Source organism: Rhizobium sp. BK060, from assembly GCF_014193145.1.
Classification (GTDB): domain Bacteria; phylum Pseudomonadota; class Alphaproteobacteria; order Rhizobiales; family Rhizobiaceae; genus Rhizobium.
In genome coordinates this window covers 225,328-281,747 of the sequence record NZ_JACHYW010000002.1, presented here as the reverse complement: position 1 = coordinate 281,747, position 56,420 = coordinate 225,328, and the positions used below count along the sequence as shown (strand labels likewise).

Below are 56,420 nucleotides of genomic sequence, written 5' to 3'. Positions count from 1 at the left end.
ACCCTGAAAGGCTCTAAGAGGTGATGCGTGCCTCGATCTCACGATCAAGCGCGTATTTGAGTTCGTCCTTGATGCCGACCGACATGGACAGGACTGCGCGCGCCTTGAGGAAGTCCATTACACCGATGCGCCCGACTGCGGGGCGCAGGAAGATGTGCGGCGCCTGCAGGCGCAGCTTCAGGGAAATTGCCGTCTGCATCATCAGCTGCCCGGAGCCAAAGATGCTCTCCATCCGGTTCGGAATATGGGTGCCATCGCCTTCCGGTGCGCCAACGACATCGATGCCGATGACGATGTCGGCACGATCCATCAGGCATTCGTAAGGAACGGGATTGCTGATGCCGCCGTCGATCATCACCCGCCCGTGCAGCCGCACCGGCATGAAGACCGCGGGGATTGCCGAGGAAGCGGCCAGCGCCGGGAACAGCGCGCCGTGGCTCGTCAACACCTCGCACTGACCGTAGTAATCGGTGGCTGTGACCGTCATCGGGATCGGCAGATCCTCGAAACGATCCGGCAAGTCGGCGGGCAGGAAGGCTTTCAGGATACGCTCGAGATTGAACTGACCGATACGCACGCCGTTGGCGACGGCATCGCGCACGGTTTGCGGGCGCAGGCCCCACAGGCGGCTGACGACCGCGGCCTTGTTGCCGACCGTCATCATGACATGCTCGCGGATGGCTTCGCCGGTCATGCCAGCCGCCATTCCCGCGCCCATGATCGAGCCGATCGAGGAGCCGGCAATCGCAACAGGGCGAATGCCGAGCTCGTCCAGCGTTTCTATGATGTGGATGTGAGACAGGCCGCGCGCGCCGCCACCGCCGAAAGCAACCGCAACCGTTGGTGTCGAACGGCCCGAGGCGTCGCGGGGGGCAGGCAACGCGGTTTCGATCTTCTCTGCCTGCTGCACCGCTGCCCCCGATTTCCGCAGCCCTATTGAGGATGATAGCGGAAGAAATGAACCTTGGTATCGCCGAATGTCCGGCTTTCCAGGAAGAGATAGGAAGGGTCGACCGAAACGGCAACATCCGCGCGTTCTTCAAGAACCGCAATCGCGCCCGGCTGCAGCCAACCGCCCTTGGCCGCGGCGGCCATGGCCTTTTCGCCAAGTCCCTTGCCGTAAGGCGGATCGGCAAACAGCATCTGGAACGGCTCGAGATTGCCGACGCTGCCAAGATCGGTCGCATCGCGCCTCAGGATGCGCGTCCTGCCATGCAGGCCGAGCGCATCGATGTTTTCCCACAGGAGCCCCCTACCCTCGACGCTGTTTTCGACGAACAGCGCGTGCCGACAACCGCGGGAGACGGCCTCGAGGCCAACGGCGCCGGTACCGGCAAAAAGATCCAGGATCCGGGTGCCATCGACGCATTCCGGATAGGCATGGCTCAGAATGTTGAACAGGCTTTCGCGCGTCCGGTCGGCAGTCGGCCGGATGTCGTTTGACTTTGGTACGGCGAGCGGCCGTCCGCGAAACTCACCGCCGACGATCCGCACCGCGCGTCATTCCCTTTCCTTTAGGTCCACCCCGCGATGGCCCGCCTGAAGGCTTGCCGCCGCCACCCGGCCTGTCACCCTTCGGCTTGCCGGAGAAAGTCTTGCCGCCGCCGGGCTTGCCGCCGAATCCCTTGCCGCGCGGCTTGTCACCAAACGGTCGGTCACCGGCCGGGCGCTCGGACCGCGCCTCGCTGGAAAAGCCCTTGGCGCGCGGACGTTCATCCCCCTCTGCACGTGGACGGCGATCGCCGCGCGGCTTATCGCCGAACGGACGGTCTCCGCGTGCGGGACGATCCCCGAAAGAGCGGGGGCGCTCGTCGCCCTCTTCGCGCGGCTTGCGGTCGCCGCGCGGCTTTGCACCGAACGGGCGGTCACCACGTGCAGGGCGGTCGCCGGATGGCCTGTCGCTGCGCGCTGGGCGGTCACCGTAAGGTCTGTCACTGCGCGCCGGACGGTCGCCGAAGGAGCGCGGGCGTTCATCCCCATCTTCGCGCGGCTTGCGATCACCACGGGGCCTATCGCCGAACGGGCGATCGCCTCGCGAGGAGCGATCACCGGCTGACCTGTCGCCACGGGGTGGACGGTCGCCATAAGGTCTGTCACCACGCGCCGTGCGATCGGGACGGTCGCCACGAGGAGGACGCTCACCAAAAGGCTTGTCGCCAGAGCGCTTGCGGCCGCCTTCGTCCTTGCTCGTCACTTCGCTGGAACGGATCCATTCGCCTTCTTCATCGCGGGCGCGGTTGATCTGGACGCGCGGACCGGTGTCGTCGTGGCGGGCCGGCTGCGGCTTGGAGCGGCCAGGCTTCTCGCCGCGTCTAAGTGCAGTCTGAGCGTTCTTTTCGGCCTTGGCGGCTGCCTTTTCGCCAAGCGGGCGGGCGCCAGGCGCCATCCAGACATTGGCGTTGCGGCGGCTGCCGAGCGCCGGGCGCTTCGGACGGTCGTCGTCCTTGCGGCCGCCGTCGCGACGGTCATCGCGGCGATCGTCACGCTTGTCATCACGCTTGGTGTCGAGGCGGCTCAGCGCACGCTCGCGCTTGTCTTCAGGCTTCCACGAGCGTTCGCGACGCTCCGGCTTCGCTTCGACCTCTTCGTCGACTGCAACGGCCGGCGTGTTGTAGATCGGCGCGTCGAAATTGGCCTTCGCATCCTCGATCAGGCGCGGGCCGAGCTGGTCGCGCAACGTGCGGCCGCGCACTTCGACCACATCCCGCTCCGGCAGGTCGCCGAGCTGGAAGGGGCCGTAGGAGATGCGGATCAGACGATTGACGTCAAGACCGAGCGCACCCAGCACATTCTTGATTTCGCGGTTCTTGCCTTCGCGCAGGCCCATGGTGAGCCAAACGTTCGAGCCCTGCGTGCGGTCGAGGGTCGCTTCGATCGAGCCGTAGAGGACACCATCGACGGCAATGCCGTCCTTCAGCTTGTCCAAAGCCTCCTGATCGATCTCGCCGTGGGCGCGCACGCGGTAGCGGCGCAGCCAGCCTGTCGTCGGCAATTCCAGCGCGCGGGCCAGGCCGCCATCGTTGGTCAGCAGCAGCAGGCCTTCGGTGTTGATGTCGAGGCGGCCGATCGACATGACGCGCGGCAGGTCGTCCGGCAGATTGTCGAAAACCGTGGGGCGTCCTTCCGGGTCCACGTTCGTGGTCACGAGCCCGGCGGGCTTGTGGTACAGCCACAGCCTGGTGCGCTCGATACCGCGGATCGGAACGCCGTCCACTTCGATCTTGTCTGCCAGCGTCACGTTGACGACGGGGCTGTCGAGGAGCTTGCCGTTCAGCTTCACGCGGCCGTCCATGATCATGCGCTCGATATCGCGGCGCGATGCGACCCCGGCGCGCGCCATCACTTTGGAGATGCGCTCAGCCTTGGCGTCGCCCTCGGCAACATCGCTCGCCTCGGCCTTGACGGGCACCTTTGCCGGCTTTTCGCCGGATTTCGGGCCGGCATTGCGCGCAGATGGCTTGCCGCCTGGCCGTTTTGGCTTGTCTTTGAATGTCATTTGTTGTTTGCCTGCCTTTTCGGGCCTTCCTATCAGGTCGCGCCCCTGCGGTTAAGTGGAAATTGTCGGATCGTGAAGACAAATCAATTTATGGAGCTGGCGCTTGACCAGGCCCGCGCCGCTGGCGAACGGGGCGAAGTGCCGATCGGAGCGGTTCTGGTGCTTGACGGCCGCGTTGTCGCAGCGTCCGGCAACCGTACGCGTGAGCTCAACGACGTGACCGCGCATGCCGAAGTCGCCGTCATTCGCATGGCGTGCGAAGAGCTTGGTCAGGAACGACTCACCGGTGCCGACCTCTATGTGACGCTGGAACCGTGCACCATGTGCGCAGCCGCCATTTCCTTCGCGCGCATTCGTAGGCTCTACTATGGCGCGGAGGACCCCAAGGGGGGCGCCGTCGACAATGGCGTGCGCTTCTACACGCAACCAACCTGCCATCACGCCCCAGACGTGTATTCCGGTTTGCAGGAGACGACATCGGCCGATATCCTGCGGACGTTCTTCGCGCAGAAACGGGATGTGCCATGACATTGCTCGCCAGCGAATTCGTCCTCATGGTCGCGGGCGTCGCCTATGCCTATTGCAGGATCGCGCCGGACAACGGGTCGATCCCGATGCAATGGTCTCTTTCGGGAAATGTGAACTGGTCGGCGCCTCGGCTGCTCGCCTTTGCCTTCGTGCCGATACTGGCATTTGCGGTGGTGCTACTGCTCGCATCGAGCGCGATCTTCGCGCCGTCAGCACTTAGCCTTACCGGCGGGATCTTCCTTGCCTGCCAGCTTCTGCACGTCTTGCTGGTTGACCGCTCGTCAAAAACAAAGCGGGGCTGATTGCCCCGCTCGAAACTCTACTGAAGGAGGTTCCACCACTGCTTGCCGGTCCCGGCGATCGCAGCTTCCTTCTTCTTCTTCTTCGCCTTCTTCAGTTCCGGTTCGCCTAGATCGTCGAGCTTTGCCGGATCGTCGACCTGACGATACTCGGTCGGCGGGTCCGAGATGTAGCGGCGCTGATCGATATAGGCGCCCTTCTGGATGGCGCGGGCTTCGCGATAGGCCTTGCTCTGCGCTTCAGTCGTCTGCCGGCCACCTTCGATCTGATTGTTTGCGAGCGGCGAGCGGTAGCTCGAGTTGTCGCTGTTTTCGTCAGCTTCTTTAACCAGACGCGCGCGCGTTTCCTCCGGGGATTCGATCCACTGCGGATTTTCCTTGCTGGCGATGCTCTGCTGCGGCTCGACAAGGGTTTCCTTGGCTGCCGCGGACGGCAGAACGAGGCCGGGGCGCGCACTGTACTTGACGCCCTTGTTCTTCGGTCCGTCGCCAGTCAGGGAAACGGACTGACCAAGGTCGTCAGTCAACTGCTCCATTGCGGTCTTGTCCGTTCCGTAGCGCGGGCTCCCCATGCAGCCGGTGATCATCGAGCCGCCTGCCACAGCAACAGTCAGGCAGACGCCCACACGGAACCAACGTGTTGATAACATGAAAACCCTTCCAGCCATGCCGGTGCAATCATCGCCCTACCGGAACCGTCCCCCTGACGCAAAAATCCGGCCATTTTCAGGCAGCTTTTACCGAATGAACCGCGATTAGGCAATTCACCCGGCAATATTCTTCAGTTTTGCACCGCTAGTTCGCGCAATGCAGCCGCATCGCGGGCCGAGACATCGGGATACTCAGGGTCGGAGCCGACATCCGTCGTGATCCGCCAGGAGCGCGCGCATTTGGTGCCTTCGGCCGGTTTGGGCTCGACGCTGACACCTGACACCTCGGGCAGACGGAAGGCATCGGCCGGGCCCTCGGCACCGTCAATGACGATGCCAGAGGTGATGCAGATCTCTTCGAAGTCCTGGCCCTCCAGCGCCTTCAGAAGCTCCGCATCGGCGACATGGACGACGGGGGCTGCCTCCAGTGAGGAACCAATACGCTTGTCCTTGCGCTCAATTTCCAGGGCGCCCGTGACAACGGTGCGAACGGCGCGGATCTTCTTCCACTTCTCGGCAAGAGCGTCGTTCTTCCATTCCGCCGGAATGGCCGGGAACTGCTCGAGGTGAACCGAGACAGCCGATGGATTGCGCGACAGCCAGGCCTCTTCCGCCGTGAAGGGCAACATCGGCGCCAGCCATGTCACCACGCATTCAAAGATATTGCGGATGACATGAAGGGCCGAACGACGGCGCGGGCTCGACGGCGCATCGCAGTAGAGCGCGTCCTTGCGAACGTCGAAGTAAAAGGCCGAGAGCTCGACGTTGGCAAAGTCGATCAGTGCACGAGCGATCTTCTTGAAGTCGAAGGCGTCGTAGCTTTCGCGGACGAGCTGATCGAGCTCGGCCAGGCGATGCAGCATCAGTTGCTCGAGTTCCGGCAGGTCGGCAAGCGCGATGACTTCGCCCTTGTCATGCGCCAGCGTGCCGAGCATCCAACGGATGGTGTTGCGCAGCTTGCGGTAGGCATCGATGTTCGTCTGGATGATCGTCTTGCCGACACGCAGATCCTCGGCGTAGTCGGACGTCATCACCCAAAGGCGCAGGATATCGGCACCCGCGTCCTTCATGATTTCCTGCGGCGATGTCACGTTGCCTTTCGACTTCGACATCTTCTCGCCTTTCTCGTCCATGGTGAAACCATGGGTGAGAACAGCATCATAGGGCGCCCGGCCACGTGTTGCGGCGGATTCCAGCAGCGACGAATGGAACCAGCCGCGGTGCTGGTCGGACCCTTCGAGGTAAAGGTCGGCCGGCCATTTCAGATCCGGGCGGTCTTCGAGCGTGAAGGTGTGTGTCGAGCCCGAGTCGAACCAGACATCGAGGATGTCCATGACCTGCGTCCAGGGCTCGTTTGCCTTCTCGCCCAGGAAGCGCTCACGCGCGCCATCCGCGAACCAGGCATCGGCGCCTTCCTTCTCGAAGGCTTCCAAGATGCGGGTGTCTACCGCATCGTCCTGCAGGATTTCGCCCTGCTCATCGACGAAGACGCAGATCGGCACACCCCAAGCGCGCTGACGCGAAAGCACCCAGTCCGGACGCTGCTCGATCATGGCGCGCAGACGGTTCTGGCCAGCAGCAGGCACGAAGCGGGTCTCGTCGATCGCGCTTAGCGCACGGGAACGCAACGTCGTTCCGTCGCCGAGCTCCTTGTCCATGTAGACAAACCACTGCGGCGTGTTGCGGAAGATGACCGGCTTTTTCGACCGCCACGAATGCGGATAAGAGTGCTTCAGGCGACCGCGTGCGAACAGCGCGTGACGTCCGATCAATGCCTTGATGACACGCTCGTTGGCATCGCCCTTCTTGCCGCTGTCGTCGATGACGCGCGCCGCACCTCCTTCCGCGTCCGGGCCGAAGCCGGGTGCGTCGACCGTAAAGAAGCCGGCGTCGTCGACCGGGAACGGGATCGTAGAGGAGACGCCACGCGCTTCGAGCTCGCGAACGTGATCCATCCAGACGTCGAAGTCCTCGCGGCCGTGGCTCGGAGATGTGTGGACGAAGCCGGTGCCGGTCTCGTCGGTGACGTGATCGCCATCAAGGAGCGGCACCTGGAAATGGTAGCCGCCGCCCAAGCCGTGCAGCGGGTGGGCGCAGGTGATGGCAGCAAATTCCGCGGCTTCCACGTCGCGAACGTGCCTGAAGGTCACCTTTGCCTTGGCGGCCGATTCCTCGGCGAGACGCTTGGCGAAGATCAGTCGTTCGCCGGGTTGCGGTCCGAAGTCATTCTCCGCCGTCTCGACCTCGTAGAGGCCATAGCCGTAGCGCGAGGAATAGGCGATGGCGCGGTTGCCCGGGATCGTCCACGGCGTCGTCGTCCAGATCACCACGAAGGCGCCCTTGAGTTCGCTGGGGCCTTCGGCAACCGGGAACTTCACCCAGATCATGTCGCTTTCGACATCCGCGTACTCGACCTCAGCCTCCGCGAGCGCCGTGCGCTCGACGACTGACCACATGATCGGCTTGGATCCGCGATAGAGCTGGCCGGATTTGGCGATCTTCAGCAGTTCGCCGGCGATACGCGATTCCGCGTGGAAGTTCATTGTCGTGTAGGGATTGTCAAAGTCGCCCTCGATGCCGAGGCGCTTGAACTCTTCCGACTGCACCTTGATCCAGCCGGCCGCGAAGTCACGGCATTCCTGGCGGAATTCGTTGACCGGAACCTCGTCCTTGTTCTTGCCCTTCTCGCGGTACTTCTCCTCGATCTTCCACTCGATCGGAAGGCCGTGGCAATCCCAGCCGGGAACGTAGTTGGCGTCGTAGCCGCGCATCTGGAACGAGCGGTTGATGACGTCCTTGAGGATCTTGTTCAGCGCGTGGCCGATATGGATGTTGCCGTTGGCATAGGGAGGGCCGTCGTGGAGCACGAACTTCTTGCGGCCGGCGGCGGACGCCCGAAGCTTCCTGTAGAGACCCATCTGCTGCCAGCGGGCAACGGTTTCCGGCTCCTTCTGCGGCAGGCCGGCGCGCATCGGGAAGTCCGTTTCCGGCAGATAGAGGGTCTTCGAGTAGTCGACTTTTTCGGCTGTATCGGTCATGTCTAGCAATCGTCTCTAGGCGCCACGGGAGCGGGCGCAACGGGCTTGAATTTGGTGACGGAGGCGCTCGTCGTCCAAGCGCCGAAAACCCGGACCTTCCGGCCGCTTAGCGCGCGCGGAAGGCCGGGCCGATAATTCGTATCGTGATCGCCAGCCGGAACTTGTTCATCGCGCCGGTTCATAGGCGCTTTTGCCGGGAAAAGGAAGAGGGATTCCATGACGTCGAGGGCGCCCAAGCGCGCGGAAGTGCCGATACCCCGAATCAGGTGAAGCAGATCTTGAGGTCGAGTTCGCCGAGCGGCCGCACACCAGCAAGCAGCGCGCTTGCCTCTTCCTTGTCGCGGTTCATCTGTTCCACAAGCGGCTCAAGGCCATCGAACTTCAATTCCGGGCGCAGATAGCCGAAGAACGACACCGAACAAATCTGCCCGTAGAGGTCGCCGCTGAAATCGAAGACGTAGGTCTCGAGCAGAGGCGCGCCGTTCTCGGTGACCGTCGGTCGGCGACCGTAGCTGGCGACACCATCGTGCAGCGTGCCATCGGCAAGACGAAAGCGAACGGCATAGATACCCGCCTTGAGATCGGCTTCAGTGGGCAGTTGCATATTCGCGGTCGGAAAGCCGAGCTGACGGCCAAGCTTCTCGCCGCCGATCACTTCCGCTTCCACAGTATAGTGATAGCCGAGCATGGCGGCGGCCTCGCTGACATTGCCGTCCTTCAGCAGTTCGCGAACGTGGCTCGAAGACACCACATCGGTATTCTCGTCGCGAAACGCGTCGATCAACGTCACGCCGAACCCATATTTCTGACCGGCACCCATCAGGAAGGCCGGACCGCCTTCCCGGCCACGCCCGAAATGAAAGTTGAAGCCCGTTACGACCTCGGAGGCGCCGAGCCAATCCTTAAGGATCGAATGGATGAAATCATCCGCCGAGCGCTGCGAAAACTCCCTGTCGAACGGATACTCGATGACGGCGTTGAAGCCGATCGCTTCGAGGATACGCGCCTTGAGCGGCGCCGGCGTCAGGCGAAAGACCGGTTGATCCGGGCGAAAGACCGTGCGGGGGTGAGGCTCAAAGGTCAGGACCAGCGCCGGAATACCGCGCTGACTCGATATCTCCAGGGCCCGGTTCAGCACGGACTGATGGCCCCGATGCACGCCGTCGAAGTTGCCGATGGCAATCACGCCGCCACGCAGGTGGGCCGGCAAGGGTTCGCGGGTCTCATTGCGGTGAAAAACGGTCATCGGCTGGCTTTTCTCATGCGAGGCTCTTTATGCGAGACGGGGCATCCACCACTTCGGTGTCGCTTTTTCGCGTTCCAGATAGGCCGTGAGGATTGCCTCGTCGGTCTCTCCGTTCAGCGTGTATTCCTTCGCGTGGATGCCGCCGCTGATATAGAGGAGATCAAGGCCGTAATCGAGAGCGCCGCGAACATCAGTTGGCATGCCGTCCCCGATGGCAAGCACACGGCTCGGCGGAAAGTCGCCGTGGGCCTCGCGGGCGACCGACAAGACGGCGTCGTAGATCGGCTTGTGCGGCTTGCCTGCAATACGTGTCTGACCGCCGAGCTGATTGTAGTAAGCCGCCATCGCGCCGGCGCAGGGGATGATCTTGTGGCCGCGCTCGACAACCAGATCGGGGTTGGCGCAAATCATCGGCACGCCGCGCACCTGAAACGCCTTCAGCATCTCGGTGTAGTCTTCCGGGGTCTCGGTTTCATCGTCGAAGAAGCCCGTGCAGACAACGGAGTTCGCATCCCTTGCCTCGACGCGCTCCACGCCAAGACCCTCGAGGATCGCCTGGTCGCGATCCGGTCCGAGCAGAAACACCTTCTTGGGGCCCTCGGCGATGAGCCCGCGCGTGACGTCGCCCGATGTGACGATGCGGTCGTAGGCGCCATCCTGGATGCCGATCTGGCGAAGCTGCGTCACAACCTGGGGAGCGATACGCGGCGAATTGGTGATGAGAACAACGGTCAGCCCCTCGCCGCGCGCCGCTTCCAGCGCAGCTGCCGCTTTGGGGAACGGATCGACGCCGTTGTGCAAGACGCCCCAGACATCGCAGAACACCGCGTCATAGTGGCTGGTGATTTCCGCAAAGTTCTCGATCCGCTTGGCCATTCCGATTTCCCGATCTCGTTAAGTCACGGCTGACATCGCAAAGGCCTGCCGGGATGGCAAGGCATTTTGCAGTGAGCAACTGCAAAAACCGGAAGCTGTCGACTAGAAGACGGCGATGGCAGCCCTGACCAACAGGCCCGTGGCGGTTGATACTCCGATCACCGTCAGGATGCCGACCTTGAAGCGAAAGAGCAGAACGGACGCCAGGGCGAAGATCCCGAGTGCCGCGACATCGAGCGTCCACCACTGCGGCCAGGCAACGCTAACGATCGGCAGGCCGGTCTTCCCGGAAAGAAGCGCGACGCGGCCAACGTCGACGAAGAGCACATGCAGGCCGAACCACAGTGCAAGATTGAGAATGACGCCGACAACCGCCGCGGTGATCGCCGAAAGGGCGGCCGAGAGGTTTTCGTTGTTGCGCAGTTTCTCGATGTAGGGAGCCCCGGTGAAGATCCAGATGAAGCTCGGTACGAACGTCGCCCATGCGGCGAGGAAGGCGCCGAGAACGCCACCGGCAAGCGGCGCCATCGCAATAGGGTTGCGATAGCCAGCGAGAAACCCAACGAAACAGAGGACGAGGACCAGCGGCCCAGGCGTCGTCTCTGCAAGTGCCAGTCCATCGAGCATCTCACCGGGCTGCAGCCAGGCGTAATGGCCGACGGCAACCTGCGCGACATAGGAAAGGACGGCGTAGGCGCCTCCGAAGGTTATCACGGCCATCTTGGAGAAAAAGATGAAGACCGCGCCGAACACATTGGTTTCGCCGCTCAGAGTTTCGGCGATCAGATCCGTGGGTGCATCAAGGCCACGAATGAAAAAGAGCGGCGACTGCCAGACGAGGATCCAGAACACGAGCACTACGAGCGGCCTTGCGATGGCATGCGTCGTGACCACAGGAAAATGCCGGTGCGAGGAGGTTTGCGGCAAGACTGGCGCGGCCAGCCGACGCTGGCGATGCTTCATCCATAGTAGGCCTGCTGCTCCGCCCAGGATGATAACCAGAGGAAACGGCAGGTTCAGAAGGAAGAGCGCCAGGAACGACGCTGCTGCCACATAATAATGAAATCGCTCTTTCAGCGCTCGGCGCCACGCCCGGAGCAATGCCTCGATGACGATTGCCAGAACCGCAGCCTTCGCGCCGAAGAAAAGCACGGGAAGCCAGGCGGCCTCCTGAAAAACGGCGTAGAGGCTCGATAGCGCCAGGATGACAAGGAAGCCCGGCAGAATGAACAGCAGGCCGGCAATGAGGCCGCCGCGCACGCCGTGGATCAACCAACCGATATAGGTTGCCAGTTGCTGGGCCTCGGGGCCTGGCAGCAGCATGCAGAAATTCAATCCATGCAGGAAACGTTCCTCGGAGATCCAGCGCTTCTCGTCGACAATCGTCTTATGCATGAGGGCGATCTGGCCGGCCGGCCCGCCGAAGCTCAGACAGCCAATCCGCGCCCAGACGCGAACCGCCTCCCGCAGCGTCGGCGCCGCCTCGATATCCCCTGCCGCGATCGCCTCATGCACGGTTGCCGCCCCTCTCGCCTCAAGGCGCTCGATATCATCGGCACGCCTTTACGACAATCCTGGCGCAGACAGGGCTGCAACTAACTTTTCGAAGACAAAAGCCTAGGGGGGAGCTCGATCGTCGCATAGGCTGTCGCACTTCCGACAAGGATGTGCTGTTAAGGCTGTTGCGAGGACGGCGAAGAAAAATTGCGGCCGTTCTTGACTCCCCGCTAGGCCACTCCTAAATGCTGCCTCGCTAGCACTCACCAAGGACGAGTGCTAACACCATCCGTGCAGGCCGCTCTCGGCCTGTGAGTGTCATTTGATCGAGGGATTAGACAATGGCAAGCACCAACTTCCGCCCCCTTCACGATCGCGTCGTTGTTCGCCGCGTTGAGTCCGAAGAAAAGACCAAGGGCGGCATCATCATTCCCGACACCGCCAAGGAAAAGCCGCAGGAAGGCGAAATCGTCGCCGTCGGCTCCGGCGCTCGTGACGAGTCCGGCAAGGTCGTCGCTCTCGACGTCAAGGCTGGTGATCGCGTTCTGTTCGGCAAGTGGTCCGGCACCGAAGTCAAGATCAACGGCGAAGACCTTCTGATCATGAAGGAAGCCGACATCATGGGCATCATCGGCTAATCAGCCGCTTTTCCCTTTCCGATTTTAGCTACGGGCCCAAAGCCCGGACAACTCGAATTCAGGAGTTTCAATCATGGCAGCTAAAGAAATCAAGTTCGGCCGCACCGCGCGCGAAAAGATGCTGCGTGGCGTCGACATTCTCGCTGACGCAGTGAAGGTAACGCTCGGCCCGAAGGGTCGTAACGTCATCATCGACAAGTCCTTCGGCGCTCCGCGCATCACCAAGGACGGCGTTTCGGTCGCCAAGGAAATCGAACTGGAAGACAAGTTCGAAAACATGGGCGCCCAGATGGTCCGCGAAGTTGCTTCGAAGACCAACGACATCGCCGGCGACGGCACGACCACCGCAACGGTTCTCGCTCAGGCGATCGTTCGCGAAGGCGCCAAGGCAGTTGCTGCCGGCATGAACCCGATGGACCTGAAGCGCGGTATCGACCTCGCTGTTGCTGAAGTCGTCAAGGATCTTCAGGCGAAGGCCAAGAAGATCAACACGTCGGAAGAAGTTGCCCAGGTCGGCACGATCTCCGCAAACGGCGAAAAGCAGATCGGTCTCGACATTGCTGAAGCAATGCAGAAGGTCGGCAACGAAGGCGTTATCACCGTCGAAGAAGCCAAGACCGCTGAAACCGAACTCGAAGTCGTCGAAGGCATGCAGTTCGACCGCGGCTACCTCAGCCCGTACTTCGTCACCAACCCGGAAAAGATGGTTGCTGACCTCGAAGACGCCTTCATCCTCCTGCACGAGAAGAAGCTTTCGAACCTCCAGGCTATGCTCCCGGTTCTCGAAGCTGTCGTTCAGACCGGCAAGCCGCTCCTCATCATCGCTGAAGACGTCGAAGGCGAAGCCCTTGCTACGCTCGTCGTCAACAAGCTGCGCGGCGGCCTGAAGATTGCTGCTGTCAAGGCTCCGGGCTTCGGCGATCGCCGCAAGGCAATGCTCGAAGACATCGCGATCCTTACCGGCGGCACGGTCATTTCCGAAGACCTCGGCATCAAGCTCGAGTCGGTTACCCTCGACATGCTCGGCCGCGCCAAGAAGGTTTCGATCTCCAAGGAAAACACGACGATCGTCGACGGTTCGGGCGCCAAGTCCGACATCGAAGGCCGCGTTGCCCAGATCAAGGCCCAGATCGAAGAAACTACCTCCGACTACGACCGCGAAAAGCTGCAGGAGCGTCTTGCTAAGCTCGCTGGCGGCGTTGCCGTCATCCGCGTCGGCGGCTCGACGGAAGTCGAAGTGAAGGAAAAGAAGGACCGCATCGACGACGCGCTCAACGCGACGCGCGCTGCTGTTCAGGAAGGTATCGTACCGGGCGGCGGCGTTGCCCTGCTGCGTTCCTCCGCCAAGATTTCGGCCAAGGGCGAGAACGACGACCAGGACGCCGGTATCAACATCGTTCGCCGCGCTCTGCAGGCTCCGGCCCGTCAGATCGCCGAGAACGCTGGTGATGAAGCTTCGATCGTTGTCGGCAAGATCCTCGAGAAGGGCGAAGACAACTTCGGTTACAACGCCCAGACCGGCGAATACGGCGACATGATCGCCATGGGTATCGTCGACCCGGTCAAGGTTGTTCGCACGGCTCTGCAGGACGCAGCTTCGGTTGCTTCGCTGCTGATCACCACCGAAGCCATGATCGCCGAGCTGCCAAAGAAGGACGCTCCGGCTGGCATGCCGGGCGGCATGGGCGGCATGGGCGGCATGGACATGATGTGATAGGCCGAAAGCCTATCGCAGGAATTGTCTGTAAAGCTTCACTGATCCACTTCAGGTATCCCGGAATAGGAAGGGCGGTCTTCGGACCGCCCTTTTTTGTTTCGCACCTGATTCGTCGCCCCCACCCTCCAGCTTTTTCAATCGATAGCTGAAACGTTTAATCAGAGTCGTGAGCAACCCTCGCATTGGGCGAAGCTTTCGCAAAACTTGTGGCGCTGTATTTTTTCTTTCACAGGCTGATTTCTCTCGCGGTGCAATTTTCTACACATTTCAGCGCGAGGAACCGCAGTGAAACCGTTTGCACGTCAAGAACTTGCGAAATTTTTGCTATTTCCTGGCGTCCAGGAGCGTCTTCGGGTGTATTTTCCACTCGCAGTAGAGATCTGCAGTGCGCAAAAAGCCGATTGCCGTTTGCATAAAAGACCGATAAATCCGCGTTGCATTCGGCGCGCGTTCATCGGCCGACGGTCGCTATCCCATATCGATCCTGACCATGGGGCGCGAGACCGAGTTCGGGAAAAACCCCTCCCGAAAATATATCATAAGTTGTGTAACGTGCCGAGAAATTGGACGCGGTTCCGCCAGAGGGACCGGCAATCCAAACCCCATTTCCCGGTCGCCCGCGCATGATGCGCGGCGCAGCATGAACCTGCTCATTTTTGCCGGACGTGTAGCGGGGGAAGCTGCACCTAAGCTGGGGAAAAATTTGTTCAAAATCGCAAGAACCAACGCCGCAGCGCCCCTCATGCCGGGCTCACTGGATATCAGCAATCATGATCCTGAAATGCTGGCGCAGTTTTCCATTTCGGAAACCTGGGTCGGAGACTTCTCCACCGGCGTGATCCACCTCAAGGAATGGAGTGCCATGCTGCACGGGCTTCCCGCGCGGGAATGCGGGCTTCTCAGCCTCATGCGCTGTTACGACCCGAAGGATCACGACCGCATCCTGGAGCTCTTCGAACAGGCTGCGACGCTTTCTTCTTCCTTCTGCTTTTCGACCACGATCATGCTGCCGAACGGCTTCCGTCAACCATTGTTCTGCATGGGGGAGTCGAACGGTCACGACGACGCCTACAGCGGCAGCATGCTTGGTGTTTTCGTCTTTCCTCGATTCAAGACGAATGCCGGCAGCGAGTTCGCGCGGCGCCAATAGAAGCGTCCGCCACACACAAGAAGCCGGGCCCTTTGGAACCGGCTTTTTCTTTGCCTTGGCTCGGCTTTAGGCAGGGCGCGCAGGTATATTCAAGCCCTTTTCGGATGCTGGCCGAGCGATGCAGCGCTCAAGCCAGGCCATCACCGCCGGAAAGCTCTTATAATCAAGCACTTCGCGGCCGCCATAGAACACGTCGGCACCACGGAGCCACGGGAAGGTGGCGATATCGGCGATCGTATAAAGGTCACCCATGATCCACTGGCGTCCCTGCAGCCGCGCTTCCAGCACGCTCAGCAGCCGCTTGGATTCGTCACGGTAGCGCTCCATCGGGTAGGAGTTGCTGGCGACCTTGTCGGCCGCGAACTTGTAGAAGTGCCCGAACTGACCGAACATCGGCCCGATACCGGCCATCTGGAAGAAGACCCACTGGATCGTCTCATAGCGTCCTGCCGCATCGGCAGGAATGAGTTTGCCTGTCTTCTCAGCGAGATAGAGCAGGATGGCACCGGATTCAAAAATGCCGATCGGCTTTCCATCCGGGCCATTGGGATCGATGATCGCCGGGATGCGGCCGTTCGGGTTAAGCGACACGAACTCCGGAGACTTCTGGTCATTCGTGCTGAACGAAATCAGATGCGGCTCGTAGGGTAAGCCAAGCTCTTCAAGCGCGATCGATATCTTGACGCCGTTCGGCGTCGGCAACGAGTAAAGCTGGATAACGTTGGAATCCGCTGATGGCCAGCGCGTCGTGATCGGAAAAGCGGAAAGATCTGCCATTGGGATCTCCATCTTGGGCGGCCGACCATAGAAGAGGGGTATCGCCGATGGCAAGCCGACTTCGTCGTCGATCTATCGTTCAATAATAGAGAACGAACTGTCCCCTTCCGTCTATCTTTCCACGACAGCAAAAAAAGGCGACAAAACGGCATGCGAGGTCGAAACCGTGCCGGGGAGCACAACGACCTCAAACGCCATTCAAACGGAGACATTGTCCCATGTCGAATACCAACAACGCCATCATTCTCGTCGCTCGCATTCTCCTTTCCTTCATGTTCATCCTTGCTGGCTTCGGCAAGCTCACGGACGTCGCTGGCACTGCCGGCATGATCGCCGGCGCTGGCCTTCCTGCTGCTACCGCCCTTGCCTATCTCGCCGGCGCCTTCGAGCTGGTGACGGGCCTTGCCGTTCTCGTCGGCTTCCAGACGAAGATCGTCGGTTGGCTGCTCGCCGTCTTCTGTGTCTTCACGGCCGTCCTCTTCCACCTGCCCTACGCCAGCGGCGCGGAACTGGTTAACATCCTGAACCAGATCATGGTCATGAAGAACGTCACGCTGGCCGGCGCCTACATCCTGCTCGCCACCTACGGCCCGGGCGTCTACTCGCTCGATGCACGCCGCGGCGCCTACGCTGCCGCCTAAGCGATCAGCCACCTCCCAAGCATGAAGAACCCGCCGTCACCAGACGGCGGTTTTTTTCTTGCCTGACGATTTTGAGACGGTCAGAGCGCCGAACGAACGGCGTCTACCAGTCCCTGGACTGTGGCGTCGTTCACATGGCTTTCTTTGCGCGCCCTGACGAAGCAAGCCTCGGAGCGAAGAATGACGCCATCGGACAGGATCTTCAGGTTGTTCGCACGAAGGGTCGAGCCGGTCGAGGTGATATCGACGATGATGTCGGCGGAACCTGAGGCCGGCGCCCCTTCCGTTGCCCCAAGGCTCTCGACGATGCGGTAGAGCTGGATGCCGTGCTGACTGGAGAAGAACTGTTGCGTCAGCCGCCAGTATTTCGTGGCGATCGCCAGGCGCCGGCCGTGGCGGGCGCGGAAATCGGAGGCAACATCGCCGAGGTCGGCCATGGTGTCGACATCGAGCCAGATTTCCGGGACAGCAACCACGACATCAGCGTGACCGAAACCGAGACGGGCACAGACCTCCACACGCTTATCCGCCTCCGCCAGCCCCTCGCGGATAAGATCCTCACCGGTGACGCCGAAATCGACCGTGCCGTTGCCGAGCTCGCGGGAAATCTCGGAGGCGGAGAGGAAGGCCACTTCGACGTCGTCCCATCCCTCAACCCGTCCGCGATAGGAGCGATCGTTGCCGACAGCGGTGATTCTGATGCCGGCGCGTTCGAAGATCGCCGAAGCATCGTCTTTCATGCGGCCCTTAGAGGGCAGTGCGATGGTAATCGTCATCAGGCAGCCCTCTCCGCTTCGATGCGATCCAGCCAGAGCGAGAAGCCGACGGCCGGAATGCGGTCCTTGGCGCCAAGGAAGGTCATCAACTTATCGAAACGGCCGCCACCGGCGAGAACGGCCGACGTGCCCTGAACGCCAATCTCGAAAACCAGACCGGTGTAGTAATCCAGCGGGCGCCCGAAGGCTGCGCGGTAATCGATCAGCGCGAGATCGACGCCGGCATTCGCCAACGCGGCGACGCGACCGTCGAAGCGCGCAAGCGCGTTACCGAGCTTGAGGCCCGCGGCATCAGCAAAGCCAGCCAGCGCCGCCGAGGCATTGATCAGCGGCACATTCAGCGACAAGAATTCCTCGAGCACGCGGAAGGCCGCGTCATCGAGGCGCGTTTCGGAGAGGATGAGTTTCTCCTTCAAGCGACGCGCGATTTCCAGCGGCGAGCGGCTTGCATTCGTCGAATAGCCCGTCGCCTGCATCGTCGCATCGATATGCGCGACCAGTGCGGCTTCGTCGTCGGCGGCGATCAGATGCGCGATCTCGTTGCTCAGCCCGGTGACGAACTGAGGGCTGACAAGGCTCGCCAGCAGAGCTTCGAGCTGGCTCATGTTGCCGAAGGCGTGGATCAGCCGCTTCTGCCAGCCGAGCGGCAGGCCGAGCGCCTGCACGACCGCTTCGAAGACGGCCTGATCGCCGAGGGTGACCGCAAGGCGCTTACCCGGAACGACACGCTCCAAGACGCCGATCGCATCGCCGATTGCCCGCGCGTCGGCAGCGGCGATATTGATGTCGCCGAGATCCTCGATCCCGGCCTGATAGAACTCGCTTCCGCCTTCGCGCCGCTGGCGGAAGACTTCGCCGAGATAGGAATAGCGCTTCGGCGTGCCGGTCGCGCTCTCGATGTGGCGTAGACAGACGGGAATCGTGAATTCGGGACGCAGGCAGAGGCTGGCACCTGTCTCGCTCTCGGTCATGAAGATGCGGCGGCGAAGATCCTCACCGGCGATATCGAGGAAGGGTTCGGCGGGCTGGATGACGGGTGTGTCCACCCTCTCCGTCTTTCGCGCCGCAAACTCTGAGAGGAGATCGCCGGAGAAGTCCGGCAGGTTGATCAGGGCCATCTCAGCCCGCCCTATTCCGGTCTTCGGCCTGCGCCGCCAAAATTTCCTTGACCTTGGCGACCAGATCGCTTTCGGCAACAGTCTCCTGGGCGACGCGCGCCTCGCGCCAGCTGGCGTTGTCCTCGATCTCGCCCGACAGGCGCTTGCCCTCGATTAGGTCCTTGATCTGCACGACGCCCTCAGCGCGCTCGTCGCCGCCCTGAATGATGGCAACGGGGCAGCCGCGGCGGTCGGCATATTTTAGCTGGTTGCCGAATTTCTTCCAGTTGCCCTGATACATCTCGGCGCGGACGCCGGCCTTGCGCAGTTCCTGCGTCATACGCTGGTAGCGGCCCATTGCCTCGACATCGCCGTCCATGACAGTCACCAGAACAGGCTCGATGACGTCGGCCTGGCCGAGCTTTCCGAGGTTCTTCAGCGCCGTCATCAGGCGCGAGACGCCGATGGAAAAGCCGGTGGCCGGTACCGCCTGGCCCATGAAGCGGGACACAAGGCCGTCGTAGCGACCGCCGCCGCCGACGGAACCGAAAACGACCTTTTCGCCCTTCTCATTGGTCACGTCGAAACTCAACTCGGCCTCGTAGACCGGGCCGGTGTAGTATTCGAGACCGCGGATGACAGATGGATCTATCCTGATACGATCCTCATCATAGCCGGCCGCTCTTACGAGCGCCTCTATCTTTTGCAGTTCGGCGTGGCCCGCAGCATAAAGATCGCTCGCCGGGCGGAAATCATCCCCTTTGAGATAGCCCAGGATAAACTCAATCTGATCTGCGGTCAGGCCAGCGCCCTTGGTAAAGTCACCTGACTCATCCTTACGGCCACCACCCAGTAGCAGTCGCACGCCGTCGAAGCCGAACTTATCGAGCTTATCGATTGCGCGCAGCACGCCCAAACGCCGACCAGCATTCTGTTCGCCACCAAGGCCCGCTTCCTCCATGACGCCATCGATAACTTTGCGGTTGTTGACACGGACCACGTACTGCCCGGCTAGACCAAGCGCATCCATCGTGTCCGCCATCATCATGCACATCTCGGCATCCGCCGAGACATCTGGTGCGCCGACGGTATCGGCGTCGAACTGCATGAACTGGCGGAAACGGCCCGGACCCGGCTTCTCGTTGCGGAAGACATAGCCGGCGCGATAGGTGCGGTACGGCAGCTGGATCTCGTTGAAATTCTCGGCGACAAGACGGGCGAGCGGCGCCGTCAGGTCGTAGCGCAAAGACATCCACTGCTCGTCGTCGTCCTGCAGCGAGAAGACGCCTTCGTTCGGTCGGTCGGCATCGGGCAAGAACTTGCCGAGCGCATCGGTATATTCGAAGAGCGGCGTTTCGACAGGATCGAAACCATAATGCTCATAGACTTCCCGGATCTTCGCGGTCATTTCGTTGACGGCACGAATGTCGGCTGCCGAACGATCGACGAAGCCGCGTGGAAGTCTGGCCTTGAGCTTTTGTGGTTTCTTCTGCTTGTCGTTCATTTCCAAGGTATTCCGCTCGCTGTGACAGTGGCGGTTTCCTAGCGGAAAGGGCCGGATGCGGCAAGGGCGAAGGCCCTTGATCCGGAACACAGAATCAATTGAACGAGGGAGAATGGATCGAATGGCGGGAGCTACATCGTGATCGCGGAGGCACTTCTCTACGCCGCGACCGTTCCGATGACGCTGAAGGCGCATCGCCGGTTCATCCGATGCTCCGTCAATCTATGGTTCCGCGCCGGCCGCTGCAGCCGGCAATGGGAGGAGCACGAGGAGCGTAGCCGGAGCGCTGTAAGGAGCGCCGTGGCGGGTTTGCGGCAGAGGCGGACGGTGGTCGTTGTGGGATCCGGCCTGCTGCGTGATGTGCCGATAAAGGAGCTGGCCGAGACCTTTGACACCGTCGTGATCGTCGATCTCGTGCATCTTGCCTCGGTGCGCCTGTGGCTTCGGTTCAAGCGATACCGCAATGTTCGCCTGATCGAGCGTGACCTTTCGGGTTATGACGAGCTTGCCGGGGGTAAACAGCCGGAGCCGCTCGCCTTTCTGAGGACCGTCCCGTATCTCGATTTCGTCATCTCGGCCAATCTCCTCTCCCAGATCGGTCGTGGCGCAAAACGCTGCTACGAGGCGGAAGAGAAAGGCGCCATGCCCTCCGATACCGTCACGTGACTGATCGAGGCACACCGCTCTGGGCTGGAAGCAGCGCCCTGCAAGACCTGCCTGATTACCGATGTCTGCTATGCGGTCATCGACCGCAGCGGGAAGCTTCATGAGGAGGCTGACCTGCTGCACGGCGTGTCGCTGTCATCGGTTCAAGCCAACTGGACATGGCCCGTGGCGCCACTCGGCGAGGAGAGCGCCGACTATCAGATCGTGCAGAAGGTCGTTGCCGCCTATTGAGGCTCGTCTCTTCCGAGCCCGAATCTCGTTCAGGATGAGGTAGTCAGTTCGAGCCGCGCCGAGGTGTCCTCAGTTGACAAATGGCGGACAGCCCATAGTCTGCGTGTACGCCTTTGAAATCGCAACCGTTCGAAGATGAGGATCATGCCTATGGCAAAGTGCATGAGACGGCTTCTAGTGGCGAATCTTGCCCTTTGCCTTTCGGCTTTCGCGGCAGCCGCTGCGACGCTCGACACGATCACTGAGCGCAACAGCGTGCGCATCGGCTACATCGCCGACGAGGCGCCCTTCTCCTCCAGCAAGCCGGGCATTAATCCGACGGGATATGCTATCGACCTCTGTGGCAAGATCGCCGATGAACTAGAACGTCAAGTTCCGCAACTGAAGCGCGAATACATAGAGATGACCCTCGCCGACGGCTTCGATGCGGTGAAGAATGGAGAGGTCGATCTGCTTTGCGGTGCGATCACCGTCACTTTGAAGAGGCGGGAAATCGTCGACTTCTCACAGCCCATCTTCCTGACCGGGGCGACTGCGCTGCTCCGCAAAGATTCGCCCAACTACCTGCCGACTCTTTTTCTCGACAAGCCCGCTGTTCGCTCCGTTAGCCAGAGTGTCGCATCCACGCGCGTAATCGGCGTGCGTGCAAGCACGACAACGGGAGCGACGCTGCGCGAGGCGCTGGCAACCCAGGTGTCGAAGACGAGGCTTGCCGATTTCGAGACGCACGAGGACGGGCTTACGGCGCTGGAGGATCACAAGATCGATGCCTATATCGCCGATCAGGTGCTGCTCATCAGCCTGGCCAAGCGGGCGCGCGATCCGTCCTCGCTCGAGATTGGCGATCGGCTGTTTACGCACGAACCCTATGCGATAGCGCTACGTCGCGACGACGCCAACTTCCGCCTGCTGGCCGATCGTGCACTGACGTATTTCTATCTGTCGGACGATTTTCTGCCGCTGCTGGAAACCTATTTCGGAGCGGAGGCGCCGATGCTGCACACGCAGATCATTATGGAGCATGTGCCCTATTGATATTGGCCAGATCAAGTCAAAGTCGCTGGGCGGCCTGCACCGTAATCTCGCGATATGCATCCGCTACGGGTTTAATGCTGCAACCGCGCTGGTAGCGCCTGCCAAATCCGCAAAAAGCACCTTGGCTTCTTCGTGTCGTGTTCCTATTTTGACGGCATGCGCTTTCTTGCAATCATAGCGATGGTGTTCGCCTGGCTTGCTTACGGCACCATGTCCGCCTGGGCTGGCTGTCCGACATGCCTGTCCATACAAACCGTCGCTTCGAATGCCAGCGTCGAGCATCAGCACATAAGCGGGATGGATATGGGCGAGAAAGCCAAATCGCCGGCGCCACAACAGGATCCCTGCTCAGCCAGCGGCATGGTGCACATGCCTTTCTGCTCGGCCTGTCTTGTCGTGCCGCCGTCGATGACTTTCGCCGCAACCGGCAAGCAACTATTTTCCTATCCTGCTCCCGGACCCGCTCATGCCATGCGGGATGCGCGACCCGCGCCGCTGGCGCCGCCTCCCCGGCTCATCTGACAGGCTTTCATGGACCGCTGCGGTTTCGACCGCGCATTGAATTCCAGTATCAGACAGAGGAAGGAAATCCCATGTCTCTGAAAGTTATCGTCATCGCCACGGCTCTTGCACTCTCGGCCACGTTCGCCGCCGCCGAGGACATGCAAATGGACATGAGCAAGCCGATGGGCGACCACAGCGCAGCAAGCCATGCTTTTGCTGAAGCCAACGCCAAGATGCACAAGGATATGGCGATCACCTATAGCGGTGATGCCGATGTCGATTTTGTCCGCGGTATGATTCCGCATCATCAGGGCGCGATCGACATGGCGAAGATCGAGCTGCAGTACGGCAAGGATCCGGAAATTCGCAAGCTCGCCGAAGCGGTGATCAAGGCCCAGGAGGCGGAGATCGCCGACATGCAGGCTTGGCTCAAGGCACACGGCAAGTAATCGCAAAGGACGCCGGGGTATAAAGCTCCGGCGTCCGCTTCACTAGACTTCGATCAGGCTCTTGGTTCAAATGGTTCCGGTCGGCGACCGGCTCCCTGTCGCGCAAGCATCCAGCCCGGATATTCAGGCGCGAGTTCGCTGACGTCGTCCAGTTTCTTCAGGTCGCCGGCATCGAGTTTCAAATTGACGGCCGCCAGGTTCTGGTCGAGCTGCTCGACGCGCTTGGCCCCGATGATGACAGTCGTCACGAATGGCTTGGCGAGGATATAGGCAAGCGCCACGGTCGCGACGCTCGTGCCGTGCTTCTCGGCGATCTCGCGCATGACGGCAACGCAGGCCCAGGCGCGATCCTTGTCTACCGGCGGGAAGTCGAACGAGGCGCGGCGCCCTTCCCCATTGCCTGGGGTTCCCGGCCCATACTTGCCGGAGAGGAGGCCACCAGCCAGCGGCGACCAGACCATCAGCCCGAGCTTCTCTTCCTGCATCATTGGCACGATGTCACGTTCCAGATCGCGCCCGGCGATCGAATAGTAGGCCTGTACCGTCTCGAAGCGCGCGAAGCCGCGGCGTTCGGAGATGCCGAGCGCCTTGGCGATGCGCCATGCCTGCCAGTTGGAGACGCCGACATAGCGCACCAGACCGCGAGACACGAGATCGTCCAAGGCGCGCAGCGTCTCGTCGATCGGCGTGGCCGTATCGGTGGCGTGGATCTGATAGAGATCGATATGATCGGCCTGCAGGCGCTTCAGGCTCGCCTCGACCGAATCCATGATGTGGCCACGTGAGGCGCCGCGGTCGTTTGGCTTGTCGCCCATGACGCCGTAGACCTTCGTGGCGATGACGACGTCCTTGCGAGGAACGCCCAGGTTCTTCAGGGCCTGGCCGAGCAGCTTCTCGGATTCGCCGAAGGAATAGACGTCGGCCGTGTCAATGAAATTCACGCCAGCGGCAAGCGACCTTTCGACGATCTGGTCAGCTGCCTTCTGATCAACATCAGCAATGGACCCCCAGATATTGCCCTCGCCGGCGGCTCCAAAGGTCATGGTGCCGAGGCAGATTTCGGAGACGAATAGTCCCGTATTTCCAAGTTGATTGTAACGCATGGTCGAAGATTTCCTTGTGTCGACCGCGGGCACTGCCCACGGACAGATGAATTCATTTTTTGGTTATTGGCCTGCGCATGACGGGAACAGCCGGAATACGGCTGCGCGGGAGGCACTATCGATGTAAGGCGAGACAGCGGCATTTCAACATGCCGTGTACTCGCCTCACGGCTTTGCGATCCCCTTGTTTCGCGTCAGTCTTTCAATAGATTCCAATCAGATCACTCGGAGATGGGCGATGACGACTCGCGCGCTGACAACCATCGGCTTCGATGCCGACGACACGCTCTGGCAGAATGAGCAATACTACCGGCTGACTGAGGCGCACTTCACCGAGTTGCTGGCCGATTATGCAGACGGCCCGAGGATCTCGGAGCGCTTGCTGGAGGCAGAGAAGCGCAATCTCCGCCACTACGGCTTCGGCATCAAGGGATTTACCCTGTCGATGATCGAGACGGCGATCGAAGTCACCGAAGGCAAGGTGCCTGCCAGCGTCATTGCCGGCATCCTCGACACCGGCCGCGACCTGCTTTCCCACCCGGTCGAGACCCTGCCACACGTACAGGAGACGCTCGCGGCGCTCTCGGAGAATTATCTGTTGGTAATGATCACCAAGGGCGACCTGTTCGATCAGGAGCGCAAGCTGGCGCAATCCGGGCTCGGCGACTTCTTTCACGCCGTTGAGATTGTTTCCGACAAAACCGCCGTGACGTATCGGCGGATCTTCTCCAAGGTCGGCGGCGGCCCGGAACGGGCCATGATGGTCGGCAACTCGCTGAAATCAGACATTGTCCCGGCAATCGCCGCCGGCAGCTACGGTGTCTTCGTGCCACATGAGCTCACCTGGGTGATCGAGCATGTCGAGGAACCGAAGGACGCACCGCGCTTTCGCAAGATCGAACATCTCGGCGAACTGCGTGGGCTGATCGAAGATCTTGGCTAAACCCGTTGTCACTGCCTTGAGGGAAAGAGTGGCGACGGCGATTGCTTCTCGGCCGGAGCGGTTGGTTGCGGCGCTGTCGCCTGAGGCTCGACGAGAATGCTGTAGGGTGCGCCAAGGCCGCGGCGCGGCGATACCTTGGAATAGTAAGGCCGCAGCAGCCAGGTGGTGTTGTCCTTCACGGTGATATTGTAGCTGCTGCCATCCTCGTCGGTACCAAAGATTGCCTCCTCATCGGGCGTCGCGAGATCGAATATCGAGAGGAAGGCAAACTTGCTCTTCGTCGAAAAGCTGACCTTCACATGCTGGCCCGCCTTGACCGGAAGCGTGTAGACGCGCCCGTTGCCGAACTTCGTCCAGCCCTTGAGCTCCATGGTTGCGGCCGGAAACTGTAGCTTTTCCAGTCGCTCGCCAGGCTGCAGCTCCGGTGACTGGGCGAATGCCATGGACGCTACCAGGCAGAAGGCGACGGTTGCCGCGAGCGCCTTCATGGGCGCACCAGCGCATTGCGCATCGCCTCTACCTCGACGCGGCAGAAACAACCTTCAACATGATCGTTGACGAGACCCATTGCCTGCATGAAGGCATAAACTGTGGTCGGGCCGACAAACGTCCACCCGCGTTTCTTCAGATTCTTGGAAATGACGACCGATGTCGGCGTTGTCGGGTTGGCCATAACAGCGGCACGGTCGACCACCTTCGGCCGCTCGTTGTGACCGGGTTCAAAGCTCCAGAAATAGCGGCCAAGCGAGCCGAATTCCTGCCGCAATTCAATCGCACGTCGGGCATTGTTGATCGTCGAAACGATCTTGCCGCGATGGCGCACGATGCCGGGATCGGCAAGGCAGCGCTCGATATCGCTGTCGTCGAAAAGCGCAACCTTCTCGAAATCGAAGCCGGCGAAGGCAGCGCGGAAATTGTCGCGCTTGCGCAGGATGGTGAGCCAGGACAAGCCGGACTGGAACCCCTCCAGGCAGATCTTCTCGAAGAGGCGGGTATCATCCGTTACCGGGCGTCCCCATTCCTCATCGTGATATCTAAGATAATCCGGGAGGTTGGCATGCCAGTGACAGCGGCTCTTGCCGTCTTCGCCGATAATAATGCCCGTATCGCTCATGATCCCGCTTCGCTTTCGTGCTGCGAATCCGGCTTTACCATTTGCAAACTCTGTTTCCAAACCGAACGATAACCCTGACGAAAAGTTTATCTCGCGCTTCAGACTTGAATGAACTCAAATTTACTATTCGCTGGCGGGAACGATGGCAGCGTGAAGGCAGGCGGCCGCTGCCGTCCGCGCATTTCGGCCATTTGTAGAGAGTCCGTCCGATGATGAAATCCCTTATGCTCGCCGCAGCGATGCTCGGCGTCTTTTCCACGGCCGCGCTTGGCGACGACCGCTACGCGACACGCCCGCCGGTCGTGCTGAGCCCGGATCTTGCAGCCCCGTGGATCATGCAGCTCGGCGGCAAGGTTCGTCCCGTCGTCTACCAGCGACCGGTCGCCGCGCAGCGCGGTCTGTTCACGTCCGGCGCCTTCGGCCGCGCTCCTGCGGCCAAGGCGCAGCCGGTATCCGCCATCAATCCTGGTGTTCCCGTCATCCGTCGTCAGCTTGAGCCGCAATACCTGCCGCAGATCGTCACCTACGACACCAAGGAACAGCCCGGCACGATCGTCATCGATACCAACAGCCGCTTCCTTTATCTGGTCATGGACGGCGGCAAGGCGCGGCGTTACGGCGTCGGCGTCGGCAAGCCGGGCTTCGAATGGGCCGGCGTGCACAAGATCACCCGCAAGTCCGAATGGCCGGACTGGACGCCGCCTTCGGAAATGATCGGTCGCGAAGCTGCGAAGGGCCACTATCTTCCCGCGCGCATGGACGGCGGTCCCGGCAACCCGCTCGGCGCGCGTGCCATGTATCTCGGTTCGACGCTCTATCGCATTCATGGAACCAATGCGCCGTGGACGATCGGCAACGCCGTGTCCTCCGGCTGCATCAGGCTGCGCAATGAAGACGTTGTTGACCTTTACGAACGCGTAAAGGTTGGAACCCGCGTCATCGTCATGTAAGGGCCTATCAATACCGGCGCGGAGCCGGGAATAGTTGAAATTAGACACCGCAGCTGTTTCATCCCGCGCCCAACATCTTGAACTGGACCGAAGTTCGGGTAGCTTCGGTCCGGTTTTGCTTTGAGGGAATCAACCATGCTGAAATTCGCGACGGCTCTTGCGGCCGCCGGCCTTCTGGTCTCTTCCATGTCCACATCGGTTTCGGCGCAGCCGATTACGCCTGTTCACGATGGCGCACCTGTCGTTCGGGTTGCCTCGCCGCCGAAATCGGTCAAGCCGCAGTTCAAGCGCCAGCGCGTGCGCCTCGTCACGAACGAAACGCCCGGCACGATCATCATCGATACCAACAACAAGTTCCTGTATCTCGTCGAAACCAAGAACCGCGCGACGCGCTACGGCATCGGCGTCGGCCGCGAGGGCTTCGGCTGGTCAGGTGTGGTCAAGATCGGCCGCAAGGCAGAGTGGCCGACCTGGACGCCGCCGGCTGAGATGCGCGTTCGCGAAGCGGCGAAGGGTCATATCATCCCGGCCTTCCAGGAAGGCGGCGAGGACAATCCGCTCGGTGCCCGCGCGATGTATCTCTACAAGGGCGGCCGCGACACGATCTTCCGCATCCATGGCACCAACCAGCCATGGACGATCGGCCTGAACATGTCGTCCGGCTGCATCCGCATGATGAACAAGGATGTGATCGAACTCTACGATCGCGCGCCGGTCGGCACCAAGGTCATCGTCATCGGTCCCGGCAACAAGCAGGGCGAGATCAGCTTCGAGGATCGTGGCATCGACGTGTTGCGGACGCTGTTCGGCGGCTGAGACAAGTAATTAGGCGGCCGGACAACCGGTCGCCTATTTTGATCCGCAGCTGACCTTGCCGGTGGCTGTGAATGGTTTCGCGCCACCTTCGAGAGCGAGTTCATAGGTCCCCGAGAATGCGTTCATGGATTTGCCGAGCTGGCCGGCAATCACGATCAGGCTGATTCCCTGACCATTCGCATCGTCGCCAGCTTCATAGAACACCTCCAGCCGCAATTCGCCGTCATACGACCAATGGTGCGTCAGGTTTTCTGAAGTGACGGCAATCTTCTTAAGCGCTTGCGTGATGTCGCCGCTCTTAATCACCAGTGCGCCGCGAAAATGATTGAGCTTGTGGCCGCCTCCGGCCTCGAAGCCGCTTTCCACCGTGAAGCGCACATCCTTGTCATCCGCCGAGCAGAAAAAGCGAGTGTCTGCATGGGCGGCACTGGCCGCACCACAGAAAACCGTAAGCGCGAGGATGGTGCGATACATGGCGGGCTCCTGAGATCGCCGGACGATCCGGCGCCGCTAAGCTAAGTGCAAACCCTTTAATTTTTCCGGTATGTCCCCGCCATAGGCCCAATCCAGCAGCTGGATCGTGTGGACGATCGGAACGGCGGTCCCGGTCGCAATCTGCATCATGCAGCCAATGTTGCCAGTGGCGATTACATGCGACTTGGTTGCCTCGAGATTCTTGACCTTGCGGGCCTTGAGCGTATCGGAAATATCAGACTGCAGGATGTTGTAGGTGCCAGCGGAGCCACAACACAGGTGACCTTCGGCAGGATCCCGGACATTGAAGCCCGCAGCCTTCAACAGCTGCTTCGGCGCCATTGTGATTTTCTGGCCGTGCTGCATCGAACAGGCCGAATGGTAGGCGACGGTGATGCCCTTCGGCACCTGCGCGGGGAGCTCGAGGGATACGAGAAAATCTGTAATGTCCTTCGCCAGGGACGAGACGCGCGCCGCCTTTTCGGCATAGGCAGCATCAAGCCGCAGCATATGGCCATAGTCCTTGATCGTTGTGCCGCAGCCGGAGGCGGTGATGATAATTGCGTCGAGCCCGCCCCTCTCGATTTCCCGCGTCCACACATCGATGTTGGCACGTGCGCTCGCCAATGCCTGCTCCTCGCGTCCCATGTGATGGACGAGCGAGCCGCAGCAGCTCTCTCCCTTCGGAACGACGACTTCGACTCCGAACCGCGTGAGGAGGCTGATCGTCGCTTCGTTGATGCCGGGATCCAACACCGGCTGCGCGCAACCGGTCAGGATCGCCACGCGGCCACGCTTCTCACCGACCGCCGGGTGGCTCGCCGGCACGGCATAGGCGGAAGCCGGAGGAATGTGGCGCGGCGCCAGCGCCAGCATCGCGGCAAATGGTTTCAATGCGGGCGCACGCTGCAAAAGGCCAGCCAACGGACGGCCCGCCGACGACAGCTTGAGCGCCAGGCGAAATCGATCGGGATAAGGCAGAACGGCGGCAAGGATGGCGCGCACCAGCCGGTTCATGAACGGACGCTTGTAGGTCTTTTCGATATGCGCCCGTGCGTGGTCGACCAGGTGCATGTAATCGACGCCGGAAGGACAGGTCGTCACGCAGGCGAGACAGGACAGACAACGGTCGATATGGGTGACGACCTCGGCGTCCGCCGGGCGCCCGTTTTCCAGCATGTCCTTGATCAGGTAGATGCGCCCGCGCGGGCTGTCTAGCTCGTTGCCGAGCGTCACATAGGTCGGACAGGTCGCGGTGCAGAAGCCGCAATGCACGCATTTGCGCAGGATCTTCTCGGATTCGGCAACATCAGGGTCGGCAAGCTGGGCCGGCGTGAAATTGGTCTGCATTGCCCTATGCTCCTGCCATCTTCCCGGGATTGAAGATGCCGGCGGGATCGAATTTCAGTTTCAGCCGCTGCGACAGCAAGGCTACAGCTTCCTGCTGTGGCTGAAAGGCAGCCGTCATTGATCGCATCTGTTCGGATGCGCGGATGAGCGTGGCGTGACCGCCGCCCAGCGCCTTGATGAAACGACGCAGGAGGTCGGCATCGGCATCTGCCTCCATCCGCATCCAGATCAGCCCACCTTGCCAGTCGTAGAATGCATCGACCCCAGCCTCAAGCCGAAGTGCCGCGACTAGCTGGTGACCGACGCTTGGGGCTACCGAGACACGCCAGACCGGTCGCGGCGTGCCGTCGGCATAAGGAGCAACGTCGCGGATGTCTTTCCAGAGGCGGACACTCTCGCTTTGTTCCAGCCGCGCGACGGATCCGAACCTTGCCATGGCCGCGGCGAGCTTGGTTGCCCTGGCATCGACAGAGCTGGGCAGGCCCTCGATCCGCAGACAGGTCGCCTCGCCTTCAGAGAGCGTGCTGTCGAGAAATTTCCAGGAGACGGTCATCGGCAGGTGCGCGGCGCCGGAGACTTCGACCGGCAAGGCCGTCGCCGCCGCCATGGCGTTGGCGGCTTCGGCATCGTTCAACCCGGAGACGACGATCGTCGCTTCGGTTCGTGGTCGCGGTGGCACGCGGAACGTCACTTCCGTCAGGAACCCCAGCGTGCCGTGTGAGCCGGCCATCAACTTGACGAGGTCCAGCCCGGTGACATTCTTCATCACGCGGCCGCCGGCCTTGATCACCTCGCCCCTGCCGTTGATGAAGCTGACGCCAAGCAGGCTGTCGCGCGCCGCCCCTGCAACGAAACGGCGCGGGCCCGAGACGTTAGCGGCAAAAACGCCACCGATCGTCGGTTCGCCTGCCGTTCCCATGATCGGCCGATGGTCCATCGGTTCGAAAGCCATCATCTGACCGTTCTCCGCCAGTGCGGCTTCGATCTCGGACAACGGTGTTCCCGAGCGGGCCGTCAAAACCATCTCGCCCGGATTATAGGCCGTGATCCCGCCGAGATTGGACGACCGCAGGCGGCTTTCCGCAACCACGGCGTTTCCGAAACCGGACCGGGTGTTGCCGCCGCAGATCGCGAGCGGCTTGCCTTCCCGCGCATGGCTGCGGACGATTGCCGCAGCCTCTTGGTCCGCCATAGGCAATAGGTCGATCATGCGGCTGGGCGCCCCTCGAGCGGGAAGACTTTGGACGGATTCAGGAGCCAGGCCGGATCGAAGGCTGCACGTGCTGCCATCTGCTGCGCCAAATCCGCTTCGGAATACTGATGGCGCATCAGGTCGCGCTTTTCGATGCCGACGCCATGCTCGCCGGTCAGGCAACCACCGGCATCGACGCACAGCTTCAGGATTTCCATGCCCGCCGCTTCCGCGCGGGCGGCATCTTCCGGATCGTTGGCATTGAAGAGGATCAGCGGATGCATGTTGCCGTCGCCGGCATGGAACACGTTGGCGACGCGAAGCCCATAGCGATCGATGATTTCAGAGGTTTTCTTCAGCACATAAGACAGCTGGCTGAGCGGAACGGTTCCGTCCATGCAGATATAGTCCGCAATACGGCCGGTTGCGCCGAAGGCCGACTTGCGGCCCTTCCAGATCAGCGCCGCCTCGGTTGCCGACTGGCACTCACGGACGGTTTTCACGCTGTGCCTGCGCGCGATTTCGACAATGCTCTTCAGCATGTCGTCCATTTCCGCTTCCGACCCTTCAACCTCCACGATCAATAGCGCGCCGACATCAAGGGGATATCCGGCCTTGGCAAAGGCTTCGCAGATTTCGATTGCTGGCTTGTCCATGAATTCGATGGCGACGGGAATGATCCCTGCCGCGATGATGTCGGCGACGCAGGACCCCGCCTCTTCGGAGGTATCGAAACCGAAGAGAACCGGGCGCGCGCCCTCGGGCTTGGCGATCAGCCGAACGGTCGCTTCCGTGACGATCCCAAGCTGGCCCTCATGTCCGCAAACGAGGCCGAGCAAGTCGTAGCCCGCCGCATCGAGTGCCTTGCCCCCAAGATCGATCACGATACCATCCATCAGCACCATCCTTACGCCGAGCAGATTGTTCGTCGTCACTCCGTATTTCAGACAGTGCGCGCCGCCGGAATTCATCCCGATATTGCCCCCGATCGTACAGGCCAGCTGGGAGCTCGGGTCGGGAGCGTAAAAGAAACCATCCGCCGAGACGGATTCCGAGATATTCAGATTGGTGACGCCTGCCTCGACCACCGCCACGCGGTTGGGCAGATCAATTTCGAGAATGCGGTTCATCTTGGATACGCAAACCACCACCGCATCCTCCTGCGGAATCGCTCCGCCCGAGAGCGACGTTCCCGCACCGCGCGGCACCACCGGGACGCCATAGCGATGACAGTATTTCATGACTGCGGCCACTTCCGCGGTGGTCCGCGGCAAGGCAACTGCCAATGGCATCCGGCGATAGGAAACGAAGGCATCGGTCTCGAACGGCATCAGCTCGCGCGCCTCATGCACCAGGCATTCCGGCGGCAGCAGGTCGATGAGATCGGCGACGATCTGCCGGCGGCGGGCAAGCACATCGGCACGCGGGGCGAGAAACGAAATAGTGTCGGACATGGCTCTCTCCCTTCGCTGGCGGCAGCGAAAACCGGACGCCTCCTCCGCGCTGCCGGCTCAATCGGGCTTAGCACTTTCCCCATTATGGCGCAAATGCTAAGCACTTATTCCAAAAGGACAAACAATCAAAGCACATGACCAATCTGGGTGACCTCGAAATTTTCGCAAAAGTCGTTTTGATGGGGAGCATGTCTCTCGCCGGCAGGGCGCTCGGTTTTTCGCCGGCCGTGGTCTCCAAACGCATCAAACGCCTGGAGGACCGGTTAGGCACGCGGCTCCTGCAGCGCACGACGCGGCAGATTTCGCTGACCGAGGCCGGCCAGGGTTTCTACGACCGCGTGCTCGGCATTCTCGCTGGCATCGAGGAGGCCGAATACTACATTTCCGGACGCTCGGCGCAGATGCAGGGAACGCTGAAGGTGACGGCGCCGACCTCGTTCGGACGCACGCATGTCGCCCCGCATCTGAAGTCCTTCATGGACATGCATCCCGGGCTTGCGATCCATCTCGTGCTCAGTGATGAATTCACCGACATCGTCGGCGAAGGCTTCGACCTTGCGATCCGCATCGCGGAACTGACGGACTCAAGCCTAGTCGCGCGGCGACTTGCGCCCGTGCGGCGCCTGCTTTGCGCATCGCCGGATTACCTTGCCGCCAACGGCACACCGCAGACGCTCGAAGACCTCAAGCAACATCGCTGCCTGCCCGCGCACAACAACGATGCCTGGCGGCTCGAAGGACCGGAAGGGCCGCTTTCTCTGCGGCCAGAGGGGATGCTTGTGACGAATTCCAGCGAGGTGGTGCGAGAGGCTGTCATATCGGGGCTTGGCATCGCGCTGCGCTCCACGTGGGACATCGGCCGTGAGCTCAAGGACGGCCGGTTGGTGCACATCCTTCCCGCCTATGAAGGATCGCGCTATGTGGCGCTTTCCGCGGTCTATCCGAGCCGCCAGTTCCTGCCAGCCAAGGTGCGGTTGTTCATCGACTATCTTGCCGAAATTTACGGACCGGTCCCCTATTGGGAACGCTAGAGCCTTCAGGGTTCAATTCGCCAGTCTCTCGATTACGAGATCGAGAAGTGCCCGCAGGCGCGCCTGCCGCTTCATGTCCCGGTGATAGCCGACCCAGGTGTCGCGTCCCGGCGGAGCTTCCCCGAGGTCGACCGGCTCGATGTCAGGGATTGAATCGCCAAGAGGTCGCGGCAGAACCGCCAGGCCGGCGCCGTTTCTGCAAAGAGTCGCCTGCACATCGCGATTGTTGCTACGCATGGCGATCTCCGCCTTCGGCAGAAGGCGCGTCAGCCATGCGACATCTGGCGTGCCGCCAAAGGCCTCGTCCATCGTTACCAGACGCGCGCCTGTGCCGTCGCCTGCTTTTGGATGCTCCCCGCCTCGGCCGACATACAGCCGGTAGTCAATGTGGAGCAGCTTGCGCGATATCACCTCCGGCTCGGTAAAAGGTGCGATCCGAAAAACGACATCCGCTTCTCGCCGGGAAAGGCTCAGCAGGCGGCTATCGGTCAGCAATTCAACGACGATATTCGGGTAGCTCAGCGAGAATTCCGCAAGCACCGGTGAAAGCACGTGTGCACCGAACCAATCCGATGAGGACAGGCGCAGGAAGCCACTCAGTTGGCGGTTCTGCCCGGCGAGTTCTCGCTCAAGGCCAAGTGCTTCCTCTTCCATGCGCTCGGCACGTGCGAAGACGGTGGCGCCCTCATCCGTCAGAACGAAGCCGTCCGCCGTCCGCTGAAAGAGCGTCTGGCCGAGCGAGATTTCCAGCGCACGCAGGCGACGACCCATCGTCGGCTGCGTCAGGCCGAGGCTGCGGGCGGCAGCACCGAGAGTGCCTTGGCGCGCAATCGCCAGGAACAGCTTGAGATCACTCCATTCCACCATCTATCTTCCAAACACAAATGCATGAACTTTATGCAATCTCTTTCATTTCCATTCGCATATCAACGGCGCATTTTCCGTCCCATACAGACGAAAGGAAAGTTGCATGTCTGCGACTACAACGATGAAGGCGCTGCTGATTGACACGCCGAAAGCCGATTTCCGTGCAGCAGAGATCGCCAGGCCGACGCCGCGTGAAGGTGAAGTGCTGGTCCGGATCAAGGCGAGCGGCGTCAATCCGCTGGACACAAAGATCCGCGCCGGCAATGCCGCCCATGCGCGCCATCCGTTTCCGGCCGTTCTCGGCATAGATGTGGCTGGTGTCGTCGAGCAGGTCGGCCCCGGCGTCACCGCGTTCCATCGCGGCGACGAGGTCTATGGCATGACCGGTGGCGTCGGCGGCATCCAGGGCTCGCTGGCTGAATTCGCAGCGGTCGACGCCAGGCTGATTGCGCCGAAGCCCCACAACCTCTCGATGCGGGAAGCAGCAGCCCTGCCGCTGATCGCAATTGCCGCCTGGGAAGGGTTGGTCGATCGCGCCAACGTCGGCAAAGGCCAGCAGGTTCTTGTCCTCGGTGCCGGCGGCGGCGTGGGGCACATTGTCGTACAGGTGGCGAAAGCCGCGGGCGCCAATGTGTTTGCCGTCGATGGTGCCGCCAAGGCTGACTACCTCGCAAGCCTCGGTGCAATGCCGATCGACTACAGGGTAGAGACCGTGACGGACTATGTCGGCAATCACACGGGCGGCAAGGGTTTCGACATCGTCTACGATACCGTCGGCGGCCCCGACCTCGATACTGCCTTCCAGGCGGTCGGCCGGTTCGGTCACGTCGTCAGCGCACTCGGATGGGGCACACACGCGCTTGCCCCGCTATCGTTCAAAGCGGCGACCTATTCGGGCGTATTCACGCTGCTGCCGCTTCTGACCGGCGAAGGGCGAAGCCACCACGGCGAGATCCTGCGTGAGGTCGGCAAGCTCGTCGAGGCCGGAAGGCTGATGCCGAGGCTGGACGCGCGCCGCTTCGGACTTTCCGATGTCGCGGAAGCGCATGCGTTGATCGAAAACCGTCAGGCAAACGGCAAGCTGGTGGTGGAGATCGCTTGATTTCACAAGGTGCGGCGTATGCTCGCCGCACCCGTCTTACCGCGCCAGATCGAGATAGGCGCTTGCCACCATGGCATCGATATCTTTCGGCACCGGAACAATGCAGCTCTCGGCGCCGACCTCGCACCTGGCAACACGTTCGAGGCAGCGCGCCTGCAGCGTGAAGCCCAGGTCCATCGACTCCACGGAATTGCCGAGCGGACGGGGACCGGCGAGGTTCGCCATATGCCCGCCGCCCAGAATATGGAAGCAGCGACCATCCTTCAGGTGCAAAGTCTCGATATGGTCAGCCTCGTAACGATCGATCCGCACTACGTCGGGGTAGTGCCGGAACGCGGCGACGTCGATCTCATGCGGGAAATGTCCGCCATTCATCAGGATGGCACCATCCTTGATCAATGGAAGATCCGCTGCGGTGACGATACCGGGGAGGCCGGTGACGGTGATGAGCACGTCGGCGGAGGCAATCGCCTCGTTGCGCAGCGGCGTGGAAAACCCGTCGAGATGAGCCTCCAGCGCTGTCACCGGATCGATATCGACGACGCTGACGCTTGAGAACGCGTTGCGGAAGCAGGCTGCGGTTCCCTTCCCGCAGGCGCCGTAACCGAAGACCGTCACGCGCTTGCCGTTGGTGGAGCGGTTGGTGAAGCGCATGTAGCTTTCGAAAAGGCTCTGGCCGACGGCATGTCTGTTTTCGGCATACTGCTTGATCGGGCTATCGTTGATGACGAGGATCGGCATGTTCAACTTCGCCCGCATCGGCAACAGGCGCGTGCGGCCCGACGTCGTCTCCTCGGTGCCGCCGAGGAGACTGGCGTAAGGGGCCTCGGCCGCGATCGCGAAGAGGTCGCCGCCATTGTCGAGCAGCAGATCCGGCCTTTCGGCGACAACCGCCTCCAGGCTCTTGCGGTGCGCGACAGGGTCCGTCGTCTGAGTCGCAAACATGGTGATCCCCTGCGCACGGAGAAACTCGACGGTCGAAGGCTGTGTGCTGTTCAAATTGCCGGTGCAGACGAGTCGAGCACCGCCGGCCCTCAGCGTCATCAGCAGCGCCACTGTCTTCGGTTCCAGATGGATACCGGTGCCGATGGTCAAACCGCCGAACGGCTGGGTTTTCTCGAACTCTGCGGCCGTTGCCTTCAGCAATCGGCAGCCGTTGCCAATCCATTCGATGCGGGTTGCGTCTCTCTGCATATCCGTGTCCTTCTGCTCTCAACGCAGTGTTATGCCCGGCAGCAGCTTTCGACCATGGAGATAATTCTTCGCAATAGGGCAGAAAATCTGCCCTATTGCGCGGACGCGTCGGAACGGAGCAGCCAGTCGCGAAGCGCGGTGAAGGCGGGTTTCTTCGCGTCGGTGGCGCGGCAAGACAGGCTATAGCCGGCCGGTCGGCGAATGAAGCCATAGGGTGCTGCGAGCACATTGCGCTGCAAGTCATCCTCAATGGCGGCGCGAGGCGCGAGCACGACACCCACACCCGATCGCGCCGCCCCGAGTGCGAGGAGCAAATCCTCGAACTCCTGCTTGCGCCGGAACGTCACGGCCTGAGTGCCGCTTTCGGCAAACCATTCCTGCCAGAGGGTTGGCGCGCTGCGGCTGACGAGAGCGGTGATCTCCACCATCCGAGCAGGATCGTCGGCGATCATTTCCGTAAGACCCGGCGTGGCAACGGGACCGAAATCATCCTCCATGAATTTGACTGCCGTTATGCCGGTCGCCGACCGGTATTCACCGCCCATGATGATCGCGTCAAGCTCCGGATGCAGCGACAACGGCTCGACGATCGACATCGGCACGATATCGACGTTAACGCTTCCGAGTTCTGCCTGCATATTTGCAAGCCGCGGCATCAGCCACCATATAGCAAAAGCCGAGGGCGCGCCGAGGCGGATGCGGCGATGCTCGCCGCCCGCAAATTCCGCGGCGGCACGCTCCAATACAACCAAGGCCGCGTTGGCCGCCTCCGCGAACCGTGCCGCCTTCGCGGTTGCAGCCAGTTTTCTCCCGTCGTGCGCGAACAGTTTCTCCCCGAAATAGTTCTCCAGGATGGCAATCTGCTGACGCACGGCGCCACGCACGACACCAAGTTCCGCGGCAGCGCCAAGAATGCTGCCGTGGCGACAAACGGCTTCGAAGGCGCGGACCGCTTTTAGGGGAGGAAGACGCATGGTTACCACAGTATTGACATAACAGTGCACGACATGACGCCGTCATTGATTGAAATGCAAGACGGGCCCATATTGAACGCCTGTGCAATGGCCGAATCAGGACAGTATTTGGCGGATCTTCCGAACCGTGGAGAAACGGAAGCTGCCAATTGAACAAGTATCAAATCCCGCTGGAAAACTTGAAACACGTATGGATTGCGCAAGCTTTCCAGTGGATACTAATATAGCGACTTCAAGGAGCTGAACTTAAAAGGTGACCCGACCGTTGACTCTTCTTTCCCGCCTCGCTTCAGACGTACAGCTGATGTTCAGACGCCCTCCGCGTCAACAGTATGCTGCGCTTTGTTATCGGGTGAAGAAGAGGACAAGCGAGCTCGAAGTACTTTTGCTGACGAGCCGCGATACCGGGCGGTGGATCATTCCCAAGGGCTGGCCGATGGACGGGCGTACAGCCTACGAGGTCGCCGCCCGCGAAGCTTTCGAGGAGGCCGGGGTACGTGGGACGGTCGAGAGCGACATACTTGGCACCTATTCCTATCCGAAGGTCTTGAAGAATGGGCTCAGCGTAACCTGCAAGGTTCAGGTTTACACACTCGAGGTCGCCAACATCGCCAAGAATTTCAAGGAGAAAGGCGAGCGCAAGACCGAGTGGGTTTCCTGTGACGAAGCTGCGAAACGGGTTTACGAGCCCGAGCTTCGGGAGATCTTTTTGCTCTTCAAGCGCCGTATGGCGGAGCAGCTTGCGGCAAGGATGTTGAAACAAATTCCAGCGGAATGATACTGCCATCTTGCGCTGCTAAACTTGGCGACGTTAAAGCAGGACTGAACGCCAAGGAATAGCATGCCCGACCGACCAGCCGTCCTCACCAAAAGAACGCTCGACAAGGATCTCGACAAGCTTACGCATGTCGAGGATGCGACGAAATTCGTGTCGCGCAAACTGGTGGCCCCTGGCCTCGGGCTGATCTTCCTCGGACTGGCCATGCTTTTTGCCGGCGTTTACGTCTTTGACCGGCCAAGCGCGATGCTCGTGGTCGCGGCGGCGGCGCTTGCCGCCTATATGGCCATGAACATCGGTGCGAACGACGTCACCAACAACGTAGGCGCCGCCGTGGGCGCGCGTGCGATGACGATGGGACAAGCGCTTGTCATCGCAGCAATCTTCGAAATTCTCGGCGCGACGGTTGCCGGCGGCGAGGTGGTCAAGACGATCTCCTCAAACATCGTGGACGCGGTGCAGGTGCCGCCGGGGACGCTCAGCTGGATCATGATGGCGGCATTGATGGCCGCCGCTTTATGGATCAACCTCGCGACCTGGATGAACGCGCCGGTATCGACCACGCATGCGATTGTCGGCGCGGTGATCGGCGCGGGTATCGGCGCGGTCGGTCCCGAGCCGGTGAACTGGCGGGTGATGATCGAGATCACGTCGGCTTGGGTGACCTCCCCCCTGTTGGGCGGCGTGATCGCCGCCGGCCTCCTTTTCATGGTGAAAACGCTGATCATCTACCGCGAAGACAAGATTGCCGCAGCGCGACGTTGGGTGCCCATCCTGATCGCGATGATGGTCGGCGGCTTTTCGTCCTACATGATGCTGCAGCTTCAAGCGCCCAGCGAATTCTCCGCGCTGACCATCCTCCTGTTCGGGGTCGCGGCCGGCTTCATCGGATGGGCCGCGGCGCGGTCATTCGTTCTACGGCAGGCCGTAGAGCTCGAAAACCGTAACAGCTCGCTGCGTGTGCTGTTTCAAATCCCGTTGATTGGCTCAGCTGCGTTGCTCTCCTTTGCGCATGGCGCCAATGACGTGTCCAATGCCGTCGGGCCGCTTTCGGCAATCGTGCGCGCGGTCGGCGGATCCGCTGAGGGTGCAGTGGACCAGCCTCCGATCTGGGTGTTGCTGATCGGCGCCTTCGGTATCTCCGTTGGACTGTTGCTCTTCGGGCCACGCCTGATCCGGCTGGTCGGTGAGCAGATCACCAAGCTCAACCCGATGCGGGCCTATTGCGTGGCGCTGTCAACGGCCTTCACCGTCATCGTAGCCTCATGGCTCGGCATGCCGGTTAGTACGACGCATATCGCCGTCGGTTCCGTGTTCGGCGTCGGCTTCTTCCGTGAGTGGTATACGCGGCATTCGAAACGCCGTATCGAATACATACGCCGCAGGGCAGAGAGCTGGGCGCTCGACGAACCGGAAGATCCAAACACGCACGAGGTTCGCCGCCGCTATCTCGTCCGCCGATCGCATTTCATGACGATTATCGCCGCCTGGGTCATCACCGTGCCGGCCTCCGCAGCGCTTGCAGCCATCCTCTATTGGGTTATGTTCGCTCTCTTTGTTTGAGCAGGACTTTTCAATGCGCGCCAATTTTCGGATGCAAAGGTTGTTTGTGGACGCCCCCCTCGCTGCCGGAACAACCGTGGAGACGACGGCAGATCACTTCAACTATCTCGCTAACGTGCTGCGTATGGCCGAGGGCGTCGAGTTGCTTGTCTTCAACGGCCGCGACGGCGAGTGGAAGGCGCGTCTCACCTTTCCGACGCGAAAGCGTATTGTGCTGATTGCCGAGGAGCAGACGCGGCCGCAGCCTGTTCCCTCCGACCTGCACTATCTCTTTGCTCCCCTGAAGGTCGGGCGTCTGGACTACCTAGTGCAGAAGGCAGTGGAGATGGGAGCAGGTGTTCTCCGCCCGGTGATGACCCAACACGTGCAGGGCAAGATTACTAATCTCGATAAGTTGAAGGCAAATGTCGTCGAGGCGGCGGAGCAATGCGGCATACTTGATATCCCTGATGTGGCCGAGCCTGTGAAGCTGTTCGATCTCCTGGACTCCTGGCCTAGCGACCGCCGCATCATCTATTGCGACGAGGGCGACGCAGGGCAGAACCCGCTGCCATTGCTGTCCAAAATCAGCGAGCGAAAGCTGGCCCTCCTCGTCGGCCCGGAGGGCGGTTTTTCCGAGGAGGAGCGCGCGCGCCTGCGCAGCTTCGATTTCATTACCGCAATCCCGCTCGGGCCGCGGATCCTGCGAGCGGATACAGCTGCGGTTGCTGCCATGGCTGTCATTCAGGCGTCGATCGGCGACTGGAATTAACCTTAGGATCGGTCGCTGCCGAAGTAGGCAGCTATTTTTTTGATGGACCGTTGAAACAATTTCACTTGCAACATACGTGGGAGCGGTCCTAATCACCCTTCCAATTGCCCGGTTTTTTCCGGGCGCTCTCCCATTGCAGGTAGACTTGAATGGCTCGCGATACCACCGACCAGACGCCACTCTCTTCGGTTCAGGAGCTGACCGATTATCTTGCTGTGGGAAGCAAGCCGAAAGAAAAATTCCGCATCGGCACTGAGCATGAGAAGTTCGCCTTCTTCCGGGCCGACAATAGCCCGGTGCCGTACTTCGGTGAGGCTAGTATTTCGGCGCTGCTCAAAGGTCTGCAGCAAAAATCCGGCTGGGATCCGATCGTGGATGGCGACAACATCATCGGCCTTGGCGAGCCGAAGGGGATGGGCGCCATATCGATCGAGCCCGGCGGCCAGTTCGAATTATCAGGCGCGCCGTTGGAAACGATCCACGAGACCTGCAAGGAATCGAACGCGCACCTGGCGACATTGCGCGAGATCGCCGAGCCCATGGGCATCCGCTTCCTCGGCATCGGCGGCAGCCCCAAATGGACGCTGGCCGAAACACCGGTGATGCCGAAATCCCGCTACGAGATCATGACCCGCTACATGCCGAAGGTCGGAGCCAAGGGTCTAGACATGATGTATCGCACCTGCACGATCCAGGTGAACCTCGACTTCTCCTCGGAGGCCGACATGCGCAAGAAGATGCGCGTCTCGATGAAGCTTCAGTCTCTGGCAACCGCCCTCTTTGCCTCCTCGCCCTTTACCGAAAGCAGGCTCAACGGCCTGCTCTCGTGGAGGGGCGATATCTGGCGTGACACCGATAACAACCGCTCCGGTCTGCTGGACTTCACCTTCCGCGACGACTTCGGTTTTCATGACTATGCCGAATGGGCCCTCGACGTGCCGATGTATTTCGTCGTGCGCGACGGGCATTATCACGACTGTACCCATGTTACCTTCCGGCAGTTCATGAACGGCGCACTGAAGGGCGAAATCGCCGCCTGGGAGCCGACGATGGGAGACTGGACGAACCATCTCTCGACGCTCTTCCCGGATGTGCGCATGAAGCGCTTCCTCGAGATGCGCGGCGCGGATGGTGGGCCTTGGCGGCGCATCTGCGGGTTGCCAGCCTTCTGGGTCGGGCTGCTCTATGACGAGGCGGCGCTCGAAGATGCCGATATGCTGACCAAGGACTGGACGTTCGACGAGGTCAACGCCTTGCGCGATGCTGTGCCGGCTCAGGGCTTGAGGGCAAAGTTCCGCGGGCATGAGCTCTACGAGACCGCACGTGAAGTCATCGCCGTTTCGAAGGCGGGGCTGAGGGCGCGCAACAAGCTCAACAAGGAAGGGCAGGACGAAACCATCTTCCTTTCGCCGCTCGATGAAGTCATGGCGAAGAAGGCGACCTTGGCCGAGGATCTGCTGGCGCTTTACCATGGCCGCTGGGCCGGTTCGGTAGAGCCCGTCTTCGAAGAGTATCAATACTAAGCCAGGACCTACTAAATTCATCCGTCTGTTTGACGGCATGGGATTGGGTGGAGGTAAGCAAGCGCAAGGCTTGTAGCGCCTTGGCGAGCATTGCTTGCGATCAGACGGCCCATGCCGCCTAACCCGAAGGGCGAGACGGATTTTGCCCCTGACTGCGTCGTAAAGACTTGAATGTGGTAGGGCACTTCCGACGCCTATCCTTCTTGTCGAAATCAAAATCCGTCAGGCAGAATGGATGAATTTAGTAAGTCATGACCCTAAGCCCTTCTGCAAAAAGCGGTTTGCGCATTCCTTTTTCCGGCTATAGTGACGCAATTAAGCGTTGCGAACCGGGAAGGGGATTTCCATGTTGCCACTCTTCGACATGATAATGCAGGCCCAGAACGGCGCGGCGATGGATGCAGTCTCCAAGCAGTTCAATCTTGCCCAGGAGCAGACCGCCAAGGCGATGGCGGCGCTGATGCCGGCATTTTCCGCCGGCCTGAAGCGGAGCACCAGCAGCCCTTACGACTTTATGGGGCTGATGCAGGCGGTCGCCTCCGGCAACTATGCCAAATATTTCGAGGACATGAGCAAGGCTTTCACGCCGCAGGGGATATCGGACGGCAACAACATCCTTGCGCAGCTGTTCGGCTCCAAAGAGGTGTCGCGCGCGGTGGCTGCGCAGGCGGCCCAGGTGACGGGAATCGGACAGGAAATCTACAAACAGATGCTGCCCGTGATGGCCGATACGCTGATGGGTGGCCTGTTCAAGCAGTCGATGGGGCAGATGACGGCCCCGGTCAATCCGTTCGTCAACACGGCGATGGGCGAAACCATCCAGAAATGGCTCGAAAGTACCGGCTTCGCGCCGAAGCAGAAGCCTACCCCCGAGCCAAGTATCTTCGACAACCCTTTCACCCAGGCCATGCAGCTGATGTTCGGCATGCAGAAGCCGGAGGCCGAGAAGACGGTCACTAACCCGTTTTTCGACAACCCGTTCGCAAAGACCTTTCAGGACATGATGGGCTCGCTTGGAAAGCCGGTCGAGCCGAAAGCAGCCGAAGCTCAGAAGGAGCAGGCGAAAGCGGAGACGGAAAGCTACATGGACATGCTGAACAGCATGTTCGACAGCGGGCTCGAGGTGCAGAAGAACTACCAGAAAAACATGGAAGCGATCTTCGAAACCTATATGCCTAAGACGCCTTCCTCCACGCCTCCAAAGGCATAAAAAAACCCGGAGACGGCTGGGAGGCCGGTCACCGGGCAAGAGGCAGGGCTATTGGCTATCACCCTGCGGGGAAAACTGAGCCGGCCTTAATCCTTTCGGGACCGGAAGAGCGACTTAGGTCCACGATTGCGCGCGGAACGCGTCAGGTGTTCCGACGGATCTTCAAAGAAGGTGGACGCCAGGAACGCCGAGGTCAGATCGGCCCTGGTAAGGCCGATATCCCTCAATTGCTTGTCATCGAGATCGTGCAGCCGGTTGATCTCCATACGGTTGCGGAACACGCGCAGTACGGATGACAACGTTGCAAAGCCATTTGCGAGACGCTGGGAGAACGTCGGGGTGGTCTGGCTGCAGTCGAGTTCGAGTATCCGGTCTGTCGTGCGCATGGTTGATCCTTTCATTGGCGCGCAACAACCCACCCCTCCCGCGAGTTCGAGCGGGAAGGCATCGGGTTGAAATCGGAGCGGACAGGCAGGGTGTCTGTCCTTCACTTTGCTTGATTTGCACCCCGAAGATGCCAAACACCTATTGATCAGTCCAACGAATGTTTCTAATGATTATCATCAGAGAACTTTATGGGTGAACTCATGACCGCGCCTCTTGATATTGATCAGTTGCAGACCTTCATCGCGATTGTCGATTCCGGCAGCTTCACCAAGGCCGCCGACAGGGTCTACAAGACGCAATCGGCCGTTTCCATGCAGATGCGGCGGCTGGAAGAGCGCATTGGCAAGCAGCTTTTCATCAAGGACGGCCGCGGCAACCGCCTGACCGCCGAGGGCGAAAAGCTATTGAACTATGCGCGGCGCATCATTCGCCTCAACAATGAGGCGATCGCGGCCTTCGACGACAATCGTCTCGAAGGCACGCTGCGCATCGGCACACCCGATGACTACGCCGACCGCTACATGCCGGAGATCATCGGCCGTTTCGCCAAGACACACCCGAACGTCGAGCTCTATATCGTCTGCGAGCCCTCCGTGGGTCTCGCCGAGCGCATGAATCGCGGCGAACTCGACATCGCGCTGGTGACACACAATCCGCGCGAGCGCATGTCGGATGTCGTGCGAACGGAACCGCTCTGCTGGGTCGGCTCGGCCAACCATCCCATCCGTGACGACGCGCCAGTGCCGCTCGCCGTCGGTCGTCGCGACTGCCAGTGGCGCCAGCTCGCCTGCTCTGCGCTCGATGCGGTCGGGCGCGAGCACCAGATCCTGTTCACCAGTTGGTCGTGCACCGTCGTCGCGGCCGCAGTGCTTGCCGGCATGGCCGTTTCGGTCATGCCAGAATCGGCGCTGCGTACAGGGATGAAGGTGCTGAGCCAGGCAGACGGTTTCCCTGCCCTGCCCCCTGTTCAGATCGGCATCATGAAGCGGCCGGGTGTGTCGATCTCACTGATGAACGCTATTACCGCGCATATCACCGCCTGCCTCGACAACATCACGCCCGCCGTCGTCGACGACAATCTCGAACCTGAGGTGAAGAATGCCTATGGGCGGGTGCAACCCCGCCTCAAGATCGCCAACATCGTACCGAGCTGGTAGACGTCACGCAGCAGCCGGCGAGAGGAAAGCCTTGCGGATCACGCGCTTCCACTCGTCGAGAATGCGTCTGGCAAGCGAGTCCTCGCTGACGACGGCAAGGCGGATCGAGGCCCCTAGCAGGTGGCTGAACAGATAGCTACGGGCCTGCATGTCGGCTACCGAGAGTTCCGGTGCGACGCGGCGGACCGTATCCTGGAAAATGTCCGCAATCCGCTTGCTGTGCTCGATGTTGAGGCGCAGCAGATCGTGATCGGTTTCAGTGCCCATCCAGATGCCGAGATAGGCGGCATCGTTGCGGTAGTCGTCATAGTGCCAGTCAATCATGGCGGCGAGTACCTCGAGCGCATGGTCGACGGAGTGCACAGACGCAAAGGCATCGGCTATCCGCGTCTGGATCGTCAATGCCTGGCGGTCAAAGAGAGCTTTGACGATCGCGGCCTTCTCGGGAAAATATTGATAGACGGAGCCGATCGGCACCTTGGCGGCGACGGCCAGTTCCGTCATCCGCATGGCGCTCACACCCTTCTCGGCAATGATTGCTGCAGCAGCCGACAAGATGAGGTCGAGCCTCTGAATACTGCGTTCCTGTTTCGGCTTCCGGCGGAGGCCAATACGATCCAAACTTCCGACCTTCATGTCGTTCCCATTTGTTCTATTTGAAGCGACGGAGTGGTTCATCCGGCGCCATTTGGCCGATATGACATGCAGGTCTTCACGACTCGTAAACGAGATAGATCGGATTGTCTGGATTGGGAAAAGTATAAAAAAATCGGGGTGATACACCCCGATTTGGCCAGCTTCCGACTGCGAACTTACTCGGCTGCCTCCGGCTCAGCACCGATCGCGGCGATCTTGTAGCCGTCCTGGACGCACGCGCGATTAGCATCCGCTTGGGCGCGCTTGAAGTGTGCCTGTTGATGATTGTCGCCCCGCACCACCGGAATGGTTGTCCATTGACCTTCGATAATCTCCAGTCGTATTCATTAAGAGATTCGATTGGAAGAAATTATCATGCTGACACTTCGACAGATGCGCTACTTCGATGCGCTGGCAACGACGCGCCATTTTGGCCGCGCCGCCGAAATGGTCCACATCAGCCAGCCCGCGCTGTCGACCCAGATCATGGAGATGGAAGAGTATCTTGGCGCCAAACTCGTCGAGCGCACTCGTCAGAATACTATTCTGACGCCGAAAGGCGAAGAGGTGCTGCACTACGCCCGCGCCATCCTGCATCAAGTCGACCTGCTCGAGCAGACGGCCCGAAAAGGCGGCGGAACACTTGAAGGTCTGATCCGGATCGGAATTATTCCCACCGTCGCGCCTTACCTCGTCCCGCAGTTCGTGCCACATCTGCGCAAGACATACCCCAGCGTCGAGGTGGAGCTACGGGAGGCGGTAACCGATCGACTGATGGCAGATCTTCTGACAGGGAAACTGGATGCCGTGATCGCGGCGTTGCCGCTCGACATCGAAGGCATCCAGACGCGGCCGCTCTTCACCGACCGCTTCTTCATGGCCGTGGCCGACAACGGCGAGGCGGTGCTGATGTCACCGCTGACCGAGCATGAGGTTAATGTGGACCGCCTCCTGCTGCTCGAGGAGGGACATTGCCTACGCGATCAGGCGCTCGCCGTCTGCAGCGCCGGCAAGCGCAGCCTTGTGAACTTCGGCGCGACGTCGATGGCGACGTTGCTGCAGATGGTGTCGCACGACATGGGCATGACGCTCATTCCTGAAATGGCCATTCCGACGGAGACCAGTCGCAATTCGATCCGCATCGTCCCGTTTGCCGACCCGCAGCCGTCGCGCGAGATCGGCCTCGCCTGGCGGCGTAGCAATCATCGTGGCAAGGAGATGGAGGCGCTGGCAGAGGCGATCATCGCTGTCGCCCCTGCCCCGCACGAATTGGCCGCCTGATCAGGCCAAGTTCTTCTTCAAGAATTCAACCGTCCTGCTCCAGGCAAGATCTGCAGCCTTCTTGTCATAGCGAGCCGACGACGTATCGTTGTTGAAGGCGTGGTTGACGCCGTCATAAACGAAGATCTGGAAGTCCTTGCCGTTCTCCTGCAGCGCCTTCTTGTAGGCATCGATGCCGGCATTGATGCGGTCGTCGAGACCGGCATAGTGCAACATCAAGGCAGCCTTGATGTTCGGCACATCGGCCGCCTGCGGCTGCGCCCCGTAATAGGCGACGCCGGCCTTCAGCTCCGGCGATTTGGTGGCGAAGTCGTTTACCAGCCCACCACCCCAGCAAAATCCGATCACGCCGACCTTGCCGTTGGAATTGTCGAGCTTGGTCAGATAGGCGAGCGTTGCCTCGGCGTTCGCCACCGTGGCGGGCCGGTCCAGCGTGCTGAACATCTCGCGGGCCTTGTCTTCGTTCTCGGGGGTGCCACCATTGGGCGAAAGGAAATCCGGCGCCAGCGCGATGAAGCCTTCCAATGCCATGCGGCGCGCAACATCACGGATATGCGGGTTGAGGCCGCGGTTCTCGTGGATCACGATCACCGCGCCGAGTTTGCCTGAAGCATCCTTCGGCTCGACCAGGTAACCCTTCATCTCGCCGGCACCGCCGGGATAGGTCACGTTTTTTGCGACCAGCCGTTTGTCGTCGGCGGCGATCATTTCCGCGCTCGCCTTATTGGCGGCGAGCATCGGCGCGATGACCGCGGCGGCGCTAGCCGAGCCAGCCAGTTTCGTCAGCTTATCCATGAAGCTGCGGCGGTCGAGTGTCAGATGCGTGTATTCGTCGTAGGCGCTAATCATCGCCTGCGTGATTTCCGGCTTGCTCATTTGGGTCCTCCTGCTCCCTACTTGTTGGCTTTCGCCTGCCGGGGAAGATAGGTCAGCCGCCGGTAACGCAGGAACAAAACTACGTTACTTCAAGTCGCTCAGCCGTTCGGGAAGGCCATCCAGACGGCAAGCCACAGCCACATGGCGCCGAGCACCACATAACCGGCTGCAAAGAGCAGGCTACGGTAACGGAGGTCGTTGCAGGTGACATGGACGAAGGCGTGCAGGTAGCGTAGCGCCACGAAAACCCAGGCAAGGACGACGGCAACGAGGTTGTCGGCCTCCGTGATATAGAGGAGGAAGCAGCACGCGTAGAAGAGCACCGGCAACTCGAACTGATTGGCGAGACAATTCTTGACGACGAGGCCTTCCGGCGGCTCGTCGCGATTTTCACGGTAGTTCGAGCGGTGCACCTTTCCGACCTGCACCAATTTCTGGCGGCGATAACCGAGAAGCATGTAGAGGAAATAAACCAAGGCTACGTGGGCGATTGCGGGCCAGAACATTTCGTAGCCGGTCATGCTGTCTCTTCCTTGCGGCTTTCCGTTTGATTTCCGTGCTGTAGAGGAAAAACAGCAAGGCCGCAAATGCCCGCCACAGTTCTGCGGCGGGCGCGGCGATGTCAGACTTGAGCAATGCCGCCGTCGGCCGCGGTGAGACTATCACTCGCTCTCTTCGCTATGCATCGCGCGCACGAGGGCGAAACGGGCAATGACGATCACACAGATGGCTAGACTCGCAAACTTCAGTCGCGTCATCCACGGCAATAGGTCAGCGGCCTGATCCGTCCAGGCGCTGTCTCCGAAAGCAACCAGGCTGGAGATGTTCTCGCCGTAGTCGGAAAGGCCATAGATGAAGGGAAGCGCATAGACGAGCTTGGTCAGGGAAGGACGGATCGGGCGATTGAAGTATGAGCCGCTGGGCCTCAACCTCATCAACACCAGCAGCAGAAGTGCAGTCAAAAGCGCCGGGAAGATCAGCTCGGGACCGGCATACATCGCCCGCAGCAAATTGTTGGCGATCTCGTTCTCGCCGAGGAGTCGCTGCATCCGGCCGATGGTCAATTCGTCGTAACCGGCGAAATAGATATCGAGAACCGCCTGCCCGGTCTCATGTTTGAAGGGGACGACAAAGCCGAATGTCGTCCACGCAAGCACGCCAAGGCAGATGGCCGCGAGCAGCGCGATAATCCAGAGCGGAATACGGCTGCCCGCGTTCATTGTCAGCCGCCGGCGCTCGGATAGTTGGGGCTTTCGCGGGTGATCGTGACGTCGTGGGGATGGCTTTCGCGAAGGCCAGCGCCAGAGATGCGGACGAAGGTCGCGCGCTCCTGGAACTCCTTGATATCCTTGCCGCCGACATAACCCATGGCCGCCTTGAGGCCGCCTGCAAGCTGGTGGAGGACGCCGGAGACCGGACCCTTGTAGGGAACCTGGCCTTCGATGCCCTCAGGCACGAGCTTCAGCGTGTCACGCACTTCGGCCTGGAAGTAGCGGTCTGCCGAGCCGCGCGCCATGGCGCCGACGGAGCCCATGCCACGGTAGGCTTTGAAGGAACGGCCCTGGTAGAGATAGACTTCGCCCGGGCTTTCATCGGTACCGGCAAGCAGCGAGCCGATCATGACGGCGGAAGCGCCGGATGCGATCGCCTTGGCGACGTCGCCCGAGAACTTGATGCCACCGTCCGCGATGACGGGAATGTCCTGGGCCTGGGCTGCCTCGACGGCCGACATGATGGCGGCGAGTTGGGGAACGCCGACACCGGCGACGATGCGTGTCGTGCAGATCGAGCCCGGGCCGATACCGACCTTGACGGCATCCGCACCGGCATCGATCAATGCCCTGGTGCCTTCCGATGTCGCCACGTTGCCAGCCATGACGCGCACGGAGTTGGAAAGCTTCTTTACGCGTGCCACGGCATTGAGAACGCCTTGCGAATGGCCATGGGCGGTATCGACGACCAGAAGATCGACGCCTGCCTCGATCAAGCGTTCGGCACGTTCGAAACCATCGTCACCGACGCCAACGGCAGCAGCGGCGCGCAGGCGGCCCTGCGCATCCTTGGATGCGTTCGGGTTCAGCTGCGACTTTTCAATATCCTTGACGGTGATAAGACCGACGCAGCGACCTTCGCCGTCGACCACCAGCAGCTTCTCTATGCGATGCGCATGAAGCAGACGCTTGGCTTCCTGCTGGTCGACGCTTTCCTTGACGGTGACGAGGTTCTCGCGCGTCATCAACTCGTAGATCTTCTGCTTCGGATCCGACGCGAAGCGGACGTCGCGGTTGGTCAGAATGCCGACGAGACGGCCGGACTTTTCTACGACCGGAATGCCCGAGATGCTGTAGGTCTTCATCAGGCCCAGCGCATCGGCGAGCGTCGCATCAGGGCCGATCGTCACCGGGTTGACGACCATGCCGCTTTCGAACTTCTTGACCTGGCGGACCTGCTCGGCCTGCTCGGACGGCGTCAGGTTCTTGTGGATGACGCCAAGACCGCCGGCCTGCGCCATGGCGATGGCAAGGCGGCTTTCCGTGACGGTATCCATGGCCGAAGAGATGATCGGGATGTTCAGCTCGAAATCAGTGGCGATGCGTGTTGCAACGCTCGTCTGACCGGGCAAAACCTCGGAATGACCGGGCTGCAGGAGCACGTCATCGAAGGTGAGTGCGTCCAAACCGGTGGGCGTTTCTATGATGCGAGCCATGGCCAATTTCCTTCAATTAAGAAAATGCAACGCCTCCCGGAACGAATCGTCCGCACCGGCGGTGTGCAAGGGTTGCGTTGGAAGTTGGCGAGGGCTGGTAACACGTCTATGACAGGAAGGGAATAGCAAAAAGCCCGACGTGTCCGCCGGGCTTGGTATGGCTGCCATGCAGCGACCTCACAGGTCGAACTGATAGGTCTTCGGAACGAAGCGATAGCCGTCCTCGTATGTCTCGACAAAGCCGACGGCCGGGAACGGAATGTGGTAGCCGAGGAAGGCAACCTTGTCGGCGGCGATCATGCCGAACACCTTGCGGCGCGTGGCTGCTGCCTGCGCCTTGTCCATATCGAAGCGAACCTCCCAGTCCGGTTTCTGCAGCGACAGAATATAGTGATTGGCAGTGTCACCCGTCGCCAGGAGGCGCTTGCCCTCGGATTCGACATGGGAAAACCATGTGGCCCTGCGTGTGACCCGGCGCCAGCATCGCGGTGATACCGCCTGCGACTTTGCCGCCATCGCCGATGAAGGTCGCTTTCTCTGCAAGGGGCACCACATTGGCGAGAACCGCCTTGTGGCCACCTTCGGCAGGCGTGCCCTCGCGGGCCTTATCGGTCCAGAAATCAAATTCGATCTGGCCGATGACATAACGCGCATTCTTGAAGGCCGGAGCGCCACCTTCCATCAGGCCGCCGATATGATCGCCATGCAAATGGGTCAGTGCGACCAGCGTGATGTCGTCGGGCGTATAGCCGGCAGCCTTGAGCCCCTCGCGAAGCTGGCCGCTGCCGCGGGCGCGGCCGCCTTCGCCAAAGCTGGTGTCGACGAGGATGACATCCGATCCGGTATCGATCAGCGTCGGGGCATAGGTATTAACGAATTTATCGGTCGGCAGGAAATTCTTCGCGAGCAGCTCCTGGACCGTTTCCGGCTTCTGGTTAGTCCCGAAGGTGTCAAAAGGCTTTTCGGCAATCGTGGCCCCGTCCTTGAAGACAGTAAACTTATAAGAGCCGAGCTTGAATTGATTGAACTGGGGCTGCGTCGTCGCATCCATCTTGGTCTTTTCTCCACTTGCGGCCATTGCGGCCGTCTCTCTCAAAATCATCGGCGCCGCCAGCAGGCCGATGCCCGAAGCAAACAAAGTGCGCCGTTCCCCGACGGTACTGCCATATCCAATCCTTCCAATAACGTGCGACCTCTTTACCGACACCCCCAATGACGAACCGACCGCCGCGTTTCTTGCAGCTGGTCCAAACAAACTTATGTCAATCTTGACCGTTGAAATTGCTGAGCAAGCCGTCTCACGCAGACGTGATGCAAACGTGCTTCAGAAGCGGAAAGAGAGGTTGGCAGAGCCTTTCCCGAGGACTACAGAGCACTGGCTTCCCGAGCCGCCTTCGCAAGACCTTCAAGGCATTCGCGTATGAACCGCATCGTCCCGCTGATCCTCGCCGTCGCTCTCTTCATGGAGCAGATGGACTCCACCGTCATATCGACCGCCCTGCCAGCAATCGCCAACGATCTTCACGTCGGGCCGATCACTTTGAAGCTGGCGCTGACCTCCTACATGGTGTCGCTCGCGGTCTTCATTCCGATCAGCGGCTGGATGGCGGACCGGTTCGGCGCCAAGCGCATCTTCCGCCTCGCCATCTGCGTCTTCGTCGTCGGCTCAATCTTCTGCGCAATCTCGTCTGGCCTGATCGAGTTCGTCTTCGCCCGCTTCCTGCAGGGCATGGGCGGTGCGATGATGACGCCGGTCGGTCGCCTCGTGCTTCTGAGAACGACGAAACGAAGCGAGCTTGTCTCGGCAATGGCGCTGCTGACCATTCCGGCGCTCGTCGGACCGTTGGCCGGCCCGCCGCTCGGCGGCTTCATCACCACCTATTTCACCTGGCACTGGATCTTCCTGATCAACGTGCCGGTTGGCATCATCGGCGTCTGGCTCGCAACGATCTTCCTGCCCGAGGTGGAGGCGACGGCGCCGCCGAAGCTGGATCTTATCGGCTTCCTGCTGACGTCGTTTTCGGCCGCCGGCGTCGTCTTCGGCCTTTCCGTCGTCAGCCTGCCGGCGTTGCCTCCTATTATCGGCATCACGGCGACGGCAATCGGTCTCGTCTGCGGTTTTCTCTACGTGCGCCATGCCAAACGACATCCGGCGCCGATCCTCAACCTGAACCTCTTCCGAAACCCGACCTTCCGCGCATCGACAACCGGCGGCACGCTGTTTCGCATCTGTATCGGCGCCATGCCCTTCCTGACGCCTTTGATGCTGCAGCTCGGCTTCGGCCTGACGCCCTTCCGGTCGGGTCTCATCACCTTTGCCGGCGCGATCGGCGCCATCACCACCAAGTTCATGGCTCGCCGCGTCTTCGCGGCGGCCGGCTTCCGCACCACACTGCTTTCGGCGGCAGGCGTGACGACGATCGTGACGGTCACGACCGGCTTCTTCACGCCGCAGACGCCGCACCTCGTCATCATCGCCATTCTTCTGATCGGCGGCCTTTCGCGGTCGTTCTTCTTTACCGGCGTCAACGCCCTGGCATACGCCGACATCGACGACGCGCAGGCGAGCCAGGCAACGTCGATGAGTTCGGTGATGCAGCAGATCAGCTTGGCACTGGGAGTTGCTGTTGCCGCCGCGATCCTGGAGACGTCGATCTATTTCCGCGGCGAGACGCTGCAGGTGGCCGACTTCCACATTGCCTTCTATGTCATCGCGATCCTGACCGTCGTGGCAACCATCCCCTTCATCCGGATGGACAAGAGCGCCGGCGCTCTCGTTTCCGGCCACCGGGCAAAGCGTCTCGCCCCAGCGACGATCGAGGCGGAACAACAGGCCGTGAAGTAAGGGCTATTCCGCGTTCTCACAGACGGCGCTCAACTTGTTGCCATCCGGATCGCGGACATAAGCAGCATAGAAATTGGCATGGAACGGTCGCAATCCCGGCGCGCCTTCATCGATACCGCCAGCGGCAAGCGCTGCGGCGTGGAATGCGTCCACGTCAGCACGGCGCTCGGCATGAAGCGCGACCATCGAACCATTTCCGCTCGACGCCCGCCTGCGGTTGAATGGGGTTACGATCCAGAGCCGGCAGCGGGTATCCCCATCTGCGGCATAGCCAATTTCTTCTTCGGAGTAGCGCTGACGGCGGTAACCGAGCAGCGGCAGGACGATGTCGTAGAACCGCCTCGCCTGATCGATGTCGTTGGTTCCGAGGGTGACGTAGAGGAGCATGGTAGCCGGGCATTCCAAGTCTTGGGAGGCCGATCATCACTCAAGACCGACCCAAAGATCAAGCTTCGGGAATGTCGGCCTCCGCTTGGCGACCCTTGAAGCCTTTCGCCAGCAGGAACATTTCGACCGACTCCGCCCGCGAGGACGCCGGCTTGACGTGAACGACCTGCTTGAAATGCCGCTTCAGCATGTTGAGAAGCTCGCGTTCCGTGCCGCCCTGGAACGTCTTTGCCAGGAAGTGACCGCCCTCACCTAACACTTCGACAGCAAAGTGGGCCGCTACTTCGCAGAGGTGCATGGTGCGCAGATGGTCGGTCCGATGATGGCCGGTGGTGGGCGCCGCCATATCCGAGATTACCAAATCCGGCGTGCCGCCGACGGCCTCGATCAACTGAGCCGGTGCTGACGGATCGAGGAAGTCCAGCTGCAGGATCTTCACGCCCGGCAGTTGAGTCATCTCCAAAAAGTCGATCGCCGCGACACGGATATCCTCATCGGTCGAGCCGGTGACCTTGGCAGCGATCTGCGACCAGCTTCCGGGTGCAGCGCCAAGATCGATGATGCGACGAGCACCCTTCAAGATGTTGTGCTTCTCATCGATCTCGAGCAGCTTGAAGGCTGCGCGCGCGCGATAACCCTCGAGCTGGGCGCGCTGCACGTAGGGATCGTTGATGTGACGCTGCAGCCATTGCCGCGACGACGCCTTCATCTTCTTGTTCTTGACGCGCTGGCCGAGTTTGCGGCCGGTGCGGTTACCCGCAATGGTTGGCTTCGCCATGCTTGTCCCCTATTTGCCGCGCTGGCCGCGGCGGTTGCGGTGGCGCCGCCACACGCCGTCGTCCGCCATCATGTCCGTGAGCAGGCCTTCCCTCAAGCCGCGATCGGCAACGCGCATGCGCGGGCTCGGCCAGCGACGGCGGATCGCCTCGAGAATGGCGCAGCCTGCAAGCACCAGATCGGCGCGATCCGGCCCAATGCAGGGATTGGCAGCGCGGCTTGCGAAATCCCACGACAGCAGCTTTGCCTGCATCGCCGAAACCTCGTCATCCGAAAGCCAGATGCCATCGACCTTGCGTCTGTCATATCGCGGCAGGTCGAGATGAACGCCGGCGAGCGTCGTCACTGTTCCCGAGGTGCCGATGAGGTGGAAATCATCCGCATGACCGATGTCGATCACAGGGCAATCGAAGCGGTCAAGCATGCCTTCCACCTCCCCCACCATGCCCTCGAAGACATCCGGCGTGACATCACGTCCGCCATGGCGCTCCGAAAGCGTGACGACGCCGACGGGAAGCGAGGTCCAGTGAGTGATGTGGTTGGCGAGGCGATTGAAGCGGTTATCACCGATGCGGATGACCGCGATTTCGGAGGAGCCGCCGCCGATATCGAAGAGAACGACCGAGCGTGTCTCGCGCCCGACAAGCGACGAGCAGCCGGAGACGGCCAGCCGCGCTTCCGTCTCCCGATCGATAATCTCAAGTTCGAGCCCAGTTTCGGCAACGACACGGTCAAGGAACTGGGCGCCGTTGCTCGCCTGCCGGCAGGCCTCGGTCGCAATCAGCCGCATACGGCGGATTTCGCGGTTCTTCAGCTTTGAAGCGCAGACGCGCAGCGCATCGACGGCGCGATCCATCGCATCGTCGGAGAGGCGACCGCTTGCCGCCAGCCCCTCGCCAAGACGCACGATCCGGGAGAAGGCGTCAACGACGCGAAACTGGCCCGGTCGCGTCGGCTGGGCGATCAGCAGACGGCAATTGTTGGTGCCGAGATCGAGAGCGGCATAGAGCTCGTCCGGCCACGGATGTTCGCCCGGGCTGCGCTGCCCGCCGTCGGATTGGCGTGCCGTACGATTGTCGTTCTGGCCGGTTCGCGATTCCGCAGGTCCGTTCCGTCCGGCCGGCACTGGCTGCTGCGGCTGGACCGCGTGTCCGACCGGCGGCTTTTCGTGCGCCAGCGGACGCCCCTGGAGGCCGCGCTTGCCGCGATGCTTGCGGCGATTGCGTCGGCTCGGCGCCGATTCGCTGTCGCCGGGAACGGTGCGTCCTGCGGTTGCGGAGATTTCGTTGTTTGCCCGTTGCGGCTGCTGCACGGCTTCGCCTGAAGCGCCCGCGCCACGGCGGCGACGCTTTCGCTTGCGCGCCGCGTTGCCGGCTTCAATTGGGCGCGCCGCCTCTCCGGTATCGCCGGAGAGGACATGCTGAGCGGACTGGTTCGCATTGCGGGATTGCCCGCCACGCTTGCCCTTGCGGCGCCTGGATTTCTTGCCATCCCTGCGCCCTACCGCCGACGCCCCGTTACCTTGCGGCGTTGAGCCGCCTTCGGGGTCTTCCACGTTCTTTTTCCACCGCGCCGCGCAAGTCCAAAGGTATGCAGCAGGCGCTCGTTCGATTTTGCGTTGGCGCGAAGATACCAGCGCACGGCGAAATCGCCAAATTCTTTTTGGCAGGCGGGATATTAGACCTCCCAGATGACACCAAAAACCATCCGAACGTCACGTGGATTTTTTTCGAAACAGGTATTTGCAATCCTCGATCTTTTGTTTATAAGCGCCGCACACCAGCGGAGCCGCTTCGAGCGCCGCACCTGCTGGGGAATAGTTCAATGGTAGAACAGCGGACTCTGACTCCGTCGATCTTGGTTCGAATCCAGGTTCCCCAGCCAATCAATTTCATCAATGATTTCCGGTAGATACTAATTGCGTTCAGGCAGATTTGTCTCATTGTCATGTCGCATCATGTTGCAACCTATTGCGCTTGGTTTTCAGGCATTTCAAAGAGGTAGCGGCTACTCCATGCAACATGGAATGCAACATGCGACATGACTGGCAGATTGCCTTGCGAAGCGCGGCGATCGAATATCTCGATGGGATTCGGCCGACAGCACCTGCCGGACAAATGACGAGGAGGTAAAATGCGACAACGTGATGAACCCCTCACTTCG

At 60.9% G+C, this 56,420-nt stretch carries 53 protein-coding genes, 1 tRNA gene and 2 pseudogenes (1 of these 56 running past the window's edge); 24 read left to right on the top strand and 32 right to left on the bottom strand.

Annotated features, from left to right (window positions below; genetic code table 11):
• Positions 1-13: 13 nt before the first annotated feature.
• The 3 genes from FHT71_RS03525 to FHT71_RS03515 are packed head-to-tail and all read right to left on the bottom strand — an operon-like array spanning position 14 to position 3,496.
• Positions 14-892, bottom strand: a complete 879-nt coding sequence (locus FHT71_RS03525; protein WP_085990696.1) for a patatin-like phospholipase family protein — start codon at positions 890-892, stop codon at positions 14-16.
• Positions 893-933: 41 nt separating this feature from the next.
• A complete protein-coding gene (gene rsmD / locus FHT71_RS03520) occupies positions 934-1,494 on the bottom strand; it encodes a 16S rRNA (guanine(966)-N(2))-methyltransferase RsmD (RefSeq protein ID WP_132588412.1) in 561 nt (186 codons plus the stop codon).
• On the bottom strand, positions 1,475-3,496 hold the full coding sequence (locus FHT71_RS03515; protein WP_132588411.1) for a pseudouridine synthase: 2,022 nt from the start codon (positions 3,494-3,496) through the stop codon (positions 1,475-1,477). The genes rsmD and FHT71_RS03515 overlap by 20 nt, the downstream gene beginning before the upstream one ends.
• A 90-nt stretch (positions 3,497-3,586) precedes the next feature.
• Here FHT71_RS03515 and FHT71_RS03510 point away from each other — a divergent pair, with 90 nt between their 5' ends.
• Both FHT71_RS03510 and FHT71_RS03505 read left to right on the top strand, forming a co-directional pair.
• A complete protein-coding gene (locus FHT71_RS03510; protein WP_037083678.1) occupies positions 3,587-4,024 on the top strand; it encodes a nucleoside deaminase in 438 nt (145 codons plus the stop codon).
• Complete coding sequence (locus tag FHT71_RS03505; RefSeq protein ID WP_183718910.1) at positions 4,021-4,326, top strand: hypothetical protein; 306 nt, start codon at positions 4,021-4,023, stop codon at positions 4,324-4,326. The genes FHT71_RS03510 and FHT71_RS03505 overlap by 4 nt, the downstream gene beginning before the upstream one ends.
• A 17-nt stretch (positions 4,327-4,343) precedes the next feature.
• Here FHT71_RS03505 and FHT71_RS03500 read toward each other — a convergent pair whose 3' ends face one another.
• From FHT71_RS03500 to chrA, 5 genes are all read right to left on the bottom strand, one after another.
• Complete coding sequence (locus tag FHT71_RS03500) at positions 4,344-4,973, bottom strand: hypothetical protein (protein ID WP_007799202.1); 630 nt, start codon at positions 4,971-4,973, stop codon at positions 4,344-4,346.
• Between the two features lie 131 nt (positions 4,974-5,104).
• Positions 5,105-8,011, bottom strand: coding sequence for an isoleucine--tRNA ligase (gene ileS / locus FHT71_RS03495; protein WP_183718908.1), 2,907 nt, complete (start codon positions 8,009-8,011; stop codon positions 5,105-5,107).
• Positions 8,012-8,273: 262 nt separating this feature from the next.
• Positions 8,274-9,257: a bifunctional riboflavin kinase/FAD synthetase gene (locus FHT71_RS03490; RefSeq protein WP_007799204.1), complete on the bottom strand. Its 984-nt coding sequence runs from the start codon at positions 9,255-9,257 to the stop codon at positions 8,274-8,276.
• 27 nt (positions 9,258-9,284) lie between these two features.
• Positions 9,285-10,133 carry a TIGR01459 family HAD-type hydrolase gene (locus FHT71_RS03485; protein WP_007799205.1) on the bottom strand — a complete coding sequence of 283 codons (849 nt, stop codon included), beginning with the start codon at positions 10,131-10,133 and terminating at the stop codon, positions 9,285-9,287.
• A gap of 102 nt (positions 10,134-10,235) precedes the next feature.
• The gene (gene chrA, locus FHT71_RS03480; protein WP_183718906.1) at positions 10,236-11,648 is read right to left on the bottom strand and encodes a chromate efflux transporter; all 1,413 of its coding nucleotides are present in this window, start codon (positions 11,646-11,648) and stop codon (positions 10,236-10,238) included.
• A gap of 323 nt (positions 11,649-11,971) precedes the next feature.
• Here chrA and groES point away from each other — a divergent pair, with 323 nt between their 5' ends.
• The 3 genes from groES to FHT71_RS03465 all read left to right on the top strand — a co-directional run bounded on the left by groES (position 11,972) and on the right by FHT71_RS03465 (position 15,135).
• Entirely contained in the window at positions 11,972-12,268 is a 297-nt protein-coding gene (gene groES / locus FHT71_RS03475; RefSeq protein WP_004675403.1) for a co-chaperone GroES, read from the top strand.
• A gap of 73 nt (positions 12,269-12,341) precedes the next feature.
• The gene (groL, locus tag FHT71_RS03470; RefSeq protein ID WP_007799209.1) at positions 12,342-13,982 is read left to right on the top strand and encodes a chaperonin GroEL; all 1,641 of its coding nucleotides are present in this window, start codon (positions 12,342-12,344) and stop codon (positions 13,980-13,982) included.
• Positions 13,983-14,688: 706 nt separating this feature from the next.
• The gene (locus FHT71_RS03465) at positions 14,689-15,135 is read left to right on the top strand and encodes a hypothetical protein (RefSeq protein WP_183718944.1); all 447 of its coding nucleotides are present in this window, start codon (positions 14,689-14,691) and stop codon (positions 15,133-15,135) included.
• A 66-nt stretch (positions 15,136-15,201) separates the two neighbouring features.
• On the opposite strand, the gene FHT71_RS03460 is transcribed toward FHT71_RS03465, so the two are convergent.
• Positions 15,202-15,912, bottom strand: a complete 711-nt coding sequence (locus FHT71_RS03460; RefSeq protein ID WP_183718904.1) for a glutathione binding-like protein — start codon at positions 15,910-15,912, stop codon at positions 15,202-15,204.
• A 218-nt stretch (positions 15,913-16,130) separates the two neighbouring features.
• Here FHT71_RS03460 and FHT71_RS03455 point away from each other — a divergent pair, with 218 nt between their 5' ends.
• Entirely contained in the window at positions 16,131-16,553 is a 423-nt protein-coding gene (locus tag FHT71_RS03455; RefSeq protein WP_183718901.1) for a DoxX family protein, read from the top strand.
• 80 nt (positions 16,554-16,633) lie between these two features.
• Here the strand turns inward: FHT71_RS03455 and hisG are convergent, their stop codons facing one another.
• Genes hisG through hisS form a run of 3 tightly spaced genes read right to left on the bottom strand, consistent with a single transcriptional unit; the run spans position 16,634 to position 19,930 of the window.
• Positions 16,634-17,329, bottom strand: coding sequence for an ATP phosphoribosyltransferase (gene hisG / locus FHT71_RS03450; protein ID WP_007799223.1), 696 nt, complete (start codon positions 17,327-17,329; stop codon positions 16,634-16,636).
• A complete protein-coding gene (locus FHT71_RS03445) occupies positions 17,329-18,447 on the bottom strand; it encodes an ATP phosphoribosyltransferase regulatory subunit (RefSeq protein ID WP_007799226.1) in 1,119 nt (372 codons plus the stop codon). The genes hisG and FHT71_RS03445 overlap by 1 nt, the downstream gene beginning before the upstream one ends.
• Before the next feature lies 1 nt (position 18,448).
• Positions 18,449-19,930 carry a histidine--tRNA ligase gene (gene hisS / locus FHT71_RS03440; protein WP_183718899.1) on the bottom strand — a complete coding sequence of 494 codons (1,482 nt, stop codon included), beginning with the start codon at positions 19,928-19,930 and terminating at the stop codon, positions 18,449-18,451.
• 138 nt (positions 19,931-20,068) lie between these two features.
• Here hisS and FHT71_RS03435 point away from each other — a divergent pair.
• From FHT71_RS03435 to FHT71_RS03425, 3 genes and pseudogenes are all read left to right on the top strand, one after another.
• Positions 20,069-20,827: pseudogene (locus FHT71_RS03435) on the top strand (hypothetical protein).
• Between the two features lie 150 nt (positions 20,828-20,977).
• The gene (locus FHT71_RS03430; protein WP_183718897.1) at positions 20,978-21,862 is read left to right on the top strand and encodes an amino acid ABC transporter substrate-binding protein; all 885 of its coding nucleotides are present in this window, start codon (positions 20,978-20,980) and stop codon (positions 21,860-21,862) included.
• 593 nt (positions 21,863-22,455) lie between these two features.
• Positions 22,456-22,815 carry a DUF305 domain-containing protein gene (locus tag FHT71_RS03425; RefSeq protein ID WP_132588401.1) on the top strand — a complete coding sequence of 120 codons (360 nt, stop codon included), beginning with the start codon at positions 22,456-22,458 and terminating at the stop codon, positions 22,813-22,815.
• A gap of 53 nt (positions 22,816-22,868) precedes the next feature.
• Here the strand turns inward: FHT71_RS03425 and FHT71_RS03420 are convergent, their stop codons facing one another.
• Positions 22,869-23,918: an aldo/keto reductase gene (locus FHT71_RS03420; RefSeq protein ID WP_132588400.1), complete on the bottom strand. Its 1,050-nt coding sequence runs from the start codon at positions 23,916-23,918 to the stop codon at positions 22,869-22,871.
• A gap of 238 nt (positions 23,919-24,156) precedes the next feature.
• Between FHT71_RS03420 and FHT71_RS03415 the strand changes: the two genes are divergently transcribed.
• Positions 24,157-24,861 (top strand): HAD family hydrolase, encoded by a 705-nt coding sequence (locus tag FHT71_RS03415; protein ID WP_132588399.1) that lies wholly within the window; start codon positions 24,157-24,159, stop codon positions 24,859-24,861.
• Between the two features lie 8 nt (positions 24,862-24,869).
• Here FHT71_RS03415 and FHT71_RS03410 read toward each other — a convergent pair whose 3' ends face one another.
• Together FHT71_RS03410 and FHT71_RS03405 are read right to left on the bottom strand one after the other, a co-directional pair.
• A complete protein-coding gene (locus FHT71_RS03410) occupies positions 24,870-25,349 on the bottom strand; it encodes a hypothetical protein (RefSeq protein WP_007799242.1) in 480 nt (159 codons plus the stop codon).
• Complete coding sequence (locus FHT71_RS03405) at positions 25,346-25,975, bottom strand: DNA-3-methyladenine glycosylase I (RefSeq protein WP_132588398.1); 630 nt, start codon at positions 25,973-25,975, stop codon at positions 25,346-25,348. Before FHT71_RS03405 ends, FHT71_RS03410 begins: the two co-directional genes overlap by 4 nt.
• Positions 25,976-26,184: 209 nt before the next feature.
• Here FHT71_RS03405 and FHT71_RS03400 point away from each other — a divergent pair, with 209 nt between their 5' ends.
• Positions 26,185-26,925 (top strand): L,D-transpeptidase, encoded by a 741-nt coding sequence (locus tag FHT71_RS03400; protein ID WP_132588397.1) that lies wholly within the window; start codon positions 26,185-26,187, stop codon positions 26,923-26,925.
• Between the two features lie 135 nt (positions 26,926-27,060).
• On the top strand, positions 27,061-27,741 hold the full coding sequence (locus FHT71_RS03395; protein WP_132588396.1) for a L,D-transpeptidase: 681 nt from the start codon (positions 27,061-27,063) through the stop codon (positions 27,739-27,741).
• A 33-nt stretch (positions 27,742-27,774) separates the two neighbouring features.
• Here the strand turns inward: FHT71_RS03395 and FHT71_RS03390 are convergent, their stop codons facing one another.
• From FHT71_RS03390 to FHT71_RS03375, 4 genes are read right to left on the bottom strand one after another with little or no spacing between them, the layout of a single operon-like run.
• The gene (locus FHT71_RS03390; RefSeq protein WP_132588395.1) at positions 27,775-28,215 is read right to left on the bottom strand and encodes a hypothetical protein; all 441 of its coding nucleotides are present in this window, start codon (positions 28,213-28,215) and stop codon (positions 27,775-27,777) included.
• 36 nt (positions 28,216-28,251) lie between these two features.
• Positions 28,252-29,565, bottom strand: coding sequence for a glycolate oxidase subunit GlcF (glcF, locus tag FHT71_RS03385; protein ID WP_132588394.1), 1,314 nt, complete (start codon positions 29,563-29,565; stop codon positions 28,252-28,254).
• Positions 29,566-29,569: 4 nt separating this feature from the next.
• Positions 29,570-30,775, bottom strand: a complete 1,206-nt coding sequence (gene glcE, locus FHT71_RS03380) for a glycolate oxidase subunit GlcE (RefSeq protein ID WP_183718895.1) — start codon at positions 30,773-30,775, stop codon at positions 29,570-29,572.
• On the bottom strand, positions 30,772-32,211 hold the full coding sequence (locus FHT71_RS03375; protein WP_132588392.1) for an FAD-linked oxidase C-terminal domain-containing protein: 1,440 nt from the start codon (positions 32,209-32,211) through the stop codon (positions 30,772-30,774). Before FHT71_RS03375 ends, glcE begins: the two co-directional genes overlap by 4 nt.
• A gap of 134 nt (positions 32,212-32,345) precedes the next feature.
• Here FHT71_RS03375 and FHT71_RS03370 point away from each other — a divergent pair, with 134 nt between their 5' ends.
• Positions 32,346-33,242 carry a LysR family transcriptional regulator gene (locus FHT71_RS03370; RefSeq protein ID WP_183718893.1) on the top strand — a complete coding sequence of 299 codons (897 nt, stop codon included), beginning with the start codon at positions 32,346-32,348 and terminating at the stop codon, positions 33,240-33,242.
• 12 nt (positions 33,243-33,254) lie between these two features.
• Here the strand turns inward: FHT71_RS03370 and FHT71_RS03365 are convergent, their stop codons facing one another.
• Positions 33,255-34,106, bottom strand: a complete 852-nt coding sequence (locus FHT71_RS03365) for a LysR family transcriptional regulator (protein WP_183718942.1) — start codon at positions 34,104-34,106, stop codon at positions 33,255-33,257.
• A gap of 106 nt (positions 34,107-34,212) precedes the next feature.
• Here FHT71_RS03365 and FHT71_RS03360 point away from each other — a divergent pair, with 106 nt between their 5' ends.
• Positions 34,213-35,211: a zinc-dependent alcohol dehydrogenase family protein gene (locus FHT71_RS03360; RefSeq protein WP_132588390.1), complete on the top strand. Its 999-nt coding sequence runs from the start codon at positions 34,213-34,215 to the stop codon at positions 35,209-35,211.
• Between the two features lie 36 nt (positions 35,212-35,247).
• Here the strand turns inward: FHT71_RS03360 and FHT71_RS03355 are convergent, their stop codons facing one another.
• Both FHT71_RS03355 and FHT71_RS03350 read right to left on the bottom strand, forming a co-directional pair.
• Entirely contained in the window at positions 35,248-36,405 is a 1,158-nt protein-coding gene (locus FHT71_RS03355; RefSeq protein WP_183718891.1) for an adenosylhomocysteinase, read from the bottom strand.
• A 92-nt stretch (positions 36,406-36,497) separates the two neighbouring features.
• A complete protein-coding gene (locus tag FHT71_RS03350; RefSeq protein ID WP_183718889.1) occupies positions 36,498-37,379 on the bottom strand; it encodes a LysR substrate-binding domain-containing protein in 882 nt (293 codons plus the stop codon).
• Between the two features lie 265 nt (positions 37,380-37,644).
• On the opposite strand from FHT71_RS03350, the gene FHT71_RS03345 reads away from it, so the two are divergent.
• From FHT71_RS03345 to FHT71_RS03325, 5 genes are all read left to right on the top strand, one after another.
• Complete coding sequence (locus tag FHT71_RS03345; protein WP_132588388.1) at positions 37,645-38,157, top strand: NUDIX hydrolase; 513 nt, start codon at positions 37,645-37,647, stop codon at positions 38,155-38,157.
• A 63-nt stretch (positions 38,158-38,220) separates the two neighbouring features.
• Positions 38,221-39,720, top strand: coding sequence for an inorganic phosphate transporter (locus FHT71_RS03340; protein WP_132588387.1), 1,500 nt, complete (start codon positions 38,221-38,223; stop codon positions 39,718-39,720).
• Positions 39,721-39,733: 13 nt separating this feature from the next.
• A complete protein-coding gene (locus FHT71_RS03335; RefSeq protein ID WP_183718887.1) occupies positions 39,734-40,471 on the top strand; it encodes a 16S rRNA (uracil(1498)-N(3))-methyltransferase in 738 nt (245 codons plus the stop codon).
• A 149-nt stretch (positions 40,472-40,620) separates the two neighbouring features.
• Positions 40,621-41,994: a glutamate--cysteine ligase gene (locus FHT71_RS03330; protein ID WP_183718885.1), complete on the top strand. Its 1,374-nt coding sequence runs from the start codon at positions 40,621-40,623 to the stop codon at positions 41,992-41,994.
• A gap of 346 nt (positions 41,995-42,340) precedes the next feature.
• Positions 42,341-43,204, top strand: a complete 864-nt coding sequence (locus FHT71_RS03325) for a DUF937 domain-containing protein (protein WP_132588384.1) — start codon at positions 42,341-42,343, stop codon at positions 43,202-43,204.
• An 86-nt stretch (positions 43,205-43,290) separates the two neighbouring features.
• On the opposite strand, the gene FHT71_RS03320 is transcribed toward FHT71_RS03325, so the two are convergent.
• Positions 43,291-43,590, bottom strand: a complete 300-nt coding sequence (locus tag FHT71_RS03320; RefSeq protein ID WP_007799285.1) for a DUF1127 domain-containing protein — start codon at positions 43,588-43,590, stop codon at positions 43,291-43,293.
• Positions 43,591-43,791: 201 nt separating this feature from the next.
• Between FHT71_RS03320 and FHT71_RS03315 the strand changes: the two genes are divergently transcribed.
• Positions 43,792-44,748, top strand: a complete 957-nt coding sequence (locus tag FHT71_RS03315) for a LysR substrate-binding domain-containing protein (RefSeq protein ID WP_037083705.1) — start codon at positions 43,792-43,794, stop codon at positions 44,746-44,748.
• A gap of 3 nt (positions 44,749-44,751) precedes the next feature.
• Here the strand turns inward: FHT71_RS03315 and FHT71_RS03310 are convergent, their stop codons facing one another.
• Positions 44,752-45,384 carry a TetR family transcriptional regulator gene (locus FHT71_RS03310; protein WP_132588383.1) on the bottom strand — a complete coding sequence of 211 codons (633 nt, stop codon included), beginning with the start codon at positions 45,382-45,384 and terminating at the stop codon, positions 44,752-44,754.
• 375 nt (positions 45,385-45,759) lie between these two features.
• Between FHT71_RS03310 and FHT71_RS03305 the strand changes: the two genes are divergently transcribed.
• Positions 45,760-46,665, top strand: a complete 906-nt coding sequence (locus tag FHT71_RS03305) for a hydrogen peroxide-inducible genes activator (protein ID WP_007799291.1) — start codon at positions 45,760-45,762, stop codon at positions 46,663-46,665.
• Here the strand turns inward: FHT71_RS03305 and FHT71_RS03300 are convergent, their stop codons facing one another.
• From FHT71_RS03300 to FHT71_RS03280, 5 genes and pseudogenes are all read right to left on the bottom strand, one after another.
• A complete protein-coding gene (locus FHT71_RS03300) occupies positions 46,666-47,541 on the bottom strand; it encodes a dienelactone hydrolase family protein (RefSeq protein ID WP_132588382.1) in 876 nt (291 codons plus the stop codon). It lies immediately after the preceding gene.
• Between the two features lie 98 nt (positions 47,542-47,639).
• Positions 47,640-48,062: an MAPEG family protein gene (locus tag FHT71_RS03295; RefSeq protein ID WP_183718881.1), complete on the bottom strand. Its 423-nt coding sequence runs from the start codon at positions 48,060-48,062 to the stop codon at positions 47,640-47,642.
• 141 nt (positions 48,063-48,203) lie between these two features.
• Positions 48,204-48,761, bottom strand: a complete 558-nt coding sequence (locus FHT71_RS03290; RefSeq protein ID WP_132588381.1) for a hypothetical protein — start codon at positions 48,759-48,761, stop codon at positions 48,204-48,206.
• A 2-nt stretch (positions 48,762-48,763) separates the two neighbouring features.
• Positions 48,764-50,248 carry an IMP dehydrogenase gene (gene guaB, locus FHT71_RS03285; RefSeq protein WP_007799299.1) on the bottom strand — a complete coding sequence of 495 codons (1,485 nt, stop codon included), beginning with the start codon at positions 50,246-50,248 and terminating at the stop codon, positions 48,764-48,766.
• A gap of 177 nt (positions 50,249-50,425) precedes the next feature.
• A pseudogene (locus FHT71_RS03280) lies at positions 50,426-51,350 on the bottom strand (MBL fold metallo-hydrolase).
• A 318-nt stretch (positions 51,351-51,668) separates the two neighbouring features.
• Here FHT71_RS03280 and FHT71_RS03275 point away from each other — a divergent pair.
• Complete coding sequence (locus FHT71_RS03275; protein WP_183718879.1) at positions 51,669-53,093, top strand: MFS transporter; 1,425 nt, start codon at positions 51,669-51,671, stop codon at positions 53,091-53,093.
• A gap of 3 nt (positions 53,094-53,096) precedes the next feature.
• Here the strand turns inward: FHT71_RS03275 and FHT71_RS03270 are convergent, their stop codons facing one another.
• From FHT71_RS03270 to FHT71_RS03260, 3 genes are read right to left on the bottom strand one after another with little or no spacing between them, the layout of a single operon-like run.
• Positions 53,097-53,480 (bottom strand): VOC family protein, encoded by a 384-nt coding sequence (locus FHT71_RS03270; RefSeq protein WP_132588379.1) that lies wholly within the window; start codon positions 53,478-53,480, stop codon positions 53,097-53,099.
• Between the two features lie 58 nt (positions 53,481-53,538).
• A complete protein-coding gene (locus tag FHT71_RS03265) occupies positions 53,539-54,258 on the bottom strand; it encodes an RlmE family RNA methyltransferase (protein ID WP_132588378.1) in 720 nt (239 codons plus the stop codon).
• 9 nt (positions 54,259-54,267) lie between these two features.
• Positions 54,268-55,812, bottom strand: a complete 1,545-nt coding sequence (locus tag FHT71_RS03260; RefSeq protein ID WP_132588377.1) for a Ppx/GppA phosphatase family protein — start codon at positions 55,810-55,812, stop codon at positions 54,268-54,270.
• Positions 55,813-56,067: 255 nt separating this feature from the next.
• On the opposite strand from FHT71_RS03260, the gene FHT71_RS03255 reads away from it, so the two are divergent.
• Positions 56,068-56,141: transfer RNA gene (locus tag FHT71_RS03255), tRNA-Gln, on the top strand.
• A 249-nt stretch (positions 56,142-56,390) separates the two neighbouring features.
• Positions 56,391-56,420: the beginning of a hypothetical protein gene (locus FHT71_RS03250; RefSeq protein WP_183718952.1), read on the top strand. Its footprint extends 171 nt past the window's final position; the window shows 30 of its 201 coding nt (coding positions 1-30); the start codon lies at positions 56,391-56,393; its stop codon lies beyond the right edge, outside the window.

Coding starts and splice junctions, on each gene's coding strand:
- FHT71_RS03275 (WP_183718879.1), top strand. CDS start 51,669: ATGAACCGCATCGTCCCGCTGATCCTCGCCGTCGCTCTCTTCATGGAG.
- FHT71_RS03295 (WP_183718881.1), bottom strand. CDS start 48,062: ATGACCGGCTACGAAATGTTCTGGCCCGCAATCGCCCACGTAGCCTTG.
- FHT71_RS03360 (WP_132588390.1), top strand. CDS start 34,213: ATGTCTGCGACTACAACGATGAAGGCGCTGCTGATTGACACGCCGAAA.
- FHT71_RS03460 (WP_183718904.1), bottom strand. CDS start 15,912: ATGGCAGATCTTTCCGCTTTTCCGATCACGACGCGCTGGCCATCAGCG.
- FHT71_RS03300 (WP_132588382.1), bottom strand. CDS start 47,541: ATGAGCAAGCCGGAAATCACGCAGGCGATGATTAGCGCCTACGACGAA.
- FHT71_RS03410 (WP_007799242.1), bottom strand. CDS start 25,349: ATGAAGGCGCTCGCGGCAACCGTCGCCTTCTGCCTGGTAGCGTCCATG.
- FHT71_RS03420 (WP_132588400.1), bottom strand. CDS start 23,918: ATGCGTTACAATCAACTTGGAAATACGGGACTATTCGTCTCCGAAATC.
- FHT71_RS03320 (WP_007799285.1), bottom strand. CDS start 43,590: ATGCGCACGACAGACCGGATACTCGAACTCGACTGCAGCCAGACCACC.
- FHT71_RS03505 (WP_183718910.1), top strand. CDS start 4,021: ATGACATTGCTCGCCAGCGAATTCGTCCTCATGGTCGCGGGCGTCGCC.
- FHT71_RS03405 (WP_132588398.1), bottom strand. CDS start 25,975: ATGAGCGATACGGGCATTATTATCGGCGAAGACGGCAAGAGCCGCTGT.
- glcF (WP_132588394.1), bottom strand. CDS start 29,565: ATGCAGACCAATTTCACGCCGGCCCAGCTTGCCGACCCTGATGTTGCC.
- FHT71_RS03335 (WP_183718887.1), top strand. CDS start 39,734: ATGCGCGCCAATTTTCGGATGCAAAGGTTGTTTGTGGACGCCCCCCTC.
- FHT71_RS03265 (WP_132588378.1), bottom strand. CDS start 54,258: ATGGCGAAGCCAACCATTGCGGGTAACCGCACCGGCCGCAAACTCGGC.
- FHT71_RS03330 (WP_183718885.1), top strand. CDS start 40,621: ATGGCTCGCGATACCACCGACCAGACGCCACTCTCTTCGGTTCAGGAG.
- glcE (WP_183718895.1), bottom strand. CDS start 30,775: ATGATCGACCTATTGCCTATGGCGGACCAAGAGGCTGCGGCAATCGTC.
- FHT71_RS03355 (WP_183718891.1), bottom strand. CDS start 36,405: ATGCAGAGAGACGCAACCCGCATCGAATGGATTGGCAACGGCTGCCGA.
- FHT71_RS03485 (WP_007799205.1), bottom strand. CDS start 10,133: ATGGCCAAGCGGATCGAGAACTTTGCGGAAATCACCAGCCACTATGAC.
- FHT71_RS03400 (WP_132588397.1), top strand. CDS start 26,185: ATGATGAAATCCCTTATGCTCGCCGCAGCGATGCTCGGCGTCTTTTCC.
- FHT71_RS03490 (WP_007799204.1), bottom strand. CDS start 9,257: ATGACCGTTTTTCACCGCAATGAGACCCGCGAACCCTTGCCGGCCCAC.
- groES (WP_004675403.1), top strand. CDS start 11,972: ATGGCAAGCACCAACTTCCGCCCCCTTCACGATCGCGTCGTTGTTCGC.
- FHT71_RS03325 (WP_132588384.1), top strand. CDS start 42,341: ATGTTGCCACTCTTCGACATGATAATGCAGGCCCAGAACGGCGCGGCG.
- ileS (WP_183718908.1), bottom strand. CDS start 8,011: ATGACCGATACAGCCGAAAAAGTCGACTACTCGAAGACCCTCTATCTG.
- FHT71_RS03290 (WP_132588381.1), bottom strand. CDS start 48,761: ATGAACGCGGGCAGCCGTATTCCGCTCTGGATTATCGCGCTGCTCGCG.
- FHT71_RS03315 (WP_037083705.1), top strand. CDS start 43,792: ATGACCGCGCCTCTTGATATTGATCAGTTGCAGACCTTCATCGCGATT.
- FHT71_RS03310 (WP_132588383.1), bottom strand. CDS start 45,384: ATGAAGGTCGGAAGTTTGGATCGTATTGGCCTCCGCCGGAAGCCGAAA.
- FHT71_RS03370 (WP_183718893.1), top strand. CDS start 32,346: ATGACCAATCTGGGTGACCTCGAAATTTTCGCAAAAGTCGTTTTGATG.
- FHT71_RS03270 (WP_132588379.1), bottom strand. CDS start 53,480: ATGCTCCTCTACGTCACCCTCGGAACCAACGACATCGATCAGGCGAGG.
- guaB (WP_007799299.1), bottom strand. CDS start 50,248: ATGGCTCGCATCATAGAAACGCCCACCGGTTTGGACGCACTCACCTTC.
- FHT71_RS03515 (WP_132588411.1), bottom strand. CDS start 3,496: ATGACATTCAAAGACAAGCCAAAACGGCCAGGCGGCAAGCCATCTGCG.
- FHT71_RS03375 (WP_132588392.1), bottom strand. CDS start 32,211: ATGTCCGACACTATTTCGTTTCTCGCCCCGCGTGCCGATGTGCTTGCC.
- FHT71_RS03395 (WP_132588396.1), top strand. CDS start 27,061: ATGCTGAAATTCGCGACGGCTCTTGCGGCCGCCGGCCTTCTGGTCTCT.
- groL (WP_007799209.1), top strand. CDS start 12,342: ATGGCAGCTAAAGAAATCAAGTTCGGCCGCACCGCGCGCGAAAAGATG.
- FHT71_RS03305 (WP_007799291.1), top strand. CDS start 45,760: ATGCTGACACTTCGACAGATGCGCTACTTCGATGCGCTGGCAACGACG.
- FHT71_RS03350 (WP_183718889.1), bottom strand. CDS start 37,379: ATGCGTCTTCCTCCCCTAAAAGCGGTCCGCGCCTTCGAAGCCGTTTGT.
- hisG (WP_007799223.1), bottom strand. CDS start 17,329: ATGACGATTACCATCGCACTGCCCTCTAAGGGCCGCATGAAAGACGAT.
- FHT71_RS03445 (WP_007799226.1), bottom strand. CDS start 18,447: ATGGCCCTGATCAACCTGCCGGACTTCTCCGGCGATCTCCTCTCAGAG.
- FHT71_RS03425 (WP_132588401.1), top strand. CDS start 22,456: ATGTCTCTGAAAGTTATCGTCATCGCCACGGCTCTTGCACTCTCGGCC.
- FHT71_RS03430 (WP_183718897.1), top strand. CDS start 20,978: ATGGCAAAGTGCATGAGACGGCTTCTAGTGGCGAATCTTGCCCTTTGC.
- hisS (WP_183718899.1), bottom strand. CDS start 19,930: ATGAACGACAAGCAGAAGAAACCACAAAAGCTCAAGGCCAGACTTCCA.
- FHT71_RS03415 (WP_132588399.1), top strand. CDS start 24,157: ATGACGACTCGCGCGCTGACAACCATCGGCTTCGATGCCGACGACACG.
- FHT71_RS03510 (WP_037083678.1), top strand. CDS start 3,587: ATGGAGCTGGCGCTTGACCAGGCCCGCGCCGCTGGCGAACGGGGCGAA.
- FHT71_RS03500 (WP_007799202.1), bottom strand. CDS start 4,973: ATGTTATCAACACGTTGGTTCCGTGTGGGCGTCTGCCTGACTGTTGCT.
- FHT71_RS03455 (WP_183718901.1), top strand. CDS start 16,131: ATGTCGAATACCAACAACGCCATCATTCTCGTCGCTCGCATTCTCCTT.
- FHT71_RS03340 (WP_132588387.1), top strand. CDS start 38,221: ATGCCCGACCGACCAGCCGTCCTCACCAAAAGAACGCTCGACAAGGAT.
- FHT71_RS03390 (WP_132588395.1), bottom strand. CDS start 28,215: ATGTATCGCACCATCCTCGCGCTTACGGTTTTCTGTGGTGCGGCCAGT.